Source organism: Prevotella sp. P5-64, assembly GCF_002251285.1.
In the GTDB taxonomy this organism is placed as follows: domain Bacteria; phylum Bacteroidota; class Bacteroidia; order Bacteroidales; family Bacteroidaceae; genus Prevotella.
In genome coordinates, this window is the sequence record NZ_NPJK01000020.1 from 1 (window position 1) to 57671 (window position 57671).

General features: G+C 56.2%; 48 protein-coding genes (1 of these 48 running past the window's edge). 17 read left to right on the forward strand and 31 right to left on the reverse strand.

All coding sequences use genetic code 11. From position 1 onward, the window contains the following. Positions 1-416: 416 nt before the first annotated feature. Together CIK87_RS03700 and CIK87_RS13905 are read right to left on the reverse strand one after the other, a co-directional pair. Positions 417-1235, reverse strand: coding sequence for an alpha/beta hydrolase family protein (locus CIK87_RS03700; protein ID WP_094385575.1), 819 nt, complete (start codon positions 1233-1235; stop codon positions 417-419). A 99-nt stretch (positions 1236-1334) separates the two neighbouring features. Next, entirely contained in the window at positions 1335-1652 is a 318-nt protein-coding gene (locus tag CIK87_RS13905; protein WP_144008097.1) for a hypothetical protein, read from the reverse strand. 107 nt (positions 1653-1759) lie between these two features. On the opposite strand from CIK87_RS13905, the gene metF reads away from it, so the two are divergent. From metF to CIK87_RS03720, 4 genes are read left to right on the forward strand one after another with little or no spacing between them, the layout of a single operon-like run. Beyond that, a complete protein-coding gene (gene metF / locus CIK87_RS03705) occupies positions 1760-2716 on the forward strand; it encodes a methylenetetrahydrofolate reductase [NAD(P)H] (protein WP_094385577.1) in 957 nt (318 codons plus the stop codon). Beyond that, the gene (locus tag CIK87_RS03710) at positions 2713-3810 is read left to right on the forward strand and encodes a DNA polymerase III subunit delta (RefSeq protein ID WP_094385579.1); all 1098 of its coding nucleotides are present in this window, start codon (positions 2713-2715) and stop codon (positions 3808-3810) included. The genes metF and CIK87_RS03710 overlap by 4 nt, the downstream gene beginning before the upstream one ends. A gap of 48 nt (positions 3811-3858) precedes the next feature. After that, complete coding sequence (locus tag CIK87_RS03715; RefSeq protein ID WP_094385581.1) at positions 3859-5214, forward strand: regulatory iron-sulfur-containing complex subunit RicT; 1356 nt, start codon at positions 3859-3861, stop codon at positions 5212-5214. Next, positions 5211-5669: a gliding motility lipoprotein GldH gene (locus tag CIK87_RS03720; RefSeq protein WP_094385583.1), complete on the forward strand. Its 459-nt coding sequence runs from the start codon at positions 5211-5213 to the stop codon at positions 5667-5669. The genes CIK87_RS03715 and CIK87_RS03720 overlap by 4 nt, the downstream gene beginning before the upstream one ends. 189 nt (positions 5670-5858) lie before the next feature. Here the strand turns inward: CIK87_RS03720 and rodA are convergent, their stop codons facing one another. The 10 genes from rodA to CIK87_RS03770 form a co-directional block, all read right to left on the reverse strand. Beyond that, positions 5859-7325, reverse strand: coding sequence for a rod shape-determining protein RodA (gene rodA, locus CIK87_RS03725; protein ID WP_094385586.1), 1467 nt, complete (start codon positions 7323-7325; stop codon positions 5859-5861). Beyond that, positions 7306-9156, reverse strand: a complete 1851-nt coding sequence (mrdA, locus tag CIK87_RS03730; protein ID WP_094385588.1) for a penicillin-binding protein 2 — start codon at positions 9154-9156, stop codon at positions 7306-7308. Before mrdA ends, rodA begins: the two co-directional genes overlap by 20 nt. Continuing rightward, positions 9157-9657 carry a rod shape-determining protein MreD gene (mreD, locus tag CIK87_RS03735; RefSeq protein WP_094385590.1) on the reverse strand — a complete coding sequence of 167 codons (501 nt, stop codon included), beginning with the start codon at positions 9655-9657 and terminating at the stop codon, positions 9157-9159. 1 nt (position 9658) lies between these two features. Next, the gene (gene mreC / locus CIK87_RS03740; RefSeq protein ID WP_022310402.1) at positions 9659-10525 is read right to left on the reverse strand and encodes a rod shape-determining protein MreC; all 867 of its coding nucleotides are present in this window, start codon (positions 10523-10525) and stop codon (positions 9659-9661) included. Between the two features lie 5 nt (positions 10526-10530). Continuing rightward, positions 10531-11553, reverse strand: a complete 1023-nt coding sequence (locus tag CIK87_RS03745) for a rod shape-determining protein (protein ID WP_022310401.1) — start codon at positions 11551-11553, stop codon at positions 10531-10533. A 38-nt stretch (positions 11554-11591) separates the two neighbouring features. Next, entirely contained in the window at positions 11592-12185 is a 594-nt protein-coding gene (locus CIK87_RS03750) for an IMP cyclohydrolase (RefSeq protein WP_094385592.1), read from the reverse strand. Between the two features lie 120 nt (positions 12186-12305). Further along, the gene (locus tag CIK87_RS03755) at positions 12306-14819 is read right to left on the reverse strand and encodes a glycoside hydrolase family 31 protein (protein ID WP_094385594.1); all 2514 of its coding nucleotides are present in this window, start codon (positions 14817-14819) and stop codon (positions 12306-12308) included. A 99-nt stretch (positions 14820-14918) separates the two neighbouring features. Continuing rightward, the gene (locus tag CIK87_RS03760; RefSeq protein WP_094385596.1) at positions 14919-16118 is read right to left on the reverse strand and encodes a MalY/PatB family protein; all 1200 of its coding nucleotides are present in this window, start codon (positions 16116-16118) and stop codon (positions 14919-14921) included. Between the two features lie 7 nt (positions 16119-16125). Next, positions 16126-16974, reverse strand: a complete 849-nt coding sequence (locus CIK87_RS03765; protein WP_094385599.1) for a DUF3737 family protein — start codon at positions 16972-16974, stop codon at positions 16126-16128. Positions 16975-17618: 644 nt separating this feature from the next. Next, positions 17619-18629, reverse strand: a complete 1011-nt coding sequence (locus tag CIK87_RS03770) for a malate dehydrogenase (protein ID WP_094385601.1) — start codon at positions 18627-18629, stop codon at positions 17619-17621. Positions 18630-18875: 246 nt separating this feature from the next. Between CIK87_RS03770 and CIK87_RS03775 the strand changes: the two genes are divergently transcribed. Then, on the forward strand, positions 18876-20669 hold the full coding sequence (locus CIK87_RS03775) for an aminopeptidase P family protein (protein WP_094385603.1): 1794 nt from the start codon (positions 18876-18878) through the stop codon (positions 20667-20669). A gap of 144 nt (positions 20670-20813) precedes the next feature. Here the strand turns inward: CIK87_RS03775 and CIK87_RS03780 are convergent, their stop codons facing one another. From CIK87_RS03780 to gltX, 16 genes are all read right to left on the reverse strand, one after another. Continuing rightward, positions 20814-21428 carry a porin family protein gene (locus CIK87_RS03780; protein WP_022310393.1) on the reverse strand — a complete coding sequence of 205 codons (615 nt, stop codon included), beginning with the start codon at positions 21426-21428 and terminating at the stop codon, positions 20814-20816. Between the two features lie 139 nt (positions 21429-21567). Beyond that, positions 21568-22509 (reverse strand): ORF6N domain-containing protein, encoded by a 942-nt coding sequence (locus CIK87_RS03785; RefSeq protein WP_094385680.1) that lies wholly within the window; start codon positions 22507-22509, stop codon positions 21568-21570. A 429-nt stretch (positions 22510-22938) separates the two neighbouring features. Continuing rightward, positions 22939-23973, reverse strand: a complete 1035-nt coding sequence (gene gldN / locus CIK87_RS03790; RefSeq protein WP_094385605.1) for a gliding motility protein GldN — start codon at positions 23971-23973, stop codon at positions 22939-22941. A gap of 15 nt (positions 23974-23988) precedes the next feature. Beyond that, on the reverse strand, positions 23989-25533 hold the full coding sequence (gene gldM / locus CIK87_RS03795; protein WP_094385608.1) for a gliding motility protein GldM: 1545 nt from the start codon (positions 25531-25533) through the stop codon (positions 23989-23991). An 18-nt stretch (positions 25534-25551) separates the two neighbouring features. Continuing rightward, a complete protein-coding gene (gene gldL / locus CIK87_RS03800) occupies positions 25552-26400 on the reverse strand; it encodes a gliding motility protein GldL (RefSeq protein ID WP_094385610.1) in 849 nt (282 codons plus the stop codon). A 12-nt stretch (positions 26401-26412) separates the two neighbouring features. Next, a complete protein-coding gene (locus CIK87_RS03805; RefSeq protein WP_094385612.1) occupies positions 26413-27864 on the reverse strand; it encodes an SUMF1/EgtB/PvdO family nonheme iron enzyme in 1452 nt (483 codons plus the stop codon). 7 nt (positions 27865-27871) lie between these two features. Continuing rightward, positions 27872-28810: a type IX secretion system membrane protein PorP/SprF gene (locus CIK87_RS03810; protein WP_094385615.1), complete on the reverse strand. Its 939-nt coding sequence runs from the start codon at positions 28808-28810 to the stop codon at positions 27872-27874. 37 nt (positions 28811-28847) lie between these two features. Then, on the reverse strand, positions 28848-30140 hold the full coding sequence (locus tag CIK87_RS03815; protein ID WP_254046505.1) for a S9 family peptidase: 1293 nt from the start codon (positions 30138-30140) through the stop codon (positions 28848-28850). Positions 30141-30539: 399 nt separating this feature from the next. Further along, positions 30540-33827 carry a glycoside hydrolase family 2 TIM barrel-domain containing protein gene (locus CIK87_RS03825; RefSeq protein WP_158216194.1) on the reverse strand — a complete coding sequence of 1096 codons (3288 nt, stop codon included), beginning with the start codon at positions 33825-33827 and terminating at the stop codon, positions 30540-30542. Between the two features lie 93 nt (positions 33828-33920). Continuing rightward, the gene (locus tag CIK87_RS03830; RefSeq protein WP_094385621.1) at positions 33921-35237 is read right to left on the reverse strand and encodes an ATP-binding protein; all 1317 of its coding nucleotides are present in this window, start codon (positions 35235-35237) and stop codon (positions 33921-33923) included. Positions 35238-35456: 219 nt separating this feature from the next. Next, a complete protein-coding gene (locus tag CIK87_RS03835; protein WP_022310382.1) occupies positions 35457-35678 on the reverse strand; it encodes a DUF2795 domain-containing protein in 222 nt (73 codons plus the stop codon). Between the two features lie 137 nt (positions 35679-35815). Next, positions 35816-36415: a hypothetical protein gene (locus CIK87_RS03840; RefSeq protein WP_144008098.1), complete on the reverse strand. Its 600-nt coding sequence runs from the start codon at positions 36413-36415 to the stop codon at positions 35816-35818. Positions 36416-36528: 113 nt separating this feature from the next. Further along, positions 36529-36738: a hypothetical protein gene (locus tag CIK87_RS13910; RefSeq protein ID WP_158216195.1), complete on the reverse strand. Its 210-nt coding sequence runs from the start codon at positions 36736-36738 to the stop codon at positions 36529-36531. Between the two features lie 83 nt (positions 36739-36821). Further along, on the reverse strand, positions 36822-37016 hold the full coding sequence (locus CIK87_RS03850; RefSeq protein ID WP_094385627.1) for a hypothetical protein: 195 nt from the start codon (positions 37014-37016) through the stop codon (positions 36822-36824). A 96-nt stretch (positions 37017-37112) separates the two neighbouring features. After that, positions 37113-38345, reverse strand: a complete 1233-nt coding sequence (locus CIK87_RS03855; protein ID WP_094385629.1) for a 3-deoxy-D-manno-octulosonic acid transferase — start codon at positions 38343-38345, stop codon at positions 37113-37115. Between the two features lie 57 nt (positions 38346-38402). Next, positions 38403-39920, reverse strand: a complete 1518-nt coding sequence (gene gltX / locus CIK87_RS03860) for a glutamate--tRNA ligase (protein ID WP_094385631.1) — start codon at positions 39918-39920, stop codon at positions 38403-38405. Positions 39921-40028: 108 nt separating this feature from the next. Here gltX and CIK87_RS03865 point away from each other — a divergent pair, with 108 nt between their 5' ends. Then, entirely contained in the window at positions 40029-42074 is a 2046-nt protein-coding gene (locus CIK87_RS03865; RefSeq protein WP_094385633.1) for an HD family phosphohydrolase, read from the forward strand. 203 nt (positions 42075-42277) lie between these two features. Beyond that, positions 42278-43786, forward strand: coding sequence for an OmpP1/FadL family transporter (locus tag CIK87_RS03870; protein WP_094385635.1), 1509 nt, complete (start codon positions 42278-42280; stop codon positions 43784-43786). 58 nt (positions 43787-43844) lie between these two features. On the opposite strand, the gene priA is transcribed toward CIK87_RS03870, so the two are convergent. Then, positions 43845-46112, reverse strand: coding sequence for a primosomal protein N' (priA, locus tag CIK87_RS03875; protein ID WP_094385637.1), 2268 nt, complete (start codon positions 46110-46112; stop codon positions 43845-43847). Between the two features lie 416 nt (positions 46113-46528). Between priA and CIK87_RS03885 the strand changes: the two genes are divergently transcribed. The 10 genes from CIK87_RS03885 (at position 46529) to CIK87_RS03930 (ending at position 55486) form a co-directional block, all read left to right on the forward strand. Next, on the forward strand, positions 46529-47887 hold the full coding sequence (locus CIK87_RS03885; RefSeq protein ID WP_094385642.1) for an ATP-binding protein: 1359 nt from the start codon (positions 46529-46531) through the stop codon (positions 47885-47887). Positions 47888-47905: 18 nt separating this feature from the next. Then, on the forward strand, positions 47906-48340 hold the full coding sequence (locus tag CIK87_RS03890) for a hypothetical protein (protein WP_094385645.1): 435 nt from the start codon (positions 47906-47908) through the stop codon (positions 48338-48340). Between the two features lie 94 nt (positions 48341-48434). After that, positions 48435-48803: a LytTR family DNA-binding domain-containing protein gene (locus CIK87_RS03895; RefSeq protein WP_022310374.1), complete on the forward strand. Its 369-nt coding sequence runs from the start codon at positions 48435-48437 to the stop codon at positions 48801-48803. Beyond that, positions 48794-49405 carry an FHA domain-containing protein gene (locus CIK87_RS03900; protein ID WP_022310373.1) on the forward strand — a complete coding sequence of 204 codons (612 nt, stop codon included), beginning with the start codon at positions 48794-48796 and terminating at the stop codon, positions 49403-49405. The genes CIK87_RS03895 and CIK87_RS03900 overlap by 10 nt, the downstream gene beginning before the upstream one ends. Beyond that, entirely contained in the window at positions 49386-50288 is a 903-nt protein-coding gene (locus CIK87_RS03905; RefSeq protein ID WP_216822752.1) for an SUMF1/EgtB/PvdO family nonheme iron enzyme, read from the forward strand. Before CIK87_RS03900 ends, CIK87_RS03905 begins: the two co-directional genes overlap by 20 nt. 35 nt (positions 50289-50323) lie before the next feature. Continuing rightward, a complete protein-coding gene (locus CIK87_RS03910) occupies positions 50324-51076 on the forward strand; it encodes a caspase family protein (protein ID WP_158216197.1) in 753 nt (250 codons plus the stop codon). Positions 51077-51314: 238 nt separating this feature from the next. Beyond that, on the forward strand, positions 51315-52256 hold the full coding sequence (locus CIK87_RS03915; protein WP_094385652.1) for a hypothetical protein: 942 nt from the start codon (positions 51315-51317) through the stop codon (positions 52254-52256). Positions 52257-52268: 12 nt separating this feature from the next. Beyond that, a complete protein-coding gene (locus CIK87_RS03920) occupies positions 52269-52709 on the forward strand; it encodes an FHA domain-containing protein (protein ID WP_094385654.1) in 441 nt (146 codons plus the stop codon). Beyond that, on the forward strand, positions 52702-53727 hold the full coding sequence (locus CIK87_RS03925; RefSeq protein WP_144008100.1) for a PP2C family serine/threonine-protein phosphatase: 1026 nt from the start codon (positions 52702-52704) through the stop codon (positions 53725-53727). Before CIK87_RS03920 ends, CIK87_RS03925 begins: the two co-directional genes overlap by 8 nt. A 97-nt stretch (positions 53728-53824) precedes the next feature. After that, positions 53825-55486 (forward strand): protein kinase, encoded by a 1662-nt coding sequence (locus CIK87_RS03930; protein ID WP_094385658.1) that lies wholly within the window; start codon positions 53825-53827, stop codon positions 55484-55486. A gap of 92 nt (positions 55487-55578) precedes the next feature. Here CIK87_RS03930 and CIK87_RS03935 read toward each other — a convergent pair whose 3' ends face one another. Beyond that, the gene (locus CIK87_RS03935) at positions 55579-55872 is read right to left on the reverse strand and encodes a RyR domain-containing protein (protein WP_094385660.1); all 294 of its coding nucleotides are present in this window, start codon (positions 55870-55872) and stop codon (positions 55579-55581) included. Continuing rightward, positions 55853-57671 carry the 3' portion of a hypothetical protein gene (locus tag CIK87_RS03940; protein ID WP_144008101.1) on the reverse strand. 713 nt of this gene lie beyond the right edge of the window, so the window shows 1819 of its 2532 coding nt (coding positions 714-2532); its start codon lies off the right edge, out of view — the gene reads right to left on this strand; it ends in the stop codon at positions 55853-55855. Before CIK87_RS03940 ends, CIK87_RS03935 begins: the two co-directional genes overlap by 20 nt.

The window sequence follows — 57671 nt, forward strand, 5'->3', positions numbered from 1 at the left end:
CAAGGGAGGGCGTTCCACAAAACCACCTAAAACACAGCAGGAATGGACTCCCGCCCCTTGGGAGGGTTGGGGAGGGGCATTAGGAGGGCTGGGGAGGGGCTTCTCCCAAGCAGCTGTTTTTGTACCGGCGCCAGCCGGACTTTTTTTACCGCCAACGGCGGCTTTTTTTACCGTGGTCACTGCTGGCGTCATGCACCGCATGACGGTGGGGATGGCGGTGACGACACGAAGGAAAACTTGTTTTCCGACGGTCGGCACCACCGGCACCACCAAGGCGAAGCCGCCAGCAGTGCCCACGGCTTTTTGTGTTTATTTCAGCCCCATGTGGAGGCAAGCAGATAAAAAACCACGGTGGAAAGGCCACAAGCCTTGGCAACTCCTACAGAGTTGCCAAGGCAGAAAAGCCTCTCATCCCCCTACTTCTTCGCAAAGAACTTCTGGAAGAAGAGGAGCTGATAGTCTATGCTGTTGTGCCAATACTGCGCATTGTGGGCACCGGGACGCAGGATGAAATCGTGGTCGATGCCACGGCCGAGCAGACGCTCGTGGAGCGACTTGTTGCACTCGAGGAAGAAGTCGCCCTCGCCACAGTCGATGATGATGTCGAGGTCATGGTTCTGGATGCGGCCAATCTGGTTGACCACCACATGGGCATCCCAGCGCTTGCGGTTGTGAGCCATCTCGCCGAGCGACCGCTTGATTTCCCAGTTCTGCGGGAAGCCACGGAAGTCTACACCACCACTCATGCTGCCACAGGCGCCATAGACATCCTTGTGGCGGAACGCCAGATAGAGCGCGCCATGACCACCCATGCTCAGCCCCGTCACTGCGCGACCCTTGCGGTCGGCGATGGTGCGATAGTGGCTGTCGATATACTCGACCAGTTCCTTGGAGGTGAAGGTTTCGTACTGCAGGTTCTTGTTGATGGGGCTGTCTATATACCACGAGTTGAGCGCGTCGGGGGTGACGAATATCATACCCTTCTCGTCGGCTATCTCGGGGAGCGTGGCCTTGACCTTCTCGAGATAATACTTGCAGTTGCCCGTGGCGCCGTGGAGCAGATAGAGCACCGGATAGCGCTGGTCGCGGTTTTTCTTGGTCTCGGTGGGTGTGATGACCACCGTCTTGACATCCTTGTTCATCACCGTGCTGTGTACCAGCACCGTATCTACCTTGCCTGCCTTGACGCTTAGCGCCAGGAGCATGCACAAACTGATAATAGCGAGTTTCTTCATTGTCGTTGATGATATTAGTATGGTGCAAAGGTAGTCCAAGTCGGAGAAAGCACCAAACAAAACGCCGACTTTTTGCCCCGGCAGAGGCAATTATGTCGCTCACGAAGAAGCCAAGGGCACACAAGAAAAGGAGCGGAGACAGATGCTGGCGCCGCCACCACGTGCTGCCACGTGGAGACCAACGCTGCCGGCTCGTAACGGAAGACACGAGCGCACGTATCGTATGACACGAGGGCACGTAACAATAGGCACGAGCCCACGTATCGTATGATACGAGCCAGCCAATGCGGCTCCAGCGGCGACAAGGGCGGCAGCAGAGCCCCCCGGCGACGCCACGGGCGAGCCACAGGCGGCGGGCCCTACCCCACCGGCAGCGGCGATAGAGGCGGCGGCAGTGGCAGAGAGCGGGGAAATCATTGGAAGAAGTGTATGAGAAAAACCGCTAAAAACGAAGAGTATGCTGTTTTTTTTTACTAACTTTGCAAAATATATAACCACGCCCCATCTAACTGCAAGAAATCATCATGAAAGTTGTAGAACTCATCAACATCCATAAAGACAAGAAGAACTTCTCGTTCGAGGTTCTGCCCCCACTCAAGGGCACGGGAACGGGCAAGCTCTTTGCCACTATCGACAAGCTGAAAGAGTTTGACCCTCTCTATATCAACATCACCACCCACCACAGCGAGTATGTGTATCGCAAGCTGGACAATGGCCAGTTTGAGCGCATGCGCATACGCCGCCGCCCCGGTACCGTGGCGATAGCCGCCGCCATCCAGCAGAAGTATGGCATCCCCGTCATCCCCCACGTGATATGCAGCGGCGCCACCATCGAGCACATCGAGTATGAGCTGCTGGACCTCCAGTTTCTGGGCATCGAAAACCTGCTGTTGCTGCGTGGCGACAAGGCCAAGGACGACCGCGTGTTTACCCCCGTGGCTGGCGGCCACGCCCACACCACCGACCTGATAGAGCAGGTAAACCGCTTCAACAGCGGCTACTTTGCCGACGGCAGCGCCATCAAGGTGCCGGGCACGCCCTTCGGCTATGGCGTGGCGTGCTACCCCGAGAAGCACGACGAGGCGCCCAATATGGAGATGGACATGGGCTATCTGAAGATGAAGCAGGACATGGGTGCCGAGTATGCCGTGACCCAGCTCTTCTACGACAACAGCAAGTACTTCGACTACGTAGACAAGGCGCGCGCCATGGGCATCACCATCCCCATCATCCCCGGCATCAAGCCCCTCGCCAAGCTCTCGCAGCTCACCGTGGTGCCCAAGACCTTCCACTGCGACCTGCCCCAGGAGCTGGCAGCCGAAGTGAAGCGCTGCAAGACCGACGACGACGCCAAGCAGCTGGGCATAGAGTGGGCCACACACCAATGCCAGGAGCTCTACGCCCATGGTATCAACAACATACACTTCTACACGGTGTCGGCAGTGAACAGCGTGGCTGAGGTAACGAGACGACTGATATGACATTTGACGAGGTAATAGGACAGAAGGAGACCAAGGAGCGTCTCATGCAGATGGCAGAGGAGCACAGGCTGCCCCACGCGCTCATGTTCTGCGGCCCCGACGGCTGCGGCAAGATGGCTATGGCGCTGGCGCTGGCCTCCTATCTGCTGGGCGAAAGCGCCATGCTCAAGAAGTGGGAGCACCCCGACCTGCACTTCAGCTTCCCCATCGTCAAGCCCGCCGGCGCCACCAGCGAGACCAAGGTGGTATGCGACGACTTTGTGAGGGAATGGCGCGACATGCTCCTGGCGAGCCCCTACTTCACCATGGACCGCTGGCTGAAGCGCATCAAGGTGGCCAACCAGCAGGCGGTGATATTTGAGGCAGAGAGCGAGGCGCTGATACGCAAGCTGAGCCTCAAGTCGAGCCAAGGCGGCTACAAGGTGGTAGTCATCTGGCTGCCCGAACGCATGAACGTGGTCTGCGCCAACAAGATACTCAAGCTGCTCGAGGAACCGCCCATGCAGACGGTGTTCCTGCTCGTGAGCGACGAGCCCGACAAGCTGCTCGAGACCATTCGCAGCCGCGTGCAGCGCATAGACATGAAGCGCATCGAAGACCACGACATCGAGCAGGCGCTCACCGAGAAGAGGGGCATAGCCGACGACGACGCCAAGCGCATAGCCCACTTGGCCAGTGGCAGCTGGCTCAGAGCCCTCGAGGCGCTGGACGCCGACAACGAAAACGCCGAGATGCTGGAACTCTTCAAGACGCTCATGCGACTGGCCTATATGCGCAACATCAAGGACCTGAAGACCTGGAGCGAGGATGTGGCGCAGCTGGGACGCGAAAAGCAGCGCCGCATGCTGGCATACTTCAGCCGCATGACGAGAGAGAACTTCATGTACAACTTCCACAACGCCGACCTCTGCTATATGACGGCGCAGGAAGAGGCGTTCGCCCGCAACTTCGCGCCCTTCGTCAACGAGCACAACGTGATAGGGATAGCCGAAGAGCTGGAGAAATCGATGAAAGAGATAGGCCAGAACGTCACACCTAAAATCGTGATGTTTGACCTGGCCCTCAACATGATTATGCTGTTGAAACAGAAATAAGTCGTAAGTGACACCATATATAAACCCATAAAAAGCAAAAACGAGACAATGAGTAACAAATATAAACTCTGCTGCGACACCGATAGAGGTCTGAGTTGCTGTGGCTGCGGCCGCCAGGACAACCAGCTCAATACCTATGACTGGCTGGCAGACATCCCCGGCAACGACGAGGAGACCGACCTGGTGGAAGTACAGTTCAAGAACACCCGCAAGGGCTACTACCACAACGTGAACAACCTGGAACTGAAGAAGGGCGACACCGTGGCGGTAGAGGCAAACCCCGGCCACGACATCGGAGTGGTGACCCTCACCGGCAGACTGGTAAAGCTGCAGCTGAAGAAGGCCAACCTGAAGTCGGCAGACGACATACGCCGCATCTACCGCATCGCCAAGCCCATCGACATGGACAAGTATCGCGAGGCAAAGAGCCGCGAGCACGGCACCATGATACAGAGCCGACAGATAGCCAAAGACCTGGGGCTCCAGATGAAGATAGGCGACGTGGAATATCAAGGCGACGGCAACAAGGCCATATTCTACTACATCGCCGACGAGCGCGTAGACTTCCGCCAGCTCATCAAGGTGCTGGCAGAGACCTTCCACGTGCGCATCGAGATGAAGCAGATAGGTGCGCGTCAGGAGGCTGGACGCATCGGCGGAACGGGTCCCTGCGGAAGGGAGCTCTGCTGCGCCACATGGATGAAGAACTTCGTAAGCGTGAGCACCAACGCCGCCAGATACCAAGGCATCTCGCTCAACCCGCAAAAGTTGGCGGGTATGTGTGCCAAGCTCAAGTGCTGCATGAACTACGAGATAGACGACTATGTAGAGGCCAACCGCAAGATGCCCGCCAAGGACGCTGTGCTGCAGACCAAGGACAACGACTACTATCAGTTCAAGACCGACGTGCTGGCGGGGCTCATCACCTACTCGACCGACAAGAACCTGGCAGCCAATCTGGAGACCATCAGCGCCGAGAGGGCTCACGCCATCATCGAGATGAACAAGCAGGGCGAAAAGCCGCTGAGTCTGCTCGAAGACGGCACCGCCAAGGTGGAAAAGAAGTCGCTCGACCTGCTCGAAGACGCCGACATCAGCCGATTTGACCGCAGCAAGCGCAAGCGCAAAGGCGGCAACAAGCCCAAGGGCAACGGCAACCAGAAACAGCAGCAGGGCGGAAAGCAACAGCAGGGTCAGGAACCCAAACAGGGGGACGCCCAGAACCAGAACCGCGACGAGCACAACAAGGGGCGTGAGGGCCAGAACCAGAACCGCGACGGCCAGAAGCAAGGTCGCGACGGCCAGAAGCGCAACCGCCAGGACAATCGCCGCCAACAGGGTCAGCGTCGTCAAGGCAACAGGGACAGACAGCAGAACGCGCCTAAGAACAATAAGGAGGAATGAGAAATCTGGGGCTGCTGACAGGCATCGTGATGATGATACTCACGGCATGCGACGGCAAGGTGTATGACACCTACCGCCACACGTCGCTGGAGGGATGGGAGCGCAACGACACCCTGTGCTACGACGTGGCAAAGATGGCTCAGGCGGGCGACTACCTCGTAGAACTGGGGCTGCGCACCGACTACGACTTCCCCTTCGTCGCCATCACGCTCATCGTAGACCAGACCATTCTGCCCGAAGGCACCACGCTGAGAGATACACTCGACTGCCGACTGGTGAAGACCAACAGCACACAGAAAACGGGCGGCATAAGTTGCTTTGAATACAACACCGAGGTACGCAGACTGAGGCTCAACGCCAACGACAGCATGCACATCACCGTGCGCCACGACATGAAGCGCGACATCCTGCCGGGTGTGAGCGACGTGGGTATCTCCGTCAGACGGATGGATTGATTCCGTCAGGCAGATAAGCAATCGGGACTACACCTTATTATATATATAGGGGACGGGAGTGAGTGCCGGCTGACAGGGGCACAAGTCCCCAGCTCGGGAAGACCAAAGCGGCGGAAAGAAAGCCGACAACAGATAAGACAAAACCAACGGTAACCGGAGAGGGGGACCGTTGGTTTTTATTTTGTAAGCCTAAACACGCTGGTTGCGGGCGGCATCGATGCGGAGGAAGATAAACAGGAGGATGGTAAAGCCCCACAACGACGAACCGCCGTAACTGAAGAAGGGCAAGGGGATGCCGATGACGGGGGTAAGGCCAAGCACCATGCCCACATTGATAAACACATGGAAGAGGAAGACACTCAGCACACAGTAGCCATAGATGCGCCCGAACTTGAAGGTCTGCCGCTCGGCCAAGTGGATAAGCCGCAGGATGAGCGCGAGAAAGAGCAGCAGCACACCTGCCGACCCTACAAAGCCCTCTTCCTCACCCACGGTGCAGAAGATGAAGTCGGTGTCTTGCTCGGGCACGTACTTGAGCTTGGTCTGGGTTCCGTTGAGGAAGCCTTTGCCCTTGAGTCCGCCTGAACCTATCGCTATCTCACTCTGATGGACATTGTAACCGGCTCCGGAGAGGTCTTCCTCGAGTCCCAAGAGCACATTGATGCGCACACGCTGGTGGGGCTTCATCACATCGTTGAGCATATAGTCGGCAGAGTAGAAGAAAAGCACCGAGCCGATACAGAACAGCGAGATGTAGAAGAAGCTGCGGATGCGGGTGGAAAGCCCCTGATAGATGAGGAAAATCGCCATGGCGACGATGGTGGCAAGCTGTATCCACACGATGTCGAAGGCTACGATGAAGCGGGCTACGAGGGTGGCTATGAGGGTGGTGGAAGCCACGGCTATGGCCATGATGCGCACGGTCTTGGGCGACTTGCAGTAGGAGGCGACCATGCCGGTAGTGAAAATCTGCGCCAACAGCAGGACGACATACTTGCCCACCGAGGTGGGGGTGTCCATGAGCATCACGTTCTCGTACTTGATGCCGACGACAAAATAGATGACCATCGCCACACCCGAAAAGAGGATGCTGCCCTGCATGCCTTCGCGGTAGAACATCAGGAAAAACGAGAGGTAAACCAGCGCCGAGCCAGTCTCCTTCTGCCCGACGATGAAGAGCATCGGTAGCACCACCACGCCAATCGCCATCGCGAAGTGGCGCCATCGGTGGATGTCAAAGCCATAACTGCTCATGAGCTTGGACACCGCGAGCGCCGTGGCGAACTTGGCAAACTCGGCCGGCTGCAATCGCAGCGGTCCAAGGACAAGCCACGAGCGCGAGCCCTTGATTTCGTGAGGGTTGAAGATAGTCACAAACAGCAGCAAGAGCAGCACACCATAGATGACGTAGGCAAAGGTGTCGTACATGCGCGAGTCGGTCATCAGGATGACAAATCCCAACGCTAAGGAGGTACCTATCCACACGATCTGCATACCCGAGCGCGAGCCCATGCTGAATATATCGGTCGAGCCATAGGTATAGCTGGCTCCGCAGACACTTATCCATCCGAAGACGAGCAGCGCCACGTAGATGAACACCGTCCACTTGTCCAGAGAGCGAAACACGCCCTGATTGTTATCTATTGCTTGAACCATAAGCTATACGTTTCTTCTGGAATACTGCGGCCTTGGCTTCCGACGCAGGCGACAGTTTTCCCTTAATATATTGTTCCATCATCAGGTCGCCAATGGGCACACCATAGTCGGCACCCCATCCACCGTTCTCGACATACACGGCAATGGCTATACGCGGGTCGTTCATCGGCGCGAAGCCCATGAAAACGGAGTGGTCATGACCTCTGTTCTGCGCAGTACCCGTCTTACCGCAGGCTTCATAGTCGGCACGGTTCATCGAACGGCTCGTACCTCGGAGGACCGAAGCTCGCATGCCGGCAACGACATATTCGTAAGCGCGGCGACTTGCTTTGGTGTAATGGCGACGAGTGAAGGCGGTGTCGAGGGGCTCTCCAGCCACCTTGCGCACCACGTGGGGGGTATAGTAATAACCTCTGTTGGCGATAGTGGCACCGAGGTTGGCGATTTGGAGCGGTGTAAGGTTGACTTCACCCTGCCCAATGGAAATACTGATAACTGTAAGGCCGTTCCATGCACCATGGTAAGCCTTGTCATAGAACATACCGTTGGGGATGAACCCTCGCTTCTCGCCGGGCAAGTCAATACCGAGCCGGTAACCAAATCCCATACTCTTCATGTAATCGCGCCACACGTCGAGGGCAGCAGCACTGTTGGCGTACTTACGCCGGTTGCCCACCATGTGGTAGAGGCCCCAGCAGAAGTAAGCATTGCAGGAGGTACCGATAGCATTAATCATGGAGATGGGCGACGCATGGGAGTGGCAGCCAACGTGGAGACCACGATAATAGAAGCCGCGATGGCAGGGGAAAGAGGTGGCGGGAGTGATGATACCCTCAGACATATAGGTGAGAGCCTGGGATGTCTTGAAGGTAGAGCCGGGAGGATACTGGCCCATCGTAGAACGGTTGAGCAGAGGTTTCCACGGGTTGCGGGCCAGCGCGAGGTGATTCTTGCCACGTTGGCGACCCACCATGATGCGCGGGTCGTAAGTGGGGGAAGAGACCATGCACAGCACCTCGCCTGTGGAAGGTTCGATGGCCACGATAGAGCCTATCTTGCCCTCGAGCAACCGCTCGCCCAAGGCTTGGAGCTTGATATCGATACTGAGCGTAAGGTCTTTACCAGCCACAGGCCGACGGTCGAGCTGGCCATGCTGATAGCTACCCTGGATGCGGCCGTGGGCATCGCGCAGGAGAATCTGTATACCCTTCTCGCCACGCAGCTGTTTCTCATACGATTTCTCCACACCCTGCTTGCCGATGTAGTCGCCAGCCTGGTAGTAGTCATCGTCCTCGATATTGGCCTCAGAGACCTCGGCCACATCGCCCAGGACGTGGGCTGCATTGGGATACTGGTACTGACGGATGCTGCGCTTCTGCACATAGAAACCGGGGAAGCGGAACATCTTCTCCCGGAACATACTGAACTCCTGGTCAGAGAGCTGCGACAAGAACAGTTGCTGGGTAAACCGCGAATAGCCGGGGTTCTTGCTGCGGTCCTTGATGTCGTTCATACGACGGATGAAAAACTCCTTGGTGATACCCAGCGCCTGACAGAACTCGAGGGTATCGATATGGCCCTTCTCTTCGTTCATCACCACCATGATGTCATAGGCAGGCTGGTTGTAGACCAGCAGATTGCCGTTGCGGTCGTAGATGACACCACGCGAGGGATAGTCTATCTTCTTGAGGAAAGCGTTACTGTCGGCATTGCGCTTGTAGTCATCGCTCATCAGCTGCAGCGTGAATAGGCGGATGATGTAAACCACGACAATGACGACGGCCACGCCTCCGATGACGAAGCGCCGGTTCTCCAGGTTGAAGTCTTTCATTTACAGCTTCCTTGCGTTTTCGATTACCAGTATCAGCATTGTGGTGAGGATGGTGCTCGACAACGCGCAGGCCAGCCATTGGGGCCAGTTGTAGAAGCAGAACGCCTCCAGAGTAAAGAATACGAGGCAGTAGATGGTCACCACTATCAGAGTGTAATAGAAGAAGCGCGCCGTGCCCAGGTTTTCCATCGTCGGAGCCATATCCTCCTCAGCCTCACGGCTCAACAGCGGCATGAGGATGTAGGGGCGGACAAAGCCAATCAGCGTCATGCTGACGGTGGCTATTCCCGACGTGTCGGAGAATATGTCTACGATGACGCCCATGACAAAAGCAATGAGCAGCAGTGCCCATCGGGGGCAGTTACGCTTAAGGAGCATGATAAGATAGACATAGAGCAAGGGCGTGGCGACACCGAAGAGATGGATATGATTAAGTATCAATATCTGCACCAGCAGTATCACCGCGTATAAGATTATGTCTTTGACTATCCCGTATTTCATTTTAATCTTTCTGTTTGAGCAAGATGGAGTCTTTGGCTGCGTTGAGCAGCTGCATGCGCTCACTAAGCTCAGTGTTGTCGACCACACACACGTCGCGCAGCTTGCCAAAGTCGGTGGCGAGCTTTACCTTCAAGCGGAAGGAAAGTCCGTCGGCCGAGTTGAACACGTACTTGACCTGCCCCACCATGATACCGGCAGGGAATACCTCTGAGTAACCGCTGGTTACCACGTAGTCGCCCTTGCGGAAACGGGCGTGGCGAGGCACGTCGTCGACATACGCCATATCGGTATAGCCGCCATCCCAGTGGAGGTAGCCGAAATAGCCGCGGTCCTTGATGGTACAACTGATGTTTGACTGGCGGTTGAGCACGGGGATGATGACGGCGTAGTGGGCCGATGCGAGATAGACGATGCCTACCACGCCGTGGCCGCTTACCACGCCCATATCCTTCTTCACCCCGTCGGCCTCACCCTTGTCGATGGTGATGAGATTGTCTTTCTCTGAGATGGTGTTCGAGATTACCTTGGCCGGAATGAGTCTGTAGCCCTCCAGCGACTGAGCCTTGACCTGAGCCAACAGCGTACTGTCGGCCGAAGTCTGTTCCAGCCGGTCGGAGAGCACCTTGACCTGGCTCTCCAGGTATACGTTGCGGGCAGTGAGCTGCTCATTGATATCCCCCAGGGAGAAATAAGCCGTCACCTTAGAGTCCCATTCATAGAGCTTTCCCGCCACCACATTTGCCGAGGAGAACCACACGCTCCCCTGGTAAGTGTGACCGCGGAAAAGCCATACCAGTCCGATAATCTCGAATAGGACGAAGAGAAACCAATGGTTATGCTTGCCGAGAAACTCTAACAGGTTTCGCATTGGCACTATCTCATCAGGAACGAGAACTTGTCAACATTCTTCAGCGCGATGCCAGCTCCGCGTGCCACACTGTGCAACGGGTCTTCGGCGATATGGAAAGGAATGTTGATTTTCTCCTGAAGACGACGGTCGAGACCACGCAGCAGGGCGCCGCCACCGCTCAGATAGATACCGTTCTTCACGATATCGGCATAGAGCTCGGGGGGAGTGTTCTCAAGAGCCGAGAGCACGGCGTTTTCAATCTTTGCCACGGTCTTGTCGAGACAGTGGGCAATCTCCTGATAGCATACAGGCACCTCCATAGGCAGTGCGGTGATGCGGTTAGGACCATGTACCACATAGTCTTCCGGAGCCTCGTCGCCCAGGTCGGTCAATGCCGAGCCCACATGTATCTTGATGCGCTCTGCCATACGTTCCGACACCTTCACATTGTGCTGACGGCTCATGTACTCCTGAATGTCGGAAGTAAGGTCATCGCCAGCCACGCGGATAGAGTTGTTGGAGACGATGCCACCGAGAGAGATAACGGCAATCTCGGTGCTGCCACCGCCGATGTCGACAATCATGTTGCCCTCGGGAGCCTCAACGTCGATACCGATACCGATGGCGGCTGCCATAGGCTCAAAGATAAGATAGACATCGCGGCCGTCGGCATGCTCGGCACTGTCGCGGACAGCACGGAGTTCAACCTCGGTAGAGCCCGAAGGCACACCGATTACCATACGCAGTGAGGGCGAGAAGAGGCGGCTGCCAGAGTGTACCATCTTGATAAGACCACGCATCATCTGCTCACAGGCAGAGAAGTCGGCAATCACACCGTCGCGCAGGGGGCGCACCGTACGGATGTTGTCGTGAGTCTTCTCGTACATCATCTTGGCCTTCTGGCCCACGGCAATCATCTTGCCGTCAATGCGGTTGAGAGCGACTACCGATGGCTCGTCCACCACAATCTTATCATCACTGATAATGATGGTGTTGGCCGTTCCCAGGTCCATCGCAATCTCCTGAATGAATGAAAAAAATCCCATTTATAAAAATCGTTTATAGCTATAAATAATCGTTGTTGTTACTTGACAAACCACTCATGGATGGCGGTGTCGTAGTGGCTGCTTACGCCGAAGGCGCGGGCTGCCAGCATCTTGCGGTCTTCGATGTCGGTCTGGGCACCCTTCTTGTTGAGGATATCGAGCAGCACGCTATACTCGGCCTTGCTGGGCACGATGACCACGTCATTGAAGTTCTTGGCTCCGGCACGGATGAGCGAGATGCCGCCGATGTCTATCTTCTCGATGATGTCGGCATCCGATGCGCCGCTTGCCACGGTCTGCTCAAAGGGATAGAGGTCTACTACAACCAGGTCTATGGCGGGGATGTCATATTCCTTCATCTGTGCCTGGTCGCCCTCATTGGCGCGACGGGCCAGTATACCTCCGAACACCTTGGGATGGAGGGTCTTCACACGGCCACCGAGGATAGAGGGATAGGAGGTCACGTTCTCTACCTTCTCACACTCGTAACCCAGCGATTCGATGAACTGCTGAGTGCCGCCAGTCGACAAGAATTTCACACCTTCTTCATTGAGTTTCTTCAACAGTTCATCCAGGCCGTCTTTGTGGAACACTGAGATGAGGGCTGTCTTGATTTGTCTTGTTTCTGCCATAATTGTTTGTTGCTTTAGATACTACGTGCAAAATTACGAAAATATCCTCTATTACTTAAATAAACAAGGTGGAAATTGTAGTTTCCACCTTGAAAATTATGATAAATCAAACGCTCACTCCTAATAAGTGGCGCGAAGATAGATTTCACGTTGTTTCTCAGTCACGCCATTGGCGTCGAGCAGCTGGGGCAGCCGCTGATAGTTGGCACGGAAGGCAGCCACGAGTTCATTCATCCTGTCGGGATAGTAACTGATGGCGCGACCGGTCGACTCCATCGTGCCGAGTTCCTCGCCGAAGACGATGCCGGCCTTCTGGCGCTTCAACCTGTAGTTGTTCTGCCCTATACGGCGCATCTGGCCCATCAGTCCGTCGGCCACATCGATGGCGTCGGGGGCATAGGTCACCTCTACTGTTTTCTCGATGTTGGGGTCGCTGTCGGCTATGGCTATGGTGGCGGTGAGTGTGTTGCCGTCATAGTCGAACGCCGCGGGCTTGCCGTTGACCACAACCTGCTCTGGCACAGCCCGTGCCACTATCTTCACACTGTACTTGCGTGCCTCGGGCATGCCCTCATAGCTGCCCTCGCGACGACCTATCTTCACGGTGAGCTTGTTGCCCTCGACCTCCTGGGTCATGCGGGTGCGGGCAAAGGCGGTGGCATAAGCCTTGTCGTTGCCGTTGTCCTCATACATCGAGAACTCGCCGTTGCCGCCGGGGTAGACGGTCACCACGATGGGCTCGTCGTTGGATTTCAGGTTCTTCACCTTGTCATACATGGGGATGACGGCGCCCGCCTTGACATACATGGGGTACTCGTCGAGGTGGAAGTTGCGCTCCACGCGCTGTCCGCCCTTGAGCAGCGTGCCCGTAGCCACCTCATACCAGTCGTTGCCGCCAGGGAGCCACACCGTGTGGCGGGACACACCGTCTGCCATAGGCTGGGTGATGGGGCTGACCAGGATTTGGTCGCCAAACATATAGCTGTTGCGCTCCTGGTAGGCTTCCTCGTTCTCGGGCCACTCATAGTAGAGCGGACGGCAGAGCGAGAGACCCTCGTCGTAGGCACGGCGTGCCATGGTGTAGATGTAGGGAGCCATGCGATAGCGCTCGAGGATGGTGTTGCGGATGATGCTGAAGTGCTGGTGGTCAAAGGCCCACGGTTCCTTGTCGAGCGCGGAGCTCTTGGTCGAGTGGGTACGCAGGATGGGACTCAGCGCACCAAACTGGAGCCAGCGTATATAGAGTTCGGGGTCTATGCGGTTGGCGTTCATGTGGCCGCCGATGTCGTGGCTCCAGTAGCCATAGAGCACGTTGGAGGCGGTGGCGTTGAAGTAGGGCTGGAAGTCGAGCGATTTCCAGCTGATGACGGCGTCGCCCGAGAAGCCTATCTGGTAGCGGTGGTTACCCAGCCCGCCCCAGCGGTGGTAGAGCATCGGGCGCTCCTGGCGATGGCGCTCCATGTCGGTGAAGGTGGTATAGTTTATCCACCAGGTGTTGCCGAGCCGTGGGAACTCCTTGTCGTTGAGTCCCTGCTGCCAGTCTAACCACCAGAAGCTCACTCCGTCGCGCTCCATAGGGCGCAACACGGTGTTGTACCATCCCTCCATAAACCGTTTATCCGACGCTGCCCAGTCTATGTCCTTCTTCTCGTCGGGGTTCATGCCCATCCAGCGCGCCATAGCGGGATATTGTTCCTCGTAGGGTTTGATGCCGTCGGCGGGATGCAGGTTGAGGGTCACGTTGAGCTGCTTCGAGCCAGCCCACTGCAGGAAGCCCTTGGGGTCGGGGAAGAGGCGGCGGTTCCAGGTATAGCCTGTCCATGCGCCCTTGCCCTTCTCGGTGTAGTGCCAGTCCATGTCGACCACCAGCACATCGAGGGGAATGCTGTAGGTGTCAAAGTTGTCTACCAGCTGGCGCAGTTCGTTGTCGGTGTAGCACCAGTAGCGCGACCACCAGTAACCGAAGGCATAGCGCGGAGGCAGCGCCATCTTTCCCGAGACCACGGTAAAGTCGCGCAGAGCCTTGCGATAGTCGTGGCCATAGGCCATGAAGTACCAGTCCTGGGCTTTGCCTTCCTCGCGGCGGTGGCTTACCCACTGCCAGTCGCTATGGTCGAAGAGATAGTTCTGCGAGTCGTCGATGAAGGTCCATCCGCTGCGCGAGAGCAGACCGTCCTCGATGGGCATGGGCTGGTCGCCGCGCATATTGCCGTCATATCCGTCGAGGGTGCGATAGGTACCCTTGAGATTGAGGGTGTCTTTCTGCCCGGGGCGCCAGGCAAAGGGCTTGACTCCCTTGCGTTTGGGCGAGGTTATGAGCAGGTTGCCATTGCCGAGCGGGCCCTGGCTCTTGGTATACTTGATGACCATGCAGCGGGTGGTTATCTCGACGGTCTTGCCACGGTCGCGGGTGGTATAGTCTACGGCGGGGTAGTCGCGGTTGATGGCCATGAGCGACTGTCCGTCCTCAAATCGGCCGTCGGGCGAGTACTCCATACGTGCCATGCCGTCGGTGACGAGCGATATGCGTACATGGCTGTCCTGGTAAGCCACGTTCTTCTGGGCGGTGGCGGGCAAGGCGATGAGGGCGGCTATCACTGCCGCTGCCGCCTTAGCAGTTTTGCTTATGTTCATAATAGTGTTGCAGATTGTTTATTGTACTATATATAATAAGGTATAGGTTGCGGCAGCCTATGACGACTGCCGCACCCCAGAGAGGGCGTGCGCCGCGGCTCAGGAGGGGCACCCCATGTCGCAGTCGTCTTCCATATAGGGCGCGAGCACCTTGGCCATACGCGTGAGACCGTCTATCATGCGGCTGCGCGGACAGGCAATGTTGATACGCATATAGCCCTGACCGGCGCGACGGCCGTACATGGTGCCGCTGTTGAGATAGACCTTGCCCTCGTCGCGGAGTTTGGCTTCGAGTTCATCTGAAGTAAACTCGAGGGCAGAGATATCTACCCACACGAGGTAGGTGCCTTCGAGCTTGAGCACTTCTATCTTGGGCATATACTCGGCAAAGAAGCGCTTCAGCTCCAGGTAGTTGTCGTAGAGGTAGCGGTTGAGCTCGTCGAGCCACTCCTCGCTCTCGTTGTAGGCTGCCACGAGCGCGTCGGGACCGAAGGGGTTGACCTCGCACACCTCGAAGATGTTGATGACGCGGTCTATGCGACGGCGCATCTCTATGTCGCTGCAGATAACGTTGGACTGCATCAGTCCGGCGGTGTTGAACGACTTGGAGGGAGAGTTGAGGGTCACGGTGATGGCCGATGTCTCGTCAGAGAGCGACGCAAAGGGCGTATACTCATAGCCGGGCATCACGAGCTCGCAGTGTATCTCGTCGGCGATGACGCGCACATGATGGCGGCGACAGATGTCGCTCACGCGCTCAAGCTCGTCGCGGCGCCACACGCGGCCGGCGGGGTTGTGGGGGTTGCAGAAGAGCAGCACGGCGGCGCGCTCGTCGGCACAGCGACGCTCCAGGTCGTCGTAGTCGATAACATAGCTGTCGGCCTCGCGCTTGAGCTCACACTCGGAGGCCTCGCAACCGCAGTTGCGTATCGACGAGAAGAAGCAGTTGTAGACGGGGGTGAGGATAACCACCTGCTGACCGGGCAGGGTGAGCGCCTTGATAGCACAGCTCATGGCTGCCACCACACCGGGGGTGTGGAGTATCCAGCTACGGTCGATGTGCCACTGGTGGCGGCGGTCAAACCAGTTGATGACGGCGTCGTAGTAGCTGTCATCGGTGAAGGTGTAGCCATAGACGGGATGGGCGGCGCGGCGCTCCACAGCCTGGCGTATGGCGGGAGCCACCTCGAAGTCCATATCGGCCACCCACATGGGCAGCTCGCCCTCGCCTATGCTGTCCCACTTCACACAGCGGGTACCGAGACGCTCGGGGGCATGGTCAAAATCAAATGTTGCCATTGTATCTTTATTGTTTGGTTGTTTCTATACGGCAGTCGTGGCCACGGGCATAGTCGTCGTAGGTGATGCGGTCTATGCGGTCGGCGACGATGTGTCCGCTCACGGGGTTCTTGACCTCGGTGATGGCGCCGCTGATGCGGGCGTCGATGTGGGAGCTGTCTTCAAAGGCACGGTCGCAGGCGGCATCGAAGGTACAGTCTTCGAGGGTCACGTGGTCCATGTAGCAGAGGGGCTGCTCGCCACTGATGTGGCAGCGCACCAGACGCACATTGCTGCTGTGCCAACCCAGATACTCGCCGTCGAGCTCGGAGTCGTAGACGGTCACATTGTCGCACTCCCAGAAACTGTCCTTGGTCGTAATGCGGGCATGGTGTATCTCCACGTTGTGGCAGTACTGGAAGACATACTTGGAGTCGCTCTTCAGACCGTCGACGTAGATGTCTTCGGAGAACATGAAGGGATAGGTACCATCGTGGAGCTCGACATTGTAGAGCTTCAGACCGCGCACGCGCCAAAAGGTCTCGTCGGCATCGGTGAGGATGACGTTGCGCAGGGTGAGGTTGTTCATCTCGCGGAAGAACTTGGGCGCGTCGATGACCGTGTCTTCCATCACCATGTTGTCGGAGTACCAGATGGCACTGCGGCTCTCGGGCGCGAAATAGCAGTTGGTGATATGGCTGCCGTCGACGTGCCACCAGGGGTATTTGCCATAGAAGCGGGAGTCATCGCACTCGATATTGCGACAGAACTTGATGCCCGACTCGCCATCGGTGATGGTGATATGCTCGAGCCGCGTGTCGCTCAGACCAAACAGCGGACGCTCGCCGCCAAATTCTTTATCCTTAATCAGATTCATAGTGGATATTATTATTTACCTACAAAAATACTAACTTTCGTACACTTATGCCACGATTGTCGGGAGTTTCTTCATCGGTTTTAATAAATATTAGAGAAGACACCCCGGTGGCACCGCCTTCAGCGGCGGAGCCACGCCCGCCACTCTCGCGCGGACAGGCATCGGCCAGACGCTGGCACCGACCTGTCGGACAGCGACAAAGGTACGCACAATCATCGTCCTGTGCCCTACCCCGAATACGGAACTTGTTACCGCTACTCCCGAAATAGCTGCCGCGGTGCCCCTGACCACCTCTGCCGGCTCGTATCAACAGGCACGTGGGCTCGTGACTTACGAAACGAGCCTTCGTATCAATAGGCACGAGGGCTCGTAACTATTGATACGAGCCAGCAAGGGCGTTCTCTACCGCCACAGACACCTGATACACAACAGCTATCGATACGCTCCACACCACCAGCGCGCGCAGCCTCGGCACAGGAGGTCATCGCCATACTCTTCACAGCGCTCACGCCGATGCCGATTAGCCTCTGGCGGGCGCTCGGGCAGACAGCCACCGTGGCGACCGCACGCAGGGGCAAAATAAAGGCTCCAGCCTCGGGAACAAACCCGGACTGGAGCCATGTATTAATAACTATAAAACCGTATTAAAGGTTGGGGTTGATCTCAGACCACTTCTCTACTGGAGGCAGAGCACCGAGAGCAATCACCTGGTCGCGCATACCGGCGAGGTGGTTGTAAGAAGCGTCGAGAGCAGCAATCTCGTCGGCTGTACCCATAACTGGCTTGGTGTAGACACCGTCGCTTGTGATGCGGGTAGGCATAGCCATCATCACGTGGTTGTAACGGGCTGTGTCGGCATAAGTACCGGCGGGATAAGTGAACTCTTCGCCACCCATAGCAGCCTCGATCATCTTGACAGCGAGGTAAGAGGGGCTCTGGAATGAACTGCGGCGACGGAGCTCGATAATCTTGGCACCACCCTGGGTAACTTCCTTCTGCATGGTAGCCCACTCCTCAGCGGTAAGACCCTTACCGTTGACAGTAGCCTTGCCAGCAATCACGTCGAGCAGCTTGACGCCGTCGACAGTGGTAGGAGAAGCGAAGACAGCCATCTTCTCGCCGTGGCCACCATAGGTGTAGGCGTTCTCGATGACAGCCTGGCTTACGCCGAAGTGCTTGGCCAGCGCACCCTTGAGACGAGTAGAGTCGAGGGCAGCAAGTGTAGCAACCTGGTTGGGCTTCAGACCAGAGTGAACGAGAGTTACGAGGCCGGTGATGTCGGCGGGGTTGAAGATAACCACGCAGAACTTGGCGTCGGGGCAGAACTTCTTGATGTTCTGGCCAAGCTCCTCGGCAGCCTTAGAGTTGCCTACGAGCAGGTCTTCACGTGTCATGCCCTCCTTACGGGGTGCGCCACCTGAAGAGATGATATACTTAGCGCCAGTGAAGGCTTCCTTGGGGTCAGTGGTAGATACGATGTTGGCATCGTCAAATCCGCACTGACGCATTTCCTCGGCTACGCCTTCAGCTGAGAATACGTCGTAAAGACAAATGTTGGGAGTAAGTCTGAGCATGAGTGCTGTCTGCACCATGTTGGAGCCAATCATGCCGGCTGCGCCGACGATGACGAGTTTGTCATTAGTTAAAAATTCCATAACTATAATATTAATTATAAGTGATTCGTTCTGTCTTTTATCCTGCAGCTTGACGGAGCCAATCGTCACTCCCGGCTACCCAAATGCAACCTGGAGATGCATCGGAGTAAGGGCAGCGGTCGCCTCGGGCTGCTATCATCTGCAAAATTACGAAAAAAAGAATGACAAATGTCATTTAATCGCAATTTCTTTTGTGATTAATTCTTAAAACTTTTACCTTTGTCATGTCCAATTAGCAAAATAGAGATGAAAGAGATGATAGAAAACAGAATAGAGCGGCTGCGCGAGCTGATGGAGCGAGAAAAGATAGACGCATTCATCATCCCGAGCAGCGACGCGCACAACGGAGAATATATAGCAGACCACTGGAAGAGCCGCGAGTGGATAAGCGGGTTTACGGGGTCGGCGGGCACCGCCGTGGTCACCATGAAGAGTGCCGCGCTATGGACCGACTCGCGCTACTTCCTGCAAGCCGAAGAGCAGCTCGATGGCACCGAGTACCAGTTGATGCGGCTGCGCATGGAGGGAACTCCGTCGATAACCGAGTGGCTGGGCGCCGAACTGGCTGAGAAGAGCGGTGCCACGGTGGCCATAGACGGCTCGACAAGCACATACAACACGGTGCAGGCGATGACGATGGCGCTGCGCAAGCAGGGTGGCATCACACTGCGCACCAACCTCGACCCGATGAGCCGGATATGGACAGACCGACCCGCGCTGCCGCAGAAACCGATAAGGAAGCACCCTATGGAATGGGCAGGGACAACGGCTGCTGACAAGTTGACGGCGATAAGGCGCAGGCTGGCAGCGGTACACGCCGACGGCATGCTGGTATCGGCGCTCGACGACATAGCCTGGACGCTCAATCTGCGCGGGGCCGATATAGAGTGCAACCCGGTGTTCATAGCCTATCTGCTCATCGCATCGAGGGGCGCCACCCTGTTTACGGAGTGCAGCCGCGTGAGCGACGAGGTCAAGGAGTATCTCAACGACAATGGCGTGGAGCTGCGCCCATATAATAAGATAGGTGAAGGACTGGCACACTACTTCGAATACTCGATACTGATGGACGGCAACGAGACGGCTGCGCTCATGCCGCGCTACGTGCCCAGCCGCACACAGGTAATCTATGCGCCATCGCCCATTCCGCTGATGAAGGCGGTGAAGAACGAGGCTGAGACAGCGGGCTTCCGCCAGGCTATGGTGAGCGACGGCGTGGCGATGGTGAGGCTGCTCAAGTGGATAAAGCCGGCAGTAGCAAAGGGCGGAGTGACCGAAATGGGCGTGGACGACAAGCTCACGGCGCTGCGCAGCGAAGACCCTGCGTATGTGGAGAAGAGCTTTGAGACCATAGCTGCCTATGAGAGTCACGGCGCCATCGTACACTATGAGCCGACAGCCGACAGCGACGTCGAACTACGTCCCGAGGGGTTGCTGCTGCTCGACTGTGGCGCCCAATACGACTGCGGTACCACCGACATTACCCGCACCATACCGCTGGGACCCGTGAGCGAGGAGCAGAGACTGGTATACACGCTGGTACTCAAGGCTCACATACGACTGGAGATGGCTCAGTTTCCGGCAGGTGCCAACGGCACGCAGATAGACGCCATAGCGCGCAGCGTGCTGTGGAGCCGCGGCTACAACTACCTGCATGGTACGGGCCACGGCGTGGGTGCGCATCTCTGTGTGCATGAAGGCCCGCAGCAGATACGTATGGAATATGTGCCCACGGCGCTCAAGGCGGGCATGACCATCACCGACGAGCCGGGCGTCTATCTCGCCGGCCGCTTTGGAGTGCGCATCGAGAACGTGCTGCTCATCGTCGGTGGAGACAGCACCGAGTGTGGCAATTTCCTGCGTATGAAGCCGCTCACGCTCTGCCCCATCGACACCACGGTGATAGACCGTTGGCTGCTCGACGACTATGAGGTGGAATGGCTCAACGACTACCACCGCCGCGTGTATGAAGAGCTGGCACCACATCTGGCCGACGACGAGCGCCAGTGGCTCGCAGAGGCTACGGCGGCGATAGACTAATCGCGCAGAGATAGAAACAGAAAGCCCGAAGACCGTAGATGACGGACTTCGGGCTATATCATTTGTCGTAACCGACGGCGCGGACGCCCCGAGGCAAACCTCGGCAGGAGCAGAGGGTTATGGGGCTGTCGTGCGGGCGTGGACTTAGAAGTAATAAGTCATGCCCAGCTGCCAGGCGCTGCTCTTGGCGTTGAAGGCGCTGCGCACCACATCGCCGGCACCGGTCTCACCCGACTTGCCGCAACCGAAGTTGTAGTTGAGGTTGAACGCGAGATGGCTCATCAGCGACACGCCGGCTCCGATGTTGAAGCTCATGTACGTATTCTTCCACTTCCAGTCGATACTCTGGATGTCGTCGGCCATATTGAAGGCAAACTGTGGACCTGCAAAGGCATAGATGCTGGCCAGACTGCCCAAGCCTATTCCATAACGCAGGTTGATAGGGATGGCAATCTGCTTGACAGTGAGCGTAGCCTGGTCGCGGACAATCTGCTCGTTGCCACGTTCTACGGTAACATCGGCAGAATACTGGTTGTAGAGGGCTGAGACGTCGATGCCGAGGCCCGTGAGGGGCAGAGAGACCTTAGCGGTGGGGCCAAGATAGAAGCCGATATTGTTGGACTTGTCGAGTACATTGCCCTTGACGGAGAACTCGGACATATTGATACCGCCCTTGACACCGAACTTAATCTGTGCATTGGCGCTGCCTATAGCCACAAAGGCCAAGAGCATCAGGGTTGCAAATAGTTTCTTTTTCATTGTCGTTTGTATTTAATTGGTTATTGTATCTCTTATTAAACTGCATTACGGATAACTCAAGTGTACAACCACGCAAGCAATAAACTTTTAATCCTCAAATCTATCATATCATAGATTTGGCTTTACACATAGCAGAGTCTTACTCTCTATTGATTTTTTCTACCAATTCATCTGGTGTAAGTATCTCCATTTTAGAGAAACCAAACCACTTTTTGCCCAAGTCCTTGATAGAGGCTCCTATATGATATACATCATCGTCTATACAAAGGAAGCGGTCGTGCGATAAACGGAACACTTCAACATCAATCGGTACATATTGAGCATTATGACGGTCTATGTCAAGCTGGAACTGACGACTAATCTGCTGGGTATAGATGACCGCAGATACACCTTCATCTCTTTTATCGAGCAATGTAAGTACAGTCTCGTCAACATAGTTGTCGACAAGGACTATACGCTTCTTCGCACTCTTAATCAAGTCGGACACGAATGTATAGGCATCATAAATCTGTCCGTTGTAGAACACTCCTTGCTTCGGCTTCGCATTGCCCTCATCCAATCGGCGAAATACCTCGTCTATGCGTTTGTCCGCTTCTTGCTGATGTTGCTGCATTTCCAATTGATGGTACTCAATCGTTTCCAAGCGACTGAACACAGAAGCGTTGGTTGTCATGAAATGGCGCATGGAGACAAAGGCCCGCATGATTTGGATATTGACCTCAATGGCTGTTTTGGAACGGAGAACACTGCTAAGCATCGCCACGCCCTGCTCTGTAAAGGCAAAAGGTAATTTCTTTATATTCTGTCCTCGTCCAGCGTTCAAAGTCACAATTTGTGATTTTGAACATTCCTCCATTGACAACTGAAACCTAAAATCAGAAGGGAACCTCTGAATATTACGTTTGACTGCTTGGTTCAAAGTTCTTGTCTCCACACCATATAGCATTGCTATATCTTTGTCAAGCATAACCTGTTGTCCTCTAATCACCTTTATTAGAGACTCTATATTATCCACGACAACCATCTGGTCACAATTTGTGACCAGTTCGCCGTCCTCTATCTTTTCTTTTATATCTGTCATATCTTCAAAATCACAATTTGTGATCTCAAACGTAGTGCTTAATAGTGCAAGCATAGCTTTTACCCCTTAAACGACTATCACAAAACCTTTACTTTGAAAAGAACGTAAAGTCAAGTCTATTGCGGTAATTGCCCGTGTAGTAATCGCTTCGCTCGCTGCACTGTATGTACAACCCTGTTTCGCCACATCACGAAAGGAATATCCCTTGCGGCGCGAACCTATCACTTCCCTATCTTCGGCAGTCATCTGTTCTGCCGTTTTATGCGCCTGGGGCTTACAACTTATTATATATACCGTTTCCGTAGTGACTGCAATCGGGATGATATTTAATCACGTTCCAATTGCGCACAAATAGATGGCGTGGCTATCATTATCGGAGCAGAGAGGGACGAATGTCCTTCTTCGTCCAATAACAAGTGCTGGCTACAATCAGTGACGCTGACGACGCACGGTGACACGCGCTGCCGAGGATGACGAACGCGAAGAGGTGGAGCGGGTCTTGGACTTTACGGTCTTGTTGCGCACGGAAGTCGAAGACGATGCGCGGCGGCCCTTCTTGACGGGCTTGACATCCTTGTTGGCCTTGGCGATGCTGTCGAGCGAGTCTTTGCGGGCCTTGTCGCCCCAGAGGTTCTGCTCGAAGTCCACGATCTCCTTCTCTATACGCTTCTGCTCCTTGGAGAGGGCTGAGTCGGTGGGACAGTACTGAGCCAGAGTCTTGCCGAGCATATTGTTGGTCTTGTAAATCTTGCCGCGGTACATGTTTTTGGCAAAGTAATCGTCCATGCTCATCACGGCGGCGTTGTTGAGATTGCTCGTCATCACGGTCTGCTTGACCAGGAAGGGTGCCAGGTCGTCGTACTTGACCCAGAAGAGGGGATAGGACGTGGCATTGTCGCCGAAATCGTCTTCACGCTTCATGATGGGGCACAGCGCCAACACCTGGGTGTGGAAGGAGGCTGTGGTCTGGTCGTAGTAGACGCACTCCTTGAGATAGTAAGCAGTGACCTCGCGCGAGGGGATATCGCTGTTGTCGATATAGATGCCCCGGTTGGTCTTCTCGTAAAAGATATGGTAATTGTCGAGGAATGCCTTGAGCTTGACCTGGGCAGCCTCGTTGAAGACCTCGTTTCCGTCAAGCCGATACTCGTAGGCCTTGATGTTGCCGGTCATCATGAGCTTGAAGATGTAGGTGAAGAGGTTGACCTGGTTGCCCATAGGCTCTACAGGGTAGTAGAGGCTGGCGTTGGCGTCATCGTGGAGGTCGAGCTCGCGATAGATATCGCGGCGCCACACGACATCTTCTGCCATGCGAGTCTGCACAGGGAAGGAAATCTGGGCTCGGGTAGAGATGGCGCCGCTGGTGGTGGCAGCAGCCTTCTGCTCGGCTTTGCGTTTGGCGGGCTGGGCGGTCGCATGGACAGCCATCATTCCGACGAGAAGGATAAATAATATTTTCTTCATTGTTGCATTGTTTTCTTATTTGACGATGACCTCCATGGGGTAAGACAGCGTGCGCGTGATGCCATCGGGGCCCACGGCCTTGACGCCTCGGATGTAGAAGCGGCGGTTGCGGGAGAGGCGGCGGAAGGTTTCGCGCTGACGCTCGGAGAACTGGGCTCCGTTGGAGGCTACTGGCACGGCGTTGCCCATATTGTCGAAGAAGACGGTCTCGAAACTTACCACGCGGAAGGGGATGTCGAGCAGTCCGTCGTCGATGGCGGCATGGATGCGGTCGATGCCCATCAGCGCAGACTTGGACAGGCCGCCACCCTTGTAGCGGTCGGTGCCGATGACGAGGTAGGCCATCGGGTCGGGGAGCTTGCGCACGTGGAAGGTGAACTTGCCCATCTGGCGGATGGCATTGCCCTTGCGCGCACTGACGGTGATGGTCACGTCGCTGCCCACGGCTGAGGGTTTGGCGATATATCGGCCCATGCCCACGGAATGGAAGGCACCGCCAGTCATGGATGCCTGGACCTCGTTGAGGGCTACGCCGGGGATGCTGATACTGATGGGGTTTTCATAGCCGGCATAGAGCACGTTCATAAGGTCGGCAGAGACAGTGGCACTGGGCGCCACCACGTTGTATTTCTGTGTAAAGTCGCGGCGGATAAGGTCGCCGTTGCCATTGCGCATGGTGATGTATCCGGCGAAGGAGTGCTCGCCCACGCCACTGGCTGTGAAGCGGTAGTTGTTGCCAGTAATGCGGCGGCCGCCCACATATATCTCGGGTGTCATGGTGGTATCTACCGCCGCCATCACGATGCGGGCATTGAAGGCGTCGCCGCTGATGACGGTCTTGGACTCGGGGATGACAAAAGCCTCAAGCCTGTTGACGCGGATATCCTTGAGGTCGATGTTGGAAACGAGCGTATGGAGCACCTCGCCCTCGGCGTAGCGCACGTCGCTCTGCAACTTGGAGAGCATGGTGACGGCTGCCGCCACAGGCATATTCTCAAACATATACTGCTGCCAGTTCTTGCCCATAGCGTGGGCGCCACGGGGGAGCTGGGTAGTAAGGTTGCTGCTGATAATCTTGCGCTGGCGCTCGTCGGTCACCATCGTAAGGATGCGCTCCCGGTAATGGTTGATGGCAGCAAACAGGGCACCGCCCTTACCGGTGATGGGCGCAAGCATCACATGGCTTGCAGCCTCGAGATTGTCCTTGTTCTTGATGTTAGCCAGGTCGGCGTCCTTGCCGTCGGCCTCGGTCACAATCTGCTCCTTGAGCTGCTGGGAGAAAGCATAGAGAGAGTCGCTCATCTGCTTGACCGCCATGGCTTTGGCAAACCACTGGCTCACCTTCTCCGGGTTGGTCTTCATCTGCTGCTCAAAGCGCGCATAGAGGGCACTGTTTTCCTCGGCCGAATTGGCGGTGGTGCGGTTGATGCTCTCCTCGACGATAGAGAAACCGTTGAGCACCTCGGTGGAGATATTGAGTGCCAGCATGGCCATGAGGATGACATACATCAGATTGATCATCTTCTGGCGCGGGGTTATCTGTTTCTTCTTGATTGCCATCAGTGGTGTATCGTTAGATTACTGACCGGGGTTGCGGGTCTGCATATTTAGGGTCATGGCCTCTATCATGCGGCTGTAAATCTGGTTGAGCTGCTCTATCTGCTGGGCCATCTTCTTGCTTTGCTCATTAATCTGGTCGATGGTGCTAATCTGCTGGCTGGCGCTCTTGAGCTGCATCTCATAGACTCGGCTGATGCCAGTGAGGGTGCGGTTGAGGTTCTCCATCTCCAGGCTGTCGGTGGCAAGGCGGGAACTCTGCTCATTGACCTTGCCCAGGGTCTCAACGAGGCGCTTGAGCTCGGCTACATAGTCGCTCTGGGCCTGAACCATCTCTTCGTTTTCGGCGGTGCCGGTGACTACCGGTGTCACCACGCTCTGCCCTACTACGCCTGCAGCCGAGCCGCCCACTATCTGTACGCTGCCCGAGGGTTGCAGACCGTCAGCAGCTGCGGCGGGTTGGCAGGCAGCGCCACCGGGTTGACCCACAGCCACGCCTCCGCCCGCATGAATCACTCCCGAGCCACCGATAATCACGGCCTGGGGAGCCTGCATCGTCACGTGGTCGGTCGCCTCGGCGCCATCCTCATCCTCCTCGGCGTCTTCGACATGGGTGGGAAGGTCGCGGCCATCGGCGGTCTTGTCAAAGGGCCGGTCGAAAGCAGAGATGAAGAACACGAACACCTCGGTACCCATACCCAAGAACAGCCAGAAGTTGGCTCCAGGAAGGTGGGTGAGCTTACAGAGGGTACCAAAGATAACGATAGACGCTCCCCAGCTATAGGCATAGTTGAGGAAGGTCTGTCCGGGAACGCTATCCATCCACTTCTGCAGACGGTAGACGATATTGTATTTGCTATATTCAGCCATAATGAATGTGTGTTATTTCTTGTTCTTTTTCTGTTTGGTGCTGGTCGAGTTGGCGAGGCTTCTCACGCATCGGAAACCGATATAGGAGCGTGGCTGGTTTTGATATTCCCATGTACGCCACGCCGAACGGACAAAGGATTCGGGGTCTTTCCACGAACCGCCACGCACACTCTTCTTCTTAAGACGGTAAGGGTCTTCCTTGGCAGCCTTGTACTCGAGCTGGGGGTTAAGGTCGTTCATGGCCTCAACACCTGCTTCGGTATAGATGGTACTGGTCCACTCGGCTACATTACCAGCCATGTCGTAGAGGCCATTGCTGTTGGCGGTATAGATACCCACACGGCTGGTGATGAGGTTGCCATCCTTGGTATAGTTGCCACGGTCGGGCTTGAAGTTGGCATAGAAGCAGCCATCGCCGTTCTTGACATCCTTGTTCTCCCAGGGGAATTCGTTGCCGGCCTTGCCGCGTGCGGCATACTCCCACTCGGCTTCGGTGGGCAGGCGGTAACGCTGGATGAAGCGGGCTTCACCGCCCAGGCCCTTGAGCAGATAGTCGGTGCGCCAGGCACAGAAGGCGTTGGCCTGCTCCCAGGTGACGCCCACTACGGGATAATCGTTGTAGGCGGGATTGCTGAAGTAGTTGCGGAGATACATCTCGTTGTCAGAGTTCTGGAAGTCGTTGACCCAGACGGTGGTGTCGGGATAGACGTTGACGATGTAGGTGTTGAGGAAATCCCAAGGACCGCTGAGTGGGCGGTTGATGGTCTCGCGCACGATATTGCCGTTGTCATCGATATACGCCGTGTCCTTGGAAATCATCACCACCTCGTCGGGATTGACGGTGACATCGGTGTTCAGGTTGCGCTCGTTGGGCATGAGGCGGTTACGGCGCAGGGCGGCAGTGGTATAGTCGTAAATCTCATACTTATAGTTGAGCTGGCGGTAGTCGAGCAGCTTCTCGCCGGTCACGGGGTTGGTGACATACATGCTCTCGATGGCGCGCTGCTCGTCCTCATTGGGCTTGCGGGGCAGAGGCTTGCGCCAGTTGATATGGGGAGTGACAGGCTCGCCATACTTGTCCTCGGTAATCATGTAGGTCTCGTCGCCGGCATAGGCGGGGTCGGCAAGACGCGTACGGAGGATAGAGTCCTTGACATACTGCACAAACTGCTTGTACTTGGAGTTGGTAACCTCGGTTTCGTCCATCCAGAACCCGTCGACAGAGATGTCCTTGACGGGAGTCTTCATACCCCAGAGCGAGTCCTGACGGTCGAGGCCCATGTGCAGCGAGCCACGCTCTACCTTGGTCATACCGTAAGGCGTGGGCTCAGCAAAGGAGCGACCACCAACGCCAACCACCTCGCCGCCGCGACCGCCCGAGATGGCACTCTTGCTACCGAAACAGCCTGTCAGCGCCACAGAGAACGCCACAAGGCCGAGGGTTATAATGCTTTTATTCTTCATCTTTATATTATAATATTCTCACGCTTTTATGCAGGTTTCTACCTTTCTTGGTCAGGTTGATATCGTGCTGGTATCCCACAAAGAGACCATGACTGCCGTTGCCTGGGATGGAGGCCGAGGTATACAGCTCGTAACTATAGCCCAGCACGACGCCATGGAAACTGCCGCCGACGAGGACGGTCACCGAGTTGGACGGACTGTAGGTCACGCCGCCATAGAGCATGCGCTTGTCGTGGGTATAGACCACGCGCGATGTGATGTCGGCCCTGAACGCCGAGCCATCCGAGCGCAGCAACACCGTGGGCTTTATTGTAATAAACGGATTTCTTAGTTTAATATTGTATCCACCGGTCAAATAATATGTACGGTCGATGTCGAGCAGGTAACTGTCGCCCAGCGTAACTTGGGGTGCGGTGGCGTGGGCTACCGACGCGCCGGCATACCAGTCGCCGTGGACGTAGTAGAGACCGACGCCCACATCGAGACCCGAGCCGCTCACATCGGTCGTGGGGATGGCGGGGTCGTTGCCTTCCTCGGTATCGGTCTGCGAGCCATTGAACTTCTCACTCAGCATACCCACCTGGACGCCGATGCCGAGCATACCTCCCAGCAGCTTGGTTTTGAGTGCATACTGCACGGCAAAACGCTGGTGGTCAAAGAGACCCAGTTTGTCGCTCGTCATTTGCACGCCCACACCATGGTAATGCTTGAGCATGAACAGGGGCATATCGGCAGCGACAATCATGGTACGCGGGTTGTGCTCGAAACCGGCAAAGTCGAGGGCGTAACTGCCTGTGACATTCAGCTTGGACTCTTTGCCCACGGCGGCGGGGTTGAAGACCGGCTCCTGGGCAAAGTAGTGGCTGAGCGACATATCATATTGCGCAGAGGCGGCCAGCGCCCCGGCGACAGAGATGACGAGGGTAAATAAATATCTTTTCAACACACTTACATAACGGATAAGCGTAGCTTTTATTGCCTTTCTACAGGTTTTTTATCCACGACGTTATGGTTTCCATCACCGTCGGGGCGATGGTCTCCTCTATCTGCTGATACTCCACGACCAGTCCTGTGTGGCAAGTCTGGAAGAGATGGTTCAGTCCGTCGAAGGTTTTGAGGGTATGGCGACTGTTGACGAGCCCTTTCTCCAGCGCTCCGAGATTGGCGACACAGTCCACCTGGGTGTCACGGTTTCCGTTGAGTGCCAGCACGGGACAGGCAATCTTGCCCAGCACACCTCTCACATCGACATTGAGCAGATGGCGGATATAGGGACTGTCGCCCTGCTTCAGGGCTTTGTCGAAGACGCTGCGGAAGAGCACGGGGACGCCCGTGGGCTTGATGTCAGCGGTCTTCTTGCCCTGAGCCAACTGGTCCAGAGCGCATCCGATGGCCATACAGTAGGCTTCGGTCATCTCGGGAGTCGTTCCGGCGGCGGCAAGCACCGAGCGGTTTTGCGCTATCATCGTCTCCTTGCCCGACACAGCCATGGCTGCCAGCGTCACGATGAAGTCTGTCTTGCCCTCGGCAGCCGCCATCAGGGCTATGGTGCCGCCCTCGCTGTGGCCGAGCATACCCACGCGGTCAAACTGCTTGCGCAGCAGGGCAAGGCCGCTGAGTGCGTCGGCGTAGAAGTCGGCGGTGGTAAATTCGTAGAACCTCACAGAGGCGTCGCCCCATCCTCGGTCGTCGTAGCGCAACGAGGCGATGCCCTGGCGTGCCAAGGCGTCGGCAAGAACGGCAAAGGGCTTGTGTCCGAATAGCTCTTCATCGCGGTTCTGCTGTCCGCTGCCACTCACCATCAGCACCACAGGAGTCTGGCGGCTACAGCCACGGGGCTTGGTGAGGGTGCCGCGCAGGGTGAAGCTGCCGTTGGTAAACGACACCTCCTCGGTGAGATAATCGAAGGGGGGCTTGGGCGTCTGCGGACGGTTAAGGGTGACCTCGCCCGGCGTGAGCGTGAGCGGGAAGGCTATGCCCTGCTGGGTGAAGGTGCCTACTATCTCCGTGCCCTTGTTCACGCCCTCAAAGCGGGCGCCAATCATGGCGATTTCCACCGTCACGCTGTCGCCTTTGACCACAGTCTGCGTAGGTATTCCCCTGACGTTCTGCGCCGGAGAGTCCATGGTGCATCCCTTGTCGGTGAAGTGAAACACAAGGGGCAGCTTGATGCCCTGCACGTCGAGCTCGCCCTTCCACGAGCCGCGCTGTGCCTGCGCCGTAGTCACCATGAGCAGCAGCGCCAGCACTAAGATAGTCCGTATAGCTTTCATCATATCAAGTGTTAGAGGTAAGACATTCATCATCCATCATCTTCATAAAATTCCAAGATACTTCTGCGGCAAACAGTTGCGACAGACATTGAGTTTATCCTACTCTATCTGAGCATGCAGTTTATCTTGCATCTCATTTACAGTATCTCCTTGATGCAAAGATATAGATTTGGGACGAAGCACACAACTTATAAGTTGCATTTTTCTCATCAATAGCTCTTTTTTCGTTATCTCCTGCTCATAAACGACGGTCATGGGATGCTTTTCAATGCCATAAACCCCAAAAATGGTCATTAGCCCGTTTGGGATTTATAAGTAAGAATGGTGGGCGGCAAAGGAAAAGGGTGGATATTACGACAAACGTGCGTAATATCCACCCTCCGGTATAGGGTTATTCCATCTTTATTTGGCCATTGGCGTAAAGCGCAAGGTAAACTCATGGATTCCCGTTGGCGCCATGTATTGTGGCAGACACGAGTCGCCTCCGCAACTATGGTTTCCGATGCCTCGCTGCCAGAAGTCGAAGTGGGCGAAAATCTGGGGGGAGCGCACCAGGTCGTAGGGGTGCTTGCCGCCATAGAACACATCGTAGTTGAACTGGGCGTCGTCGAAATGCGACAGCGAGAAGGCCACCATGCCCTCAGTGGTGATTTGCAACTGAGTGGCGTTGTTGTCGAGCGTGAGCTGGCGCAGGCCCTGGCGGTCGCCCATGGTTTGTGGCGCGCTCTGCTCTTCAAACATGCCATCCACGGTGGTGGTGTAGCGGCCGAGGAGCGAACCGCGCTGGCGGTCGATGTAGTTGCTCCACGGGCCCTTGGCATAATACTCTACGTTCTCGAAGCCGGGCGCAAACTGCATGGTGATGCCGATGCGTCGGGTTTCTGCCGACGAGTTATTGGTGGTGACCTTCATGTCCAAAGTTCCGTTGGGATAGATGGTGTAAACTATCTGGTGGGTGTCGGTACCATTGGTTACGGCCGTTTCCACCATCACGTTCTTACCCTGCTTCTTGGGCGCACTCACCATTGTCTTCTTGCCAGAGAGGACACCTTCCTCCTTGTTCTCGTTCTCGGCCACGCCACCTGGGGCGCCGAGGTTGATGTTATCGTTGGCTATGCGGCGGAAGCCGTTGAAGTCAGGTCCGGCGTTGGGCTGCACGAGCTGTGTGTTGCCATAAGTCCACTGGGCGATGGTTCCATCCTCTGCGAAAGCAATACTGAAATTGTTGCCGGTGACGGTGTTGCCCTTCACCTTGAGCTTACCCTTCTCCTGGATGGCGGGCAGCTGACCGTGGCTTTGCTGCACGAAGGTGGGGTCGGCAACCGATACACCAGCGGCGTTGTCGGCGGAGAGCTTAAACTGCTGCTGGGCCATGGCGTAGCCCTGCTTACCCCAAGAGGTGGCTTTCTTCAGTACGAGGTTGAAGGTAATGACATACTCGGCCTTGGCGTCCACTACGGTGGTGTAAGGAATGTTGATTTGGCAGGTGTTTCCGGGCTGCACCGATGGGACAGCCACCTGGTTTTTCTCCACCGAAACGCCATTGCGGAGCACCTCATAGCTGAGGTCGTAGTTGTCGGCCAGGTCGGTGAACGCGCGCTTGTTCTTCAGGGTGAGCACGTGGTTGGCGAACGACTCGAAGTCGACGTCTCTATAAACATACTTCACCTCGGTGAGCTTGGCGGTCCACTCACGGCCCGGGGTGATGATGCCGTTGCTCATGAAGTCGCCCTGGAAGCCTCTGTCGCCACGGTTCATCTTGGTGTAGTCGTAACCCGATGTGTAATAGTGGAGCCCGGTCTTGGCATCCTTCAGCGGAAGACCCTCGCGTATGCGGCGCGTGTCGTAGATGCCCTGGTCCACCCAGTCCCAGATGCAGCCGCCAATAATGCCAGTGCTTGTCTCGATGAGATTCCAGTATTCTTGCAGATTTCCCACAGCCTGACCCATGGCGTGAGCATACTCGCAGATGAAGTAGGGCTTGTTGTTGAGACCGTCCATATGCGTCTTCATCACCTCGATTTTAGGATACATGTCGGAGCCGAAGTCGGAGTATTTGGCGCCGTTCTTATAGCCCTCATAGTGCACCCATGCGTCGCGGCCGGGGAGCAGTTCCTTCACCTTGTCGTAGGTAGCCTGGAAGTTGTCGCCACCGCCCGACTCGTTACCGAGCGACCAGAACACCACGCTGGGATGGTTGCGGTCTCTCAGCACCATGCGCTCCGTGCGGTCTACATAGGCGTCGCGCCAGGTGGGGTTGTTGGAGAGCGAATGGTTGTTGTGGCACTCCACATCGGCCTCGTTCATGCAGTAGAGTCCGTAATAGTCGAACATGGCATACATCTTGGCCTGACGGGGATAGTGGCTGGTGCGGACAGTGTTTACATTGGCCTGCTTCATCAGCACCACATCGCGGAGCATGGTCTCCACATCGATGGCGTGGCCATAGAGCGGGTGGATATCCTGTGTGTTGACACCCTTGAAGAACACGCGCTTGCCGTTTACATACACCAGGTGGCCCTTGATGGCCACATCTCTGAAACCGTATTTGGTAGAGAACACCATCTCCTCCTTGCCACCTACCTTCTGGCGCACGATGACGGTATAGAGATTGGGCTGCTCGGCCGACCAGGCCTTCAGGCCGGTGAGGTTGTCGAGAGTGAGGCGAATGTGCTTCTGCGCGTCGTTGGCGGTCATAGCCACCTGCGTCTCCTGCTTGCCCACCAGCTTGCCTTGGGGGTCGAGGAGCTCTATTTCGAGCGTCTTCTCCGAGCGCTCCTTGGCGGCGTTGTCGAGGGTGAGGTCTACATTGAGGTTACCCGAAGCATAGTCGTCATTGAGGGCCGATGTGATGTAATGGTCGGCCACGAAGGTCTTGGGCGTGGCCACGAGATAGACATCGCGGTGGATGCCTCCGAGGTGCCACATGTCCTGACCCTCAAGGTAAGAACCGTCGCACCAGCGGTAGACGCGCACCGACACGTTATTGTCGCCCTTGCGCACAAGGTGGGTCACATCAAATTCGGCGTCGGTATTGGCGCCCTGCGAATAGCCAGCATACTTGCCGTTTACCCACACCACAATGGCGCTGCAGGCTCCGTCGAAGTGGAGAAAGACGCGCTTGTCCTGGTCCCAACCGTCAGGCAGGCAGAAATTGCGGCGATAGGAACCTACGGGGTTCTTGTCGAAATTGTCGTTGAACGCCGTGATGAAAGGGGGCTTGTTCTCGAAGGGATAGCCCACATTATTATATACGGGCACATCATATCCGGCCATCTCCCAGTTGAGGGGGACCTGGAGCTCTTTCCAAGAAGAAACATCGGCATTATCAGCCCAGAAATCGTCTTTCTCGGGCTTGCCCTGCTTCCAGTCGGCGGTGTAGCGGAACTTCCATTTGCCGTTGAGCAGCAGGTAGTTGGCACGCTTAGGCGTGAGCCATGGATACTTGTAGCAGTCGTCCTGCTGCATCGAGGCTGTAGAGGCATAGGGCACAAACGTGGCGTGGGCCTTCTCCTTGCGGTCCTCAAACTTGGTCTCGTCTTCTACCCATTTATCCATAAAGGGGCATACGTCGGCCTTCGTCTCCACCACCTTTTTCTTCTTGGCGGGACGGGGGTGAGCCAGAGCCGATGCGCTGAAAAGAAAGGTCAACGCTGCCGCAGCTCCCCAAATTAGATGTTTTTGTTTCATTGTCATGTTGTATGGTTAATAATTGTTTTGTCTATGCCTGTCTGCTACTTGCCCTATCCGAAAAGAGCGCGGCATACCATCGCTATAGGACATTTACTTGTCCAGCCATTTCATAGCCCATTCAGTCAGAGGCGAAGGGCACGCGAGCATACCACTGTTACGCTGCAAGTTGAGGAAAGAGAAACGTATGCGGTTCTTGGGGTGGTAACGTTCGTTGTACACAACGATACTTCTGCCACTGATGCAGTTCTCTGCCTTTACCTCTACAGGTATTATCTCGTCCTCCCGCTGCAACAGGAACTCTATTTCTGCTTTCCCCTCCGAAGACCAATAGTAAGGCACAGAGCCATAGGATGGCAACAGACTTTGCAACACCGCATTCTCTGCCATGGCGCCTTTGAATTCGGTGTAGTTGGCTGTCGGGTCAATGACTATGCTTCCCGGCAGGTCGGCCAAGCGCCTCAACAGGCCACAGTCACTGGCATATACCTTGAATATGTCTGGTTCTTCGTAGGCGCTCAATGGCATTCCAGGTTTCGAGACGGCGTTCACACGATATATCATGCCTGCATCTTCCAGCCAGAGCAAAGCATCCTCGTAGTCACGGCTCCTTGCGCCCTTTTTTACAACCTTATAGATGAACTTCCTGTTCTCCTTGGCAAGCTGGAACGGAAGTGAGTGCCAAAGGGCATGTATGCGAGGTATCTCGCGAGGGGCTGCATACTTGGCGAAGTCAAGCTCATACAAGTCCAATATGCCTTGCAGTATGTCGTCGACTGCCTGCATTCCCTGGTTTTCAAGCATGCTGACAGCGGCTTCAGGCATACCGCCAGAGACCATATATCTGCGATACTCCGACTTCAACTTGTCAAGAATAATAAGCGGTAGCTTCTCCGGTTCCTCTATCTGCTCAACATAATTGAAGATCTGGATGTCGCTGGCCCGCAGATACTCCTTGAACGTAATAGGATACATGCGCATAACCTGTACCTTACCAACAGGTACGGTCATCCTCCGCCTCTTAACAGCCACACCCAACAGCGAGCCAGCCGCTATGATGTGCCATTCGGGGGCTTCCTCACAAAAATACTTTAACGAGTTGAGCGCTTCCTCGCACTCCTGTATCTCATCAAATATGAGCAGCGTCTTGCCCGGCACAAGGGGAACTGGGCTATAAAGAGACAGCTCCTTTATGATGCGGGCGGGTTCCTTTGACACCGTGAAGGCTGACAATAACTCCTTCTGGCGGTCAAAGTCAAATTTCGCCGTGTAGTCAAAGCATTCCTTTCCAAACTCTTCCATGGCCCACGTCTTGCCAATCTGGCGGGCGCCTTTCAATAGGATTGGCTTGTGCTTTGCCGCATCTTTCCACTCCTTGAATTTGTTGACTATGTCTCTTTTTATCTTCATAATTACACTAACAACTTCCGATTTGTGTCATTTTTGACATTTTTCCGAACTTGTCGTGTGCAAATATACGATATAAAGAGGAAAGGAACAAGTTTTCGGAGGGTTATTTTGGCCCACTGGCGGGAAAAGACAGAAAAAAGCGGCATAGGAACCCTGTTGTGGAATTCCTATACCGCTTATATTCTACGCCTACGGCTGAGAAAGTCAGCCCGTCAGCGATTAGTATTCATCATCGTTCCAGAGGAAATCTTCCTTGGAGGGATAGTCGGGCCAAATGTCTTCAATGCTTTCATACACTTCACCTTCATCCTCTATTTCCTGCAAGTTCTCGAGCACCTCGAGAGGAGCACCTGAACGGGTGGCATAGTCTATAAGTTCGTCCTTGGTTGCGGGCCAAGGTGCATCTTCCAATTTTGAAGCTAATTCAAGAGTCCAATACATAGTCTTTAGTTTTGGTCGTTAATTTTATTGGATGCAAAAGTAGCACTTTATATTCAATTATACGACTGTTTATGACCATTTTTGCTGTTAAATAATCATTAATAATAAAAAAAAGCAAAAATATAGGGACGATTGGATTAAAAATTGATTGTGTAGCAACGCTTGTGCTTGCTCTGGTCCAGCATCACGATGCCGGTGTAGTATAAATCATAACAGACGGCGGCATGGCTGTTGCCGACGATGCATTGCCAAGTCTCGCGCGAGCGGGCGTCGCGGTGTATGCCGTCGACCAAGACCACGCTGGCGCCGTCTATGCGAGGCAACAGGCTGAGCAGAGCATCCACATGTTGCACACCGGTGCGTATCACCACGCGCTCGCCGTCGATGACAGCGGGCACCTCGTCGCCCTCAGCCACCGAGAGGATGCGGGCACGGCGCGCGCCGGCAGAGAAATACTCCTGGCGCTCAGCGCTCAAGCCGTCTATGAAGTCGAGGATATAGCGGGGCTGGACCTCGTTGGCCACGCGCAGACAGAGACGCAGCAGGCGCAGCGCCACACGGCTCTCCACGGGCACCCGCTTCTGCAGGTCGGCGTAGGCATAATAGGGGTAATGCTCGTTGATGACATAGCGCACAAAGCGGTAAGCCGACGGCGACTGGATGCCAAATCCCCTGCAATAGGCGATGCGGCTAAGCCATACTCCCACGGTCTGCAACCATTCTGTCACGTTGTTCATCTTACACCTTGTTATATTTATAGCCTCGTATATTATATTTATAGCCTCGTATGCTCGCATATATAGCCACGAAGGCCACTGCAAAGGTAAACTTTTTCTGCCAATTTATCCCCCTATCGCGTCACTTTTATCCTTTTTTCAAGCACCCTGACCCACGAGCGAGCCACCGTGACCATCTCCACAACTCTGCTGACCAACTCTGCGAAGCTGCTGACCAACTCTGCGAAGCTGCTGACCAACTCTGCGAAGCTGCTGACCGACTCTGCGAAGCTGCTGACCAACTCTGCGAAGCTGCTGACCAACTCTGCGAAGCTGCTGACCAACCTGGCTGGCTCGTATCGTAAGGCACGAGGCCACGTAACATATGATACGAAAGCTCGTGACTTACGATACGTAGGCTCGTGACTTACGATACGAGCCGCCCAAGGTCATCAGCCGCCCCATCATACGTGGCCAGCCGCCTCATTATCAGCAACAGCCCGGCCGTCGCTGCCCCCACAGCCATGCCCACGCTCCCCCAGCTCGCCGCCAAACAAAACTCCCCTGCCTCCACGATGACGGGAAACAGGGGAATATACTGATTTTCTATTACTATGGTCATGGTTGTCGGCCTATGGCACCCACCAGTTGAGCCAAGAAGGTCTGGTAGCGGGTCACAAGAGTCGGGCAGCGAGCCAAGCGGGGTGGAAAGCGCTGCTCAGAACTTCACCTTGCCGAGTATCTTGGTGGTGGCGCCAGTCATCTGGGCCACAAATGCGCCAGCCCTATCGCCGCAGCACTTGCGGTATTCGGCGTCGTCGGTAAAGCGGGTTATCAGTTCTTCAAAGTCTTCCGGGGTGTGTATCTCAAAGCCTCCCTCGGCACGCTTCAAGCCCTGCGCCTCACTGAAGCGCTGGTTGTTGGGACCGAAGATGACGGGCATATCCCACACGGCTGCCTCGAGCACATTGTGGATGCCCACGCCGAAGCCGCCACCGACATAGGCCACGTCGCCGTAGTGGTAGGCACTCGACAGCAGACCGAAACAGTCGATGATGAGACAGTCGGCCTCTGCGGCTTCCTGCTCGTTGGTCTGGGTGTAGCGCACGGTCTTCATCTGGAGCATGTCGGTAATCTGGCGCAGATGGTCCTCGCCTATCACGTGGGGCGCGATGATGAGTTTCCACTGTCTATGCTCGTTGAAATAGGGAATGAAAATCTCCTCGTCGGGCTGCCAGGAAGAGCCCGCCACAAAGACGGGCGCCTTGACATCGGCATCGCCACCCACAAAGGCGTCGATAATGGGCAGACGACGGGCTGCCTCCTTAATCTGGAGCACGCGGTCGAAGCGGGTGTCGCCCACCACGTCGACATCGGTGATACCGATAGAGGCAAGCAGGCGCTGCGACTCCTCGTTCTGCACGAAGAAGCGGGTGAAGCAAGTGAGCACACGGCTGTAGCGCCATCCGTACCACTTGAAGAAGATTTGCTCGGGACGGAAGATGCTCGACACGCTGTAGGTGGGTATGCCGCGGTGCTTGAGCACATGCAGGAAGTTGTACCAGAACTCGTACTTGATGAAGAATGCCATCACGGGGCGCACGATGCGCAGGAACTTGCGCGCATTGCCTATGGTGTCGATGGGCAGATAGCAGATGACGTCGGCACCCTTGTAGTCCTTGCGCACCTCATAGCCCGAGGGCGAGAAGAAGGTAAGCAGTATCTTGTACTCGGGGTGCTGGCGGCGCACCTCTTCCATCAGCGGGCGGCCCTGTTCGAACTCGCCCAACGACGCAGCATGAAACCAGATGTAGCGGTCGGCTGGGTTAATCTTCTCACGCAATATACGGAACGACTCCTGCTCTCCGCGCCACATCTTGCGCACCTTGTCTGAAAACAGGCTGGCTATGGCTACGCCCACCTGTATCAGGTAGATAATGACATTGTACATAATCTAACGAAAAAAGGGTGCCGCCCCCGTGGGCACGACACCTTATTATATATATAGTTATTTCAGAATCTCGACGGCACGGCGCAGACGGCGCAGAGTCTCCTCCTTACCCAGGAAGGCAGAGATGTCGAACATGCCGGGACCCTTGCCTATGCCCACGAGGGCCAGACGGAAGGCGTTCATGATGTCGCCCAGCTTGTAGCCCTTGTCCTCGACCCACTTCATGACCACAGGCTCCTGGCCCTCGATGCTGAAGTCGTCGATGCCCTCGAGCACCTCGGCCAGCTCGGTCATCTGCTGGGCTGAATATTCCTTCCAGCGCTTGCGCACTGTCTTCTCGTCGTACTCCGTGGGTGGCAGGAAGAAGAAAGAGCACAAATCCCAGAGCTCGCGTACAAAGCTGACGCGGTCTTTCATCAGGCTGACAACCGTGCGGATGCGCTCCATCGACTCATCCACGCCATTGTTGGCCACGATGGGTGCAAAGAGGTCGGCTATCTCTTCGTTGCTCTTGCGCAGAATGTACTCATGGTTGAACCAGATGCCCTTCTGGTAGTCGAACTTGGCGCCACTCTTCGAGCATTTGCTGATGTCGAAGACCTCAACCAGTTCTTCGAGGCTGAAGAGCTCCTGCTCGGTGCCTGGGTTCCAGCCCAGCAGCGCCAGGAAGTTGACCACTGCCTCGGGGAAATAGCCGCTCTCGCGGTATCCGCTTGACACTTCGCCGGTCTTGGGGTCATGCCATTCGAGCGGGAATACGGGGAAACCCAGACGGTCGCCATCGCGCTTGGACAGTTTGCCCTTGCCCTCGGGCTTGAGGAGCAATGGCAGGTGGGCAAAGCGGGGCATGGTGTCTTCCCAACCAAACGCGCGGTAGAGCAACACGTGCAGCGGTGCCGATGGCAACCACTCCTCGCCACGGATAACGTGGCTTATCTCCATCAGATGGTCGTCTACGATGTTGGCAAGATGGTAAGTGGGCAGCTCGTCAGCACTCTTATAGAGCACCTTGTCGTCGAGGATGTCGCTCTTGATGACCACATCGCCGCGTATCATGTCGTTGACATGCACCTCGATACCGGGGGTGATGAGGAAGCGCACCACATACTGCTCGCCGTCGGCTATCATCTGGCGCCACTCTGCCTCGGGGAGAGACAGCGAGTTGCGCATCTGCATGCGGGTGCGTGCATCATACTGGAAATTCTGTATCTCGGCGCGCTTGGCGTCAAGCTCCTCGGGCGTGTCGAAGGCATAATAAGCCTTGCCGTCGGCCAAGAGCTGGTCTACATACTTCTTGTAGATGTCGCGACGCTCACTCTGGCGGTAGGGACCATGGTCGCCACCGAAGCTGACGCCCTCGTCAAACTTGATGCCGAGCCACTTGAATGACTCTATAATGTATTCCTCTGCTCCTGGAACAAAACGATGGGAGTCTGTATCTTCGATACGGAACACGAAATCGCCACCATGCTGGCGGGCAAAGAGGTAATTGAAAAGGGCGGTACGTACACCACCGATGTGCAAAGGTCCTGTAGGACTCGGCGCAAAGCGCACTCTGACTCTTCTTTCGGTCATTATTATTATAGAAATTATTATTTTTTTGCAAAATTACGGTATTTTTCTGAGTATTGACCATTATTTTTCGTATTTTCGCAAAATAAAAGCATTACAGATACAATAAACATGAAAATAGGGTTTACCAACAACCGAATCAACAGAGCGCTCACGCGTCTGACACTTATCATTGCCAGCACGGCCATCATCGTGTGGTTTCTGCCCCACAACGAGAGCCAGCGCATAAGATACGATATCGGCAAGCCATGGATGTACGGCTCGTTCATCGCCAAGTTTGACTTCCCCATCTACAAGACCGACGAAGCCATCAAGCTGGAGCAGGACTCGCTGATGGAGTCCTTTCAGCCCTACTACCGCTACGACACTCAGGTGGAACAGCAGCAGATAGAGCACTTGCGCCAGGACCTCGCCGCCAATAGCCACCCTATTTCCCACGACCTGGAGGCGGCCGTCATAAAGCGCCTGCACCGCCTCTATGCCACAGGTATCATGGGCATGGCAGAATATCAGGATATGGCAAGAGACTCTGCCACGACCATACGCTTAGTCAACGAGAAAGAGGCTGTGCCTCTGGAGGTGGGGCAGGTCTACTCGACCATGAGTGCCTACGAACAGCTGCTCGCCGATGAGCGTCTGGCCGACCAGAAGTCGACCCTGCAGAAGCTCAACCTCAATGAGTACATCGAGCCCAACCTCATCTACGACAAAGACCGCAGCCAGGCCGAGCTCAACGACCTGCTCAGCGGCATCTCGCCAGCCAGCGGCATGGTGCTTACGGGTCAGAAGATTATAGACCGTGGCGAGATAGTCGACGACTACGACTACCGCGTGCTCTCTTCGTTTGAGCGGGAGATGCAGCGACGCAGCTCAGACTCTACCGAGATTACCTCGACCATCATGGGCCAGCTGCTGTTTGTGATCATCCTCATCTCGCTCTTCTCGACCTACCTGGCGCTCTTCCGCAAGGACTACTTTGCCAAGCCCCGCAACATACTGATGCTCTACGTGATGGTGACGCTCTTCCCCGTGCTGGTGTCGTTCATGATGACCCACAACGTGTTCAGCGTCTACATCCTGCCGCTGGTGATGGCGCCCATCTTCGTGCGCGTCTTCCTTGACTCGCGCACCGCCTTTGCCACCCACGTCACGATGGTCATCATCTGTGCCGCCGCCGTAAAATACCAGTACGAGTTCATCATCGTCCAGATAGTGGGCGGCATGGTGGCCATCTACTCGCTGCGCGAACTGTCGCGCCGTGCCCAGGTGTTCCGCACCGCTCTGCTGGTGACGCTGTCGAGTTGCGTGGTCTACTTCGCCCTGCAACTCATGCAGGACAGCGACTTCACCGACCTCGACCACAGCATGTACTCCTACTTCATCGTCAACGGCGTATTTCTGCTGCTTGCCTACCCGCTCATGTATCTCATCGAGAAGACCTTCGGATTCATCTCCGATGTGACGCTCATCGAATTGTCTGACACCAACAAGGGACTGCTGCGCGAACTGAGCGAGGTGGCTCCCGGCACCTTCCAGCACTCCATCACCGTGGCCAACCTGGCAGCCGAGATAGCCAACAAGATAGGCGCCAAGAGTCTGCTTGTGCGTACCGGAGCGCTCTATCATGACATCGGAAAGAAGGACGACCCCGTCTTCTTCACCGAGAACCAGTCGGGCGTGAACCCTCACAGCGAGATTTCCTGCCGCGAGAGCGCGCGCATCATCATCAGCCATGTCACCAAGGGCGTCAAAGAGGCCGAGCGCGCCAATCTGCCCGCCTTCATCAAGGACTTCATCCTCACCCACCACGGCAAGGGCATCACCAAGTACTTCTATATTAAATATAAGAATGAGCATCCCGACGAGGATGTCGACATCCAGGAATTTGCCTATCCCGGCCCCAATCCTTTCACCCGCGAACAGGCCATCCTCATGATGGCCGATACCGTCGAGGCGGCTTCTCGCTCGCTGCCCGAATATACCGAAGACAGCATCTGCGACCTCGTCAACCGCCTCATCGACCAGCAGGTGGCCGACGGCTTCTTCAAGGAGTGCCCCATCACCTTCCGCGACATCGCCCAGGCCAAACTGGTGCTCATCGAGCGCCTCAAGGCCATTTACCATACACGTATACAATATCCGGAACTGAAGAAATAGGAAACCGAGAACAACCTGGGTACCCTCGAGACCAATCTGGGCGCCCACAGAGTCCAACTTAAGGCCCAAAAACCGCACAAAAAGCCCGATTTGTGCGGTTTTTGGGCTTCTAAATGTTAACAAGAGATAAAATAACGATGAACGTAGTGGATATATAGAACAATATTAATACCTTTGCATCCAATATTTTTAGTTTTTTTAAGATGAATAAGACAAAACTGATTTGCACAGCGTTAGCAATCGTTATTTTTTCGACCACCGCACAGGCCGGTGGATTACTCACCAACACCAACCAGAACATTAATTTCCTCCGCAATCCCGCGCGCGATGCTGCCATTGCCATCGATGGCGTCTACAGCAACCCCGCCGGTGTAGTCTTCCTGGGCGAGGGCATGCACCTGTCTATAGGATTGCAGAATGTACACCAGACCCGTACTATCAAGACGGGCTTCCCACTCTTCCCCAACAACGTGAACATGAGTGGCAGCGTACACGAGTTTGAGGGCAAGGCCGACGCGCCCGTTCTCCCCACCCTGCAAGCTGCCTACAACAAGGGCAACTGGAGCTTCCAGTTCGGATTTGCCCTTACCGGCGGCGGTGGCAAATGTGAATTCCCCAACGGCCTCGGCTCTTTCGAGCAGGTAGTTGCCGGCGTTACAACTAAAGCCGGTAATATAAACGAACTTTACCAGAAACTCGGCCAGCTGGGCATCCCCGGCATGGCAGGTCACGGTATGGGCAGTAAGTATAGCTACGACTCATTTATGCGTGGCCGCCAGTATTATTATGGTTTCACCTTCGGTACCGCTTACCGCATCAACGACCACCTCTCTGTCTATGGCGGTCTGAAGATGCTCTACGGTTCGGCCAACTACTATGGTTATGTCAAGAACATCTCCATCGAGCATCTCGACAACGGCCAGTCATCTATGGTAGGTGCCGCCGCCCACTTCAGCGAGTTGGGAGACCAACTCAACCGATATGCCGGTGCTATGGAGCAGGCTGGCAACATGCAGGCAGCACAGGCTCTGGAAGCAGCAGCAGCCAAAGCCAACATGCTGAGCCAGTCTACCCAGGACATCGAGCTCAACTGCGACCAGACTGGATGGGGCGTGGCTCCCATCATCGGTATCGACTACAAGACAGGACGCCTGAACCTTGCTGCCAAGTATGAGTTCAAGACCCGTATGCGTCTGAAGAACAAGTCGGCCAACAGCCTCAGCGCCGAGGGCATCCCCATGCTCAGCAAATTCAAGGACGGTAACGAGGTGGCAGAAGACACTCCCGGCTTGCTCACCGTAGGCGCACAGTACTCGCTGCTGCCCTCGCTCCGCATTTCGGCCGGTTGGCACCACTACTTCGATGTCGACACCAAGCAGTACACCAAGGATATGCTGAGCGACACCAATGAGTATCTCGTCGGTGCCGAATACGACATCAACAAGTGCTGGCAGGTAAGCGCCGGAGCGCAGAAGACCCAGTACGGATTCAAGGATGCGGGTATGAATGACATCAGTTTCAATGTCAACTCCTACTCTATCGGCTTCGGAGTCGGTGTCCAGGTAAACGAGAAGGTAAAGATCAATGCCGCTTACTTCCAGACCATCTACAGCGACTACGACAAGAAAGAGGCCGTCGGTCAGGCCACCGTTACCAACTCGTTCACACGTACCAACCGTGTCTTCGGTCTCGGTGTAGACCTCACTCTCTAAGAGAGACCTTAATTATAAGTAAATATATCAATAATCTGTGTGTGATGTGGGCTTGCTGTCATAGCGGGTCCACATCATAGTATATCTGCAGGGTAGCATATTGCTTGTCCTGCATTATTTTTTGCTGCACCTGACGCAGGTATTGTCTCACCTGACGCCCGTCGAGACTGTTCTCGAGCTTGAGCACAATCTTGCGGATGCTCATCGTCTTGACGCGGGCTATCGACGGTTTGTCGGGGCCCAGCACCCGCTCGCCCAAGCCTTGCCTGAGCCATCCCGCCATGAGCAGGGCAGCACTCTCTGCCACATGCTCCTGCCTGTGCTTGATGTAAACGTATATCAGACGGGCAAACGGCGGATAGCGGAACAGTCGCCGCTCGTCCATCAGGTCGCCGAAGAAGCCCTTGAAGTCATGTCCCACTATCTGGTGTATCACCGGCAGCTCGGGAGCTTTGGTCTGGAGTATCACCAGACCGCGTTCGCCCTTGCGGCCAGCCCTTCCGCTCACCTGGCCCATCATCATGAAGGCGTGTTCGTAGGCTCGGAAGTCGGGATAGTTGAGCATCGAGTCGGCATCGAGTATGCCCACCACGCCCACATTGTCGAAGTCGAGTCCCTTGGTCACCATCTGCGTACCGATGAGCACATTGGTCTTGCCCTGAGAGAAGTCGGCGATAAGGCGCTCATAGGCGTTGCGCGTGCGGGTGGTGTCAAGGTCCATGCGAGCCACCCTGGCATCGGGAAACTCGGTGCGCACGGCGTCCTCTATCTTCTCTGTGCCATAGCCTTGCCCTCTCAGGTCGCGCCCACCACAGTTGGGGCACTCTGTGGGCACGGTATAGGTGTAGCCGCAGTAGTGGCAGGTGAGCCTGTTGGTCACCTTGTGGAGCGTGAGCGACACGTCGCAGTTCTCGCAGCGCGGCACCCATCCGCAGTCGTGACACTCTATCATCGGCGCAAAGCCGCGACGGTTGTGGAAGAGTATGGCCTGCTTGCCGCGGCTGAGCTGGTCGCGCACGGCAGCCAGCAGGTCGGGCGAGAAGAGACCGTTCATCATCTTGCGACGACGCAGGTCCTTGATATCGACCACCCGTATCTCGGGGAGCTGGATGTCCTGATAGCGGGTGGTGAGGGTTACCAGTCCATACTTGCCGCTCTGCGCGTTGTGATACGACTCTGCCGACGGCGTGGCGGTGCCCAGCACCACACGGGCTCCGGTGGCACGGGCGAGCATAATCGCCACCGACCGCGCATGGTATCGCGGCGACGGGTCCTGCTGCTTGAAGCTGGTCTCGTGTTCCTCGTCGATGATGACCATGCCCAGCCGGGTGAAGGGCAGGAAGACGGCACTGCGCGCGCCGAGGATTACATCGTAGGGATGGTCGGAGAGCTGCTTGCGCCATATCTCCACGCGCTCGGCGTCGCTGTACTTGGAGTGGTAGATGCCCAACCGCGAACCGAAGACGCGGCGCAGACGCTCCATCATCTGCACCGTGAGCGCTATCTCAGGCACCAGGTAGAGCACCTGCTTCTTCTCTTCCAGCGCGCGGGCTATCAGATGGATGTACACTTCGGTCTTGCCGCTCGAGGTCACTCCGTGCAGCAGCGTCACCTCGCGCTCCTTCATGCTCGCCACCACGGCGTCATAGGCATGGGCTTGCGCGGGGCTCAGTGTCTTGGGCTGGGCCAGGGGCTCACCCACTCCGTCGTTGAGCCTGCCCACTTCCACCTTATATATATATAATAGGTGGCGGTCTACGAGTGCCTTGATGATGGCTTCGGTAGCGTTGGACTCGTTGCGCAGCTCTTCGCGGGTAATCTCGCGCACCTCTACCTTCTCGCCATCGGCCCTCATGTCCCAGTGGCTCATCTGCAGATAGGTGGCAAACACCTGCTGCTGCTTGCGGGCCCTTGCGAGCGACTCCATAGCCACGTGCAGCGCGCGCTGGTCGTGCAACTGAGGGCTGAGGGCTATATAGTCCTCTGTCTTGGGTCTGAACCCGTCCTCGGCCTTCAGCCCCGACGGCATCGCGGCGGTATATACATCACCGATAGGCGCCAGATAGTAGTAGGATATCCACTGCCACAGCGAGAGCTGATGGGGCAGCAGCATGGGATGGTCGTCGAGCACGTCGACGATGTCCTTTACCTCAAAGTCGGGTTGGATGTCATGCGTGTTGAGCGCCACCGCCGTGTAGGTCTTGCTCCGTCCGAGCGGCACCAGTATACGTACGCCTGGCACTACCCTTGACTCCAGAGCAGCGGGCACGCTGTAAGTGAAAAGGCCGTCTAACGGCAGCGGAAGTATAGCCTCAACATATTTCATGCAGGCAAAGTTATATAAAAATACGAAGAAACCCACGCTTCCTCCCATTTCTTTTCGCGCGCACGCCACAAAACTTCCTCCCGCCCCATTTCCTCTTGCTGCGAATGACATCATCTACCGAGGCTGCCTATCCACCCTGCTGAGTGGTGGGCCTACGGTGGCGGCGCGGACTATGGCCATGCCGCCCAAGGGCCATATCGCAGCGGTATGTATGACCACCACCCGCCGCGAAATATGGGAAAATGTGAAAATCGAGCCTATTTCGGTGCGGATTATGTGAAAAATTGCGCCAAATCTGATGAGATTGTGTGAAAATATAGCTATTTTCGGGGCGGATTATGTGAAAAACAGTGCCATTTATGATGCGGATAACGTGAAAATCACTATCTTTGCACATGTAATTAATGTTTCGCGATATGGAAAGACTACTCAGAAGAAAGGTGGACAGCTACTTGACGGCCTGGAAGAACAACCCAGACAGAAAACCGCTTATCATCAAAGGCGCCCGGCAGATTGGCAAGACCCGTTCCATCGAATGGTTTGCCTCGCAGAACTACCAGAGCGTCATTGAAATCAACTTTGTAGAGCAAACGAGGTACAAGGCCATCTTTGACGATGGCTTCGAGGTAGACACCATCCTCAAGAACATCTCTCTGCTCAATCCCGAGCTGAGGTTCATCCCCGGCGCTACCCTGTTCTTCTTTGACGAACTGCAGGCATGCCCCAACAGTGCCACCGCGTTGAAGTTCTTCAAGCTCGACGGCCGCTTCGACGTCATCTGCTCTGGCTCGCTGATGGGTATCAACTATCGTGAGATAGAGTCCAACAGCGTGGGCTACAAGGAAGATTACGAGATGCACTCCATGGATTTCGAGGAATTTCTGTGGGCCAAGGGCTATACCGAGGAATTCGTAGACGACCTGTACCGGCACATGCTTGAGGTCAAGCCCATCAGCAATCTGCAGATGGATATCCTCTTCGGTCTTTTCCGCGACTATGTCACGATAGGCGGCATGCCCGAGGTGGTCAACACCTACATCCAGAACAAGAATTTCAGTGGCACTCTGGGCATACAGAGGCAGTTGCTGAAAGACTATGAGGAAGATATCACCAAGTATGTCGACGGGCTGGACAAGGCAAAGGTCAAGGCCGTCTACAACCATATCTCCACATTCCTGGCCAAGGAGAACAAGCGTTTCCAGATAACCAAGATTGCACGCAATGCACGCAACAGAGACTATATGGGATGCGCAGAATGGCTTGCTGATGCGGGTGTCATCAACATCTGTTACTGTCTGAACCAGCCGGAACTGCCGCTGAAGGGCAACTATGACCCCAAACTCTACAAGATATACTACAAGGACACCGGGCTGCTTATCGCGTCGCTCGACGAAGAGGCACAGGAGGACTTGAGAGCCAACAAGAACCTCGGCACCTACAAGGGGGCTATCTATGAGAACGCCGTGGGAGACATGCTCGTAAAGCAAGGCTACCGTCTCTATTACTACAGCAACGACAGGCCCGCCCTGGAGATGGACTTCTTTATCAGAGACGCCGACTCGTTGATTCCGGTCGAGGTGAAAGCCAACGACAACGCGACCGCCTCGCTCAACAATCTGCTCAAGACCGACAAGTACCCCGACGTAAGGTACGGCATCAAGTTGGGGTATAAGAACATAGGATTCAATGGAAGGTTCTACACCTTCCCCTATTTCCTCACGTTTCTGCTCAAGCGGTTTGTGGCAGAGCGAGGCCGCCACATCGCGACGGAATAGCCTCCACGCCCATGCACCATGACCGCCAACCCGCCCGAGGCCGCCTTTATCCTCATTTCAAGTCACGAAATGGAGGATGCGTGGCGTGATTTACTCCTTTCCAGCCTTGCAATGGTCATTTCATGGTTTGAAACCAACTTTCCGTTAGTCTATGCCCGCTTTCGCTGCATCGGCGGGGGCGGCGCCGTGGTCACAGGGCTGTTGTCGGCATGCGCCTTGCCTGGCAGAGGAGGCTTGGCAGCAGCCGAATTTACTCTGGTGGCAGCAGAGGTCACCCTGGTGGCTGCAGAGGTCACCTTGGTGACAGCCGAGGTTACCTTGGTGGCAGCCGAGGTTACCTTGACAACGACAGGGCGGCGCTCCGTCCTTCGGTTACGGGCAGACGATGGTGGCAGAGAGCGTCATTTTTGCCCCATATATTATAATAAGGTAAAAAAAATGGGCAAATTGTAAAGTTAATTTCGATAATTATGTTTACCTTTGCTATTGCTACCACTCCTGCGTACAGCCAGAGTGTTACGGCATGACTGATTAACTCCAAGGAAAGATGAAACAGATAGTCTTCAACCGCCGCAACGAACTGCTTCGGGTCCCCCTCACCCGTGCCATGTTCTACGAAGCCTTCGGCAATTACTGCTATGGCGTGTTCCCTAACAAGCAGAAAATCATGCTGCCCGTGAGCCTCGGTGAGGTCGAACAGCTGATACGCGTCAAGCCCGAACCCGACCAGCCGGTATTCATCCGCATCGGCAAGCGGTACATCGTCAACACCGAGATGATAGTCCAGGTCAACCTCAGCACCCAGCGACTCATCCTCTCTGACTTCGACCACCCCGACCACTTCGCCCTGCCCATCTCCAAGGAGGCCCTCAAGGAAATCAAGAAACTCTACGAACAGCAAAAGATATGGAAATAGGACAAACCATCACCATAGGCCGCATGGGCCAGCAGCCCATGCACATCGCCGACACCAGCGTGGACCCGCAGCACGCCAAACTGACCCGCACGGGTACCGACACCTACCAGATAGAAGACCTCGACTCTACCCGAGGCACTTTCGTCTTCGGCATGCGCATCAAGCGCAAGACCGTCAAGACCGACACGCCCTTCTTCCTGGGTCAGCACAAGACCTCGGTAAGACAGTTGCTCACCGACCTGTCCACCATTGACCTCGGACAGATATGGGCCAACTACGAGAACGAAAAGAAGAAGTGGGACCGATATTCCACGATGGTCAACTCCATACGTATGCTCACTCCCATCATCACCATGCTGCTCGCGCAGACCGTGGGCCAGGACTGGATGATATCCATCATCGTGCTGGCGGTGGTCATTGCGATAGCCGTCGTGGCAGGCGAGAAAGTGCTCGAAAAGAAGACTCTCGCCATATCGGCACTCAACGCCTCTATGCAGACCACCTACGTATGCCCCCACTGCCACAAGTTTCTGGGACTTACCCCCTATGAGGTGCTCAAGGCCAACCGCTACTGTCCCGGTTGTGGCGTGCCCCTCAAGTAACATCGCCCGCCCGGGCATCACCCAAACCCTTACCACCATGCGCATCACATCTCTACTCATCGCCATTATGCTCACAGCCCTGGCCACCGAAGCCGGAGCGCAGGGCATCATACGCCCCAAGACATCCACTACCACCAAGCCCACCACCAAGCCGCAGCCCCGTGCGCAGGCGAAGAGACCTGCAGCGGTGGCCAACCCGCTGAAGAAACTGGCTGCCGACATGGTCTATGTCGAAGGCGGCACCTTCACCATGGGTGCCGCTGCCGCCGAAGACTACTGGAATGCCGAGAATGCCAAGCCCGCCCATCAGGTGACCGTGCGCAGCTTCTACATCTGCCGCTACGAGACCACCCAGGCGCTCTGGCAGAAGGTGATGGGGCACAACCCGTCGGAGCAGAAGCTCGGCGGCAACCACCCCGTCGAAAATATCACGTGGAACGACATCCAGGCGTTTATCCAGAAGCTCAACGCCCTCACCGGCAAGCACTACCGGCTGCCCACCGAGGCCGAATGGGAGTATGCAGCCCGTGGCGGACGCAAGAGCGGCGGCTACCGCTACAGCGGCAGCAACCAGATAGACGACGTGGCATGGTATAGCGACAACCCCCACGACCGCCACAAGCCCGTAGGCACCAAGCGCCCCAACGAACTGGGCCTCTACGACATGTCGGGCAATGTCTTTGAGTTCTGCGGCGACGGCTATCAGCCCTACTCTGCCGCCCCGCAAAACAACCCTGTACAGGAATCTCCCAAAGGCGACCACCCACTGCGCGGCGGCAGCTATGTCACACACGAAAAAGACTGCCGATGCAGTTACCGCTTCGGCCAGTCATCTACCTACTCCCATACCCACTTCGGTTTCCGTCTGGCCATGTCAGAATGATACGCTCCCTCACGCCAACCTCCATCCTCAAGCCTATGAAGAAGATACACCTGCTGCTCCTCGTGATGGCCCTTGCCATCAGCACCGCCACCTACGCCCGCGACATCTACGTGGTGTCGGTAGGCATAGCCAAATACAAGCATATCAAGCCCCTCCGCAAGACCGAGAACGATGCCGCCACGATGGCAAAGCTCTACAAGACCCACACGCGCCATGTCACCACGCTCACCGGCAGCGACGCCACCCACGACCGGGTACTCGCCACGCTGAAAGAGGTATTCGGCAAGGCGGGCAAGGACGATATCGTGGTCTTCTTCTTCAGCGGTCATGGCAGCAAGGGCGGACTCTGCGCCTACGACACCCACAACGAGCAGACACTCATCAGCTATGGTGAAATCAAGGCCGTGCTGCGCCAGTGTGACGCCAACAACAAGCAGCTCTTCATCGACGCCTGCTTCTCGGGCGGTCTGCGCGGTGGCGGCAAGACCTCGAGCGCCAGCCAAACCTTCGGCAACAGCCAGGGCGTGATGCTCTTCCTCTCGTCGCGCAGCAGCGAGACATCGCGAGAGAACCCCTACGGCCCCAACGGATACTTCACCCAGTATCTGGAGAAGGGCATGAAGGGCGCCGCCGACACCGACCGCAACCGCATCGTCGAAGCCAAGGAGATATTCACCTATGTCGCGCAGAAGGTGGCCCAAGCCACGCACGACAAGCAGCACCCCGTGATGTGGGGCAAGTTCAGCGACACGATGCACATACTCAACTGGAATCCCAAGCGCAAATAGGCCGTCCCTCCGTGCATCGCGCCAGCAGCCGGGCAGTCCTCCAGCTCGACCACAGCCCTCTCGGCGCTTCCCGGGCTAATCCCCACAGCCGCATCGGGACACAATTCTGCCGCTTTCTGCCATTTCGTCACGCCAGATGGGCATTTCATCCACTAAGGGGGAAATCGTTTGGAGGCCATGGATTATCTCCTTATCTTTGCAGCAGAAATCAATAATAACCCTATAAAACATTACCACTATGTTTGACAACAATGACACCATCCGCAACAAGCAGAAGACTGGCAACAATGCCAAGGAAGAGAAGCGTAATAACGACAAGACTACTGCCAAGGCAGCAGCCGCAGCCATATTGGGTGCAGCGCTGGGTGTAGGCGGTGCCAACGCCGTGCAGGCTGCCACCACCGAAGAGCCCGAGGCTCAGCCCGCCCCCCAGCAGACCCAGCCTCAGCCTGAAGCCAAGCCCGAACCCAAGCCAGAGCCCAAGCCAGTGGAGGAAGAGCAGCACGAGGGAAAGGAGCACGTAGAGCCTGTAAAGGTGGAAGAACCCGAGCATCATGAGCCGAAGCCCACTCCCGCCGCCGACAACGACGAGAGCATCATCATCCACTCGGTAGAGACCGGTCAGGACGAAGACGGAAACCAGTATATGTTGGCACACGCCACAGTCAACGGCAACAACGCCGTGCTGCTCGCCGACGAGAACGGACACATACAGACAGCAGCCATCGACATCAATGGCAACGGCGAGGTGGAAGAGGGAGAGATAGGCAACGTGAGCGAAGCCAACCTCTACATCAACGGCAACTCCGTAGAGGTGCACCAGCCCGAGGTACAGGTAAGCGCCGCCGAGAACGAGCCCGAAGTGCGCGTCATCTCGGTAGAAAACGATGTCGACCTCAACGGCCAGACCGTAGACGTGGCTGCCGTAACCATCAACGACCAGAACGTCATCTTCGTAGACAGCGACCAGAACGGCGAGGTCAACGTGATGGTTACTGATGTCAACGGCAACGGCGAGATAGAGAATGACGAAATGGCAGACGTGAGCGAACACCACATCGCCATGCCTACCGCCGACGACGTGATGCAGCCCGGAGTGACTGAGGTAAGCGACCCCATGGGCGGAGACGACCTGCCCGACTACTCCAACAATGCCGACATCACCATGTACGACGTATAATAAGCAGAGACAATGAATATAGCACTCAAATGCCCACACTGCAAGGGCGTAATCAATGTGGTTGCCGCTGCCGGTCTGGAGGCGAAGAACGCAGAGTGTCCCCACTGCCACAAGAAGATGAAGATAGGCGACTTTCTGCCCTGTCTCTCTCTCCAGGTCGACGACAAGCGCTACCAGTTGCACTTCGGCAGGCAGTGGGTGGGACGCCAGACCAGCAACAATACCGCCGAGATACAGATACCCGACCCCAGCAACTACATGAGCCGGCGCCACGCCGTCATCGAGCTCACCTGCCAGCCCACGGGCATACGCTGCACTTTCGAGGAGCACGGCACCAACCCCACCTCGCTGCAGGGCGTGGAGCTCATCGAAGACGACATCGTCTACCTCAATGTCAACGACTGTATGATGCTCGGCGACAGGAGGATGTTCCTCGCCAACCAGTTTGAATAAACCCACTACGCTTATGGACAAGCAGACCAACCCTACCGCATCTATCCGCCTGGGCGAGATAGCATGCTACAGTGAAATAGGACAGAAGGCCAACCAGGAAGACTCCATCTTCCCGGCCATAGGTGAAGCCACCGCCAACCAGCGCGTGTTCTTGGTTTGCGACGGCATGGGCGGCCACGAGCACGGCGAGGTGGCAAGCGCCTGCGTAGCCAAGACGGTGGGCGAGAAGACGGCAGTCTTGCCGCTCTGCACCACCGCCGAGATGCGCACCGTGTTTGAGACAGCGCTCGAAGCAGCCTACAACGAGCTCGACGCGATAGACACTCCCCCATCCACGGGCCGCACCATGGGCACCACCCTCACCTTTGCAGCCTGCTGCAGCGACGGCGTGCTGGTGGCTCACATCGGCGACAGCCGGGTCTATCAGCTGCGTCCGGGAGCAGGCGTTGTCTTCCGTACCCGCGACCACTCGCTGGTGTTCGACCTCATCGCCGCCGGCGAACTCACCGAGGAAGAGGCGCGCGACTTCCCGCAGAAGAATGTCATCACGCGTGCCGTGCAGCCCCATCAGGAGCGGCGCGACCGGGCTTCCTTCAACGTCATCACCGACATACGCCCCGACGACGTGTTTGTGCTCTGCAGCGACGGCGTGGTCGAACAGCTCACCGACGATGACCTCTGCCGCCTCATGCTCGACCACGACACGCTCGACAACCGCATACGCTCGGTGGCAGAAGCCTGCCGGCTGCGGCAGACGCACGACAACAACACCGCCTATGCCTTCAGCATCGAGGGCGGAAGCGTGACCGCGCAGCCCGAGGTCAAGGTAGAGGCGGTCAAGCCTAAGGGCAAGAAGAAGGGGCAGACCTGGGTGTGGCTGCTGTTGCTCGCCATCATCGCAGCTCTGGCGCTGTTTGTCATCAAGACCCAAGGCGGCGACGCCAAGGGCGATAAGCAACCAGCCCAGACCGAGCAGCACGACAACAACGCACCCCTGCGCACCATCAAGCACAAGTGACGCTGGTGCAGAGCGCCATGCGGCGGCAGGGGCGACACCCACTGGCGGCGCATGGAAGGAAAAGAAATCAAGGAAATAACCAATAACAAAACTACAAATGGCAGTTAACAACAACGAACGCGAAGGGCTGCTCGCCATCGGTACCTTGCTCTCCAACGGCAAGTACCGCATCGAGCAGTATCTGTCGTCGGGCGGATTTGGCAACACCTATGTAGCCACCGACCTTGCCTTTGACGAGAAGGTGGCTATCAAGGAGCTGTATATCAAGGGCGTCTGCGGACGCAACGAGGCCACCAACGAGGTGGCTATCACCCTGACAGAAAACCAACGCACCTTTGAGGCTCAGCGGGAGAAGTTCCGCAAGGAGGCACGACGGTTGCGCCGACTGAGCAATGCACACATCGTGAAGGTACACGACCTCTTCGACGAGAACGGCACATCCTACTATGTCATGGACTTTATCGAAGGCGAAAGCCTCGGAGCCCGCATCAAGCGGATGGGGCACCCCATGTCGCCCGCCGACATCATGCTGACCCTCCCCCAAATACTCGACGCGCTCGAGACGGTACACAACGACGGCATCTGGCATCTCGACATGAAGCCGGGCAACATCATGATAGACCGCAAGGGCAACATACAACTCATAGACTTCGGTGCGAGCAAGCAGTTGCGCAACTCCGACGGCCAGTCGCTGGCTACATCGTCGGCGATGGCATACACGCCGGGCTATGCACCGTCTGAACAGATGGAGCAGAACATCGAGAAGTTTGGCCCATGGACCGACCTCTACGCGCTGGGCGCCACGCTGTTCAATCTGCTTACCGAGCAGACTCCGCCGTCGCCCTCCGACATCGACGACGATGTCAACGAGGCCATCATCCAGTATCTCCCCGCCACGGTGAGTACCAAACTGAGAGACCTCATCGTATGGCTGATGAAGCCCAACCGCAAGATGCGTCCGCAGAGTGTGGCCGACGTGCGCCAGTATCTCGCCGAGACCATCACGCAGAATCCCCAGGCCAAGCCGAAGCCCACGCCCAAACCCGCTCCGGCTCCTACGCCCGAGCCCACACCAGCTCCCGAGCCCGCACCGGAGCCCAGCACCAGGTTGCGGCGTAAGAAGGGCGAGCCCGAGACGCCAACGCCAGCCCCCGAGCCGACTGACTACAACGACACCGACAATAGCAGCTTCCGCCGAAAGGTCATCATGATAGCGGTAGGCGTGGCTGTCCTGCTGTTGGGTTACTGGATGCTGTCCAAGGGTAACGGCGGCACGACTGCCGGAGCACCCGGGGGCATGGTGACCGACGCGACCATCAGGATAGACAACGGCCCTGAGAACCTGAGAACCTTCACCTATACAGGAGAGGCATCGATAACCATCAATGACCAAGGCGACACGCTGTCGGTCATCCCACAAGGTTCTGGCCATGCCACCTATATGGGCACCACAGACATTCCCTCGTCTGAATATACCGGCCAGTTCAAAGATGGCCTCCCCGACGACGTTTCCGATGATGCCAAGATGGTATTCAGCAACAACGACACGTATGTAGGTTCCTTCAGCAAGGGCAACTATTATCGCGGTACTTACACCATAGGCGAAACGGGCGCCGTCTATCGTGGCACCTTCAGCCAGGGAGTCCCCCACGACGGCTACTGGTATGACAAGAGCCACAACCCCACAAGCCGCGTCAACGGCGGCCAAGAGGTGGCTGACACAGCAGGCATACCGCCATACGACAAGGCTCTGCAGTAACTTTAGCACTACAGGATAGCATAATCCCCACCCTCATGACAACCATGAGAGTGGGGATTTCTGGTTTCTATACATCCTCCAGCAGAGCCTGGTCAGCCCTTGTTGATTTTGAAGCCGAGCTTGAGGATGAGCTTGATGGTTTCGAGCGACGTATTACGGTCGAACTCGCGCTCCTCGTCGGTCAGGTCGTCGTAGGGGACAAGGCAGGGATGGTGCTTGGCGGCATCGTCGCGGCGGGCGCCATAGGTCCAGCCTTGGGCGATACGGGTGGCAGCCCACACTTCATGCACGTTGCGACACATGTCGTCGATGAGCGGAGTGAGTTCGGCGGGCAGACTGATGTCCGACGTGTCTACGGGATGGGGTTCATACTTGGTTTTGGCCATGACTGTGGAAATAATTGTTAATGGTAGTGGTGACTACGACGAAATCGTAGAGTTTGTAGTCGGGATAAGCGCGGCCGTCGGGCTTGGTAGCGTCGTCCCATCCCGCGAGCAGACTCTCGGCGTCGAGAGCCTCCCAGGGCATGAGGCAGTTGTGCAGCCGGTAACGCTCATTGCAACTGTGCCAAGCGCCGAAGGGCAACTGCTGCGAGAGCGTGGGATGGTCACCGTAGTATCGGTATCCCAGCGCCTCGTGGGAACCATTCCAGCGCAGATGCTCAAGACGGGCAAGATTGCGGAACAGCAGCTGGTCGGCAGCGTTATAGCCGATTGCGGCGGAGGGATGGCCGCCGCTGTCGGAGGGATGGCAGCAGCTGTCGGGGGCTGAGTAATCGCCCTGCGCCTCGACTATGCCCTCGAGCAGATGCTCATGGGCAGAAATGCGGCCGAACTTAGGCACACGCCCATCGGCAAACCACGGCGAGAGAGCGCTGTTGTCGGCGCAGACACGCTCGATGATATAGAGCTTGGTGAAGGCGTGATAGGCGTTTTCGACATCCTGCATCTCCTTACGCCTCAGCTCGCCATAGGCTTCGAGGGTGTGGCGCCCGAGCAGTATCTCGCGGCGGAGCGCCCACTCGTCCTTGGTGCCGAGCCGGTTGTTGACGGTGCAGTAGGCGCGGTTGTAGAGACGGCCCTCGGCCTCGAAACGGCTCTCCACGATATTGCCGAAGGTATAGATGCTGGCAGCCGAGCCGAAGATGACGATATGCTCGGCAAAGGCTGGGGTGCCCACCTGGTTGTAGTGATCGGCGATGTCGCGCATGTGCTGCTCATAGTAGCTGGAATAAGAGCGCACGAATATCTTGAAGCGGGAGATGTCGACGCGGTTGCGGCGCACGTAGTTGAAGATGTTGACAGCGGCAGAGATAGACTGCTCGCTGTCGCCGAGAGCCACCACGACATAGTTGACCGTAGCAGCCACCTCGTCGAGCAGACTGTAGAAGTCGGGCGAAGAGATGTCGCAGTCGTGGAAAGAGTAGAGGTCGCGGCTGCCCTCGCCGTCGAGAGCGGGAGCCGAGGAGAGGAAACGGCCCTTGAGCTGGTCCATGCCGGCATCGACGACATGGCAATGATACTCCGACCGCATGACCTGGCGGTTGGTGTTGTCGCTGCCGGGCTGGTCGTCATCGACCGAAGAGAGGCTGGAGACAAAGGCGCCAAACTCATGGAGATAGCGCACGGCATCCTGACCGCTCTCGCCAAAGCCTACGACCAGCGAGGTGAAAGGCGAGCTGACGGTGCCCACATTACGGGTGGTGTCGAGCTCGACAAAGCGTATGGGGTGATAGTCGGGCGTGCTCTTGAGCTGGTCGATGCTGGCATGCGACGAGTCGACTATCTTGACGTCGAGGTTGCTGGACGAATAGGCATCTTCGACCACGCGGCTGGCACTGTCGTAACGGGCGTGGCTGTAGATGGTGACCTTGTGGCCCTCGGCTTCGGCAAAGCGGCGTATGTCGCTGTCGGCACAGATGTTGGCGGTAGCGCGGAGGTTGCTCTCCTGGTCGTCGCCGAGCATGAAGAAGTGGAGCTCGCCACGGGTCTTGCCGATGAGGCGTGCCACCTGGCCCAGCGCCAGTTTGCCGGCAAGCACCTGTGTGCCGTCCTTGCGCTCGGCAGCGGTGAGCTCGCAGCGGCTCAGACGGGCAAAGGCGGTGGCGGTAAGGCAGTTGAGTTCCTTGAGATGGTCGAGCTCGCGGTTCTTGAGCGACAGAAAGTCGAAGAGGCGGTCGAGGCCG

Excerpts from the sequence above, each read along its gene's own strand:
- CIK87_RS03895 (WP_022310374.1), top strand. The coding sequence starts at position 48,435 with ATGAAACAGATAGTCTTCAACCGCCGCAACGAACTGCTTCGGGTCCCC.
- CIK87_RS03770 (WP_094385601.1), bottom strand. The coding sequence starts at position 18,629 with ATGGAATTTTTAACTAATGACAAACTCGTCATCGTCGGCGCAGCCGGC.
- CIK87_RS03700 (WP_094385575.1), bottom strand. The coding sequence starts at position 1,235 with ATGAAGAAACTCGCTATTATCAGTTTGTGCATGCTCCTGGCGCTAAGC.
- CIK87_RS13905 (WP_144008097.1), bottom strand. The coding sequence starts at position 1,652 with ATGATTTCCCCGCTCTCTGCCACTGCCGCCGCCTCTATCGCCGCTGCC.
- priA (WP_094385637.1), bottom strand. The coding sequence starts at position 46,112 with ATGAAATATGTTGAGGCTATACTTCCGCTGCCGTTAGACGGCCTTTTC.
- CIK87_RS03745 (WP_022310401.1), bottom strand. The coding sequence starts at position 11,553 with ATGGGATTTTTTTCATTCATTCAGGAGATTGCGATGGACCTGGGAACG.
- gldL (WP_094385610.1), bottom strand. The coding sequence starts at position 26,400 with ATGGCTGAATATAGCAAATACAATATCGTCTACCGTCTGCAGAAGTGG.
- gldN (WP_094385605.1), bottom strand. The coding sequence starts at position 23,973 with ATGAAGAAAATATTATTTATCCTTCTCGTCGGAATGATGGCTGTCCAT.
- gldM (WP_094385608.1), bottom strand. The coding sequence starts at position 25,533 with ATGGCAATCAAGAAGAAACAGATAACCCCGCGCCAGAAGATGATCAAT.
- CIK87_RS03775 (WP_094385603.1), top strand. The coding sequence starts at position 18,876 with ATGAAAGAGATGATAGAAAACAGAATAGAGCGGCTGCGCGAGCTGATG.
- CIK87_RS03870 (WP_094385635.1), top strand. The coding sequence starts at position 42,278 with ATGAATAAGACAAAACTGATTTGCACAGCGTTAGCAATCGTTATTTTT.
- CIK87_RS03850 (WP_094385627.1), bottom strand. The coding sequence starts at position 37,016 with ATGACCATAGTAATAGAAAATCAGTATATTCCCCTGTTTCCCGTCATC.
- CIK87_RS03710 (WP_094385579.1), top strand. The coding sequence starts at position 2,713 with ATGACATTTGACGAGGTAATAGGACAGAAGGAGACCAAGGAGCGTCTC.
- CIK87_RS03750 (WP_094385592.1), bottom strand. The coding sequence starts at position 12,185 with ATGGCAGAAACAAGACAAATCAAGACAGCCCTCATCTCAGTGTTCCAC.
- CIK87_RS03830 (WP_094385621.1), bottom strand. The coding sequence starts at position 35,237 with ATGAAGATAAAAAGAGACATAGTCAACAAATTCAAGGAGTGGAAAGAT.
- CIK87_RS03935 (WP_094385660.1), bottom strand. The coding sequence starts at position 55,872 with ATGGCCAAAACCAAGTATGAACCCCATCCCGTAGACACGTCGGACATC.
- CIK87_RS03815 (WP_254046505.1), bottom strand. The coding sequence starts at position 30,140 with ATGATGAAAGCTATACGGACTATCTTAGTGCTGGCGCTGCTGCTCATG.
- metF (WP_094385577.1), top strand. The coding sequence starts at position 1,760 with ATGAAAGTTGTAGAACTCATCAACATCCATAAAGACAAGAAGAACTTC.
- CIK87_RS03840 (WP_144008098.1), bottom strand. The coding sequence starts at position 36,415 with ATGAACAACGTGACAGAATGGTTGCAGACCGTGGGAGTATGGCTTAGC.
- mreC (WP_022310402.1), bottom strand. The coding sequence starts at position 10,525 with ATGCGAAACCTGTTAGAGTTTCTCGGCAAGCATAACCATTGGTTTCTC.
- CIK87_RS03910 (WP_158216197.1), top strand. The coding sequence starts at position 50,324 with ATGAAGAAGATACACCTGCTGCTCCTCGTGATGGCCCTTGCCATCAGC.
- CIK87_RS03760 (WP_094385596.1), bottom strand. The coding sequence starts at position 16,118 with ATGGCAACATTTGATTTTGACCATGCCCCCGAGCGTCTCGGTACCCGC.
- CIK87_RS03835 (WP_022310382.1), bottom strand. The coding sequence starts at position 35,678 with ATGTATTGGACTCTTGAATTAGCTTCAAAATTGGAAGATGCACCTTGG.
- CIK87_RS03915 (WP_094385652.1), top strand. The coding sequence starts at position 51,315 with ATGTTTGACAACAATGACACCATCCGCAACAAGCAGAAGACTGGCAAC.
- CIK87_RS03885 (WP_094385642.1), top strand. The coding sequence starts at position 46,529 with ATGGAAAGACTACTCAGAAGAAAGGTGGACAGCTACTTGACGGCCTGG.
- CIK87_RS03765 (WP_094385599.1), bottom strand. The coding sequence starts at position 16,974 with ATGAATCTGATTAAGGATAAAGAATTTGGCGGCGAGCGTCCGCTGTTT.
- mrdA (WP_094385588.1), bottom strand. The coding sequence starts at position 9,156 with ATGAAAGACTTCAACCTGGAGAACCGGCGCTTCGTCATCGGAGGCGTG.
- mreD (WP_094385590.1), bottom strand. The coding sequence starts at position 9,657 with ATGAAATACGGGATAGTCAAAGACATAATCTTATACGCGGTGATACTG.
- CIK87_RS03785 (WP_094385680.1), bottom strand. The coding sequence starts at position 22,509 with ATGACAGATATAAAAGAAAAGATAGAGGACGGCGAACTGGTCACAAAT.
- CIK87_RS03805 (WP_094385612.1), bottom strand. The coding sequence starts at position 27,864 with ATGAAGAATAAAAGCATTATAACCCTCGGCCTTGTGGCGTTCTCTGTG.
- CIK87_RS03930 (WP_094385658.1), top strand. The coding sequence starts at position 53,825 with ATGGCAGTTAACAACAACGAACGCGAAGGGCTGCTCGCCATCGGTACC.
- CIK87_RS03865 (WP_094385633.1), top strand. The coding sequence starts at position 40,029 with ATGAAAATAGGGTTTACCAACAACCGAATCAACAGAGCGCTCACGCGT.
- CIK87_RS03720 (WP_094385583.1), top strand. The coding sequence starts at position 5,211 with ATGAGAAATCTGGGGCTGCTGACAGGCATCGTGATGATGATACTCACG.
- CIK87_RS03715 (WP_094385581.1), top strand. The coding sequence starts at position 3,859 with ATGAGTAACAAATATAAACTCTGCTGCGACACCGATAGAGGTCTGAGT.
- gltX (WP_094385631.1), bottom strand. The coding sequence starts at position 39,920 with ATGACCGAAAGAAGAGTCAGAGTGCGCTTTGCGCCGAGTCCTACAGGA.
- CIK87_RS03890 (WP_094385645.1), top strand. The coding sequence starts at position 47,906 with ATGACCGCCAACCCGCCCGAGGCCGCCTTTATCCTCATTTCAAGTCAC.
- CIK87_RS03920 (WP_094385654.1), top strand. The coding sequence starts at position 52,269 with ATGAATATAGCACTCAAATGCCCACACTGCAAGGGCGTAATCAATGTG.
- CIK87_RS03900 (WP_022310373.1), top strand. The coding sequence starts at position 48,794 with ATGGAAATAGGACAAACCATCACCATAGGCCGCATGGGCCAGCAGCCC.
- CIK87_RS03855 (WP_094385629.1), bottom strand. The coding sequence starts at position 38,345 with ATGTACAATGTCATTATCTACCTGATACAGGTGGGCGTAGCCATAGCC.
- CIK87_RS03825 (WP_158216194.1), bottom strand. The coding sequence starts at position 33,827 with ATGAAACAAAAACATCTAATTTGGGGAGCTGCGGCAGCGTTGACCTTT.
- CIK87_RS03780 (WP_022310393.1), bottom strand. The coding sequence starts at position 21,428 with ATGAAAAAGAAACTATTTGCAACCCTGATGCTCTTGGCCTTTGTGGCT.
- CIK87_RS03755 (WP_094385594.1), bottom strand. The coding sequence starts at position 14,819 with ATGAACATAAGCAAAACTGCTAAGGCGGCAGCGGCAGTGATAGCCGCC.
- rodA (WP_094385586.1), bottom strand. The coding sequence starts at position 7,325 with ATGGTTCAAGCAATAGATAACAATCAGGGCGTGTTTCGCTCTCTGGAC.